Annotated in this window: 39 protein-coding genes; 12 read left to right on the top strand and 27 right to left on the bottom strand. The window is 63.2% G+C overall.

What is annotated here, in order from left to right; all coding sequences use genetic code 11:
- Positions 1–516 precede the first annotated feature (516 nt).
- The 5 genes from ACFSJC_RS13585 to ACFSJC_RS13565 form a co-directional block, all read right to left on the bottom strand.
- Positions 517–1,248, bottom strand: a complete 732-nt coding sequence (locus tag ACFSJC_RS13585) for a thioesterase II family protein (RefSeq protein ID WP_386027478.1) — start codon at positions 1,246–1,248, stop codon at positions 517–519.
- Complete coding sequence (locus ACFSJC_RS13580; protein WP_386027476.1) at positions 1,245–2,384, bottom strand: prohibitin family protein; 1,140 nt, start codon at positions 2,382–2,384, stop codon at positions 1,245–1,247. The genes ACFSJC_RS13585 and ACFSJC_RS13580 overlap by 4 nt, the downstream gene beginning before the upstream one ends.
- Positions 2,372–4,096, bottom strand: a complete 1,725-nt coding sequence (locus ACFSJC_RS13575; RefSeq protein WP_386027475.1) for an ATP-binding cassette domain-containing protein — start codon at positions 4,094–4,096, stop codon at positions 2,372–2,374. Before ACFSJC_RS13575 ends, ACFSJC_RS13580 begins: the two co-directional genes overlap by 13 nt.
- 137 nt (positions 4,097–4,233) lie before the next feature.
- Positions 4,234–4,446, bottom strand: coding sequence for a hypothetical protein (locus ACFSJC_RS13570; protein WP_043750496.1), 213 nt, complete (start codon positions 4,444–4,446; stop codon positions 4,234–4,236).
- Positions 4,447–4,457: 11 nt separating this feature from the next.
- Complete coding sequence (locus tag ACFSJC_RS13565) at positions 4,458–4,952, bottom strand: DUF697 domain-containing protein (protein WP_386027474.1); 495 nt, start codon at positions 4,950–4,952, stop codon at positions 4,458–4,460.
- 247 nt (positions 4,953–5,199) lie between these two features.
- Between ACFSJC_RS13565 and ACFSJC_RS13560 the strand changes: the two genes are divergently transcribed.
- A complete protein-coding gene (locus tag ACFSJC_RS13560; protein WP_386027472.1) occupies positions 5,200–5,877 on the top strand; it encodes a 4'-phosphopantetheinyl transferase family protein in 678 nt (225 codons plus the stop codon).
- 48 nt (positions 5,878–5,925) lie between these two features.
- Here ACFSJC_RS13560 and ACFSJC_RS13555 read toward each other — a convergent pair whose 3' ends face one another.
- Positions 5,926–6,636, bottom strand: coding sequence for a class I SAM-dependent methyltransferase (locus tag ACFSJC_RS13555; protein ID WP_386027471.1), 711 nt, complete (start codon positions 6,634–6,636; stop codon positions 5,926–5,928).
- Between the two features lie 290 nt (positions 6,637–6,926).
- Here ACFSJC_RS13555 and ACFSJC_RS13550 point away from each other — a divergent pair, with 290 nt between their 5' ends.
- From ACFSJC_RS13550 to ACFSJC_RS13540, 3 genes are all read left to right on the top strand, one after another.
- Positions 6,927–8,030 carry an efflux RND transporter periplasmic adaptor subunit gene (locus tag ACFSJC_RS13550; RefSeq protein ID WP_386027469.1) on the top strand — a complete coding sequence of 368 codons (1,104 nt, stop codon included), beginning with the start codon at positions 6,927–6,929 and terminating at the stop codon, positions 8,028–8,030.
- 9 nt (positions 8,031–8,039) lie between these two features.
- Positions 8,040–11,120, top strand: a complete 3,081-nt coding sequence (locus ACFSJC_RS13545) for an efflux RND transporter permease subunit (RefSeq protein WP_386027468.1) — start codon at positions 8,040–8,042, stop codon at positions 11,118–11,120.
- 164 nt (positions 11,121–11,284) lie between these two features.
- A complete protein-coding gene (locus ACFSJC_RS13540; RefSeq protein WP_386027467.1) occupies positions 11,285–11,719 on the top strand; it encodes a phosphate-starvation-inducible protein PsiE in 435 nt (144 codons plus the stop codon).
- An 18-nt stretch (positions 11,720–11,737) separates the two neighbouring features.
- On the opposite strand, the gene ACFSJC_RS13535 is transcribed toward ACFSJC_RS13540, so the two are convergent.
- On the bottom strand, positions 11,738–12,646 hold the full coding sequence (locus ACFSJC_RS13535) for a complex I NDUFA9 subunit family protein (protein WP_386027466.1): 909 nt from the start codon (positions 12,644–12,646) through the stop codon (positions 11,738–11,740).
- Between the two features lie 182 nt (positions 12,647–12,828).
- Between ACFSJC_RS13535 and ACFSJC_RS13530 the strand changes: the two genes are divergently transcribed.
- Complete coding sequence (locus ACFSJC_RS13530) at positions 12,829–13,626, top strand: sulfite exporter TauE/SafE family protein (protein ID WP_386027464.1); 798 nt, start codon at positions 12,829–12,831, stop codon at positions 13,624–13,626.
- A 104-nt stretch (positions 13,627–13,730) separates the two neighbouring features.
- On the opposite strand, the gene ACFSJC_RS13525 is transcribed toward ACFSJC_RS13530, so the two are convergent.
- Together ACFSJC_RS13525 and ACFSJC_RS13520 are read right to left on the bottom strand one after the other, a co-directional pair.
- Positions 13,731–14,336, bottom strand: coding sequence for a hypothetical protein (locus ACFSJC_RS13525; protein ID WP_386027463.1), 606 nt, complete (start codon positions 14,334–14,336; stop codon positions 13,731–13,733).
- A gap of 105 nt (positions 14,337–14,441) precedes the next feature.
- Positions 14,442–16,358 carry a transglycosylase SLT domain-containing protein gene (locus ACFSJC_RS13520; RefSeq protein ID WP_386027462.1) on the bottom strand — a complete coding sequence of 639 codons (1,917 nt, stop codon included), beginning with the start codon at positions 16,356–16,358 and terminating at the stop codon, positions 14,442–14,444.
- Positions 16,359–16,420: 62 nt separating this feature from the next.
- Here ACFSJC_RS13520 and ACFSJC_RS13515 point away from each other — a divergent pair, with 62 nt between their 5' ends.
- The 6 genes from ACFSJC_RS13515 to ACFSJC_RS13490 all read left to right on the top strand — a co-directional run bounded on the left by ACFSJC_RS13515 (position 16,421) and on the right by ACFSJC_RS13490 (position 22,748).
- Positions 16,421–16,753 carry a hypothetical protein gene (locus ACFSJC_RS13515; protein ID WP_386027460.1) on the top strand — a complete coding sequence of 111 codons (333 nt, stop codon included), beginning with the start codon at positions 16,421–16,423 and terminating at the stop codon, positions 16,751–16,753.
- Positions 16,754–16,848: 95 nt separating this feature from the next.
- Positions 16,849–17,634, top strand: a complete 786-nt coding sequence (gene amrB, locus ACFSJC_RS13510) for an AmmeMemoRadiSam system protein B (RefSeq protein ID WP_386027458.1) — start codon at positions 16,849–16,851, stop codon at positions 17,632–17,634.
- Positions 17,621–18,229 (top strand): AmmeMemoRadiSam system protein A, encoded by a 609-nt coding sequence (amrA, locus tag ACFSJC_RS13505; RefSeq protein WP_386027457.1) that lies wholly within the window; start codon positions 17,621–17,623, stop codon positions 18,227–18,229. Before amrB ends, amrA begins: the two co-directional genes overlap by 14 nt.
- Before the next feature lie 126 nt (positions 18,230–18,355).
- Complete coding sequence (locus ACFSJC_RS13500) at positions 18,356–18,868, top strand: prepilin-type N-terminal cleavage/methylation domain-containing protein (protein WP_386027456.1); 513 nt, start codon at positions 18,356–18,358, stop codon at positions 18,866–18,868.
- 6 nt (positions 18,869–18,874) lie between these two features.
- Positions 18,875–21,715 carry a putative bifunctional diguanylate cyclase/phosphodiesterase gene (locus ACFSJC_RS13495; RefSeq protein WP_386027455.1) on the top strand — a complete coding sequence of 947 codons (2,841 nt, stop codon included), beginning with the start codon at positions 18,875–18,877 and terminating at the stop codon, positions 21,713–21,715.
- Positions 21,716–21,728: 13 nt separating this feature from the next.
- Positions 21,729–22,748 carry an alpha/beta hydrolase gene (locus ACFSJC_RS13490; protein ID WP_386027454.1) on the top strand — a complete coding sequence of 340 codons (1,020 nt, stop codon included), beginning with the start codon at positions 21,729–21,731 and terminating at the stop codon, positions 22,746–22,748.
- Positions 22,749–22,896: 148 nt separating this feature from the next.
- Here the strand turns inward: ACFSJC_RS13490 and amrS are convergent, their stop codons facing one another.
- Positions 22,897–23,988 (bottom strand): AmmeMemoRadiSam system radical SAM enzyme, encoded by a 1,092-nt coding sequence (gene amrS / locus ACFSJC_RS13485; protein WP_386027453.1) that lies wholly within the window; start codon positions 23,986–23,988, stop codon positions 22,897–22,899.
- 103 nt (positions 23,989–24,091) lie between these two features.
- On the bottom strand, positions 24,092–24,787 hold the full coding sequence (gene mtgA, locus ACFSJC_RS13480) for a monofunctional biosynthetic peptidoglycan transglycosylase (RefSeq protein WP_386027452.1): 696 nt from the start codon (positions 24,785–24,787) through the stop codon (positions 24,092–24,094).
- A gap of 172 nt (positions 24,788–24,959) precedes the next feature.
- Here mtgA and ybaK point away from each other — a divergent pair, with 172 nt between their 5' ends.
- Positions 24,960–25,442, top strand: a complete 483-nt coding sequence (gene ybaK, locus ACFSJC_RS13475; RefSeq protein WP_386027450.1) for a Cys-tRNA(Pro) deacylase — start codon at positions 24,960–24,962, stop codon at positions 25,440–25,442.
- 36 nt (positions 25,443–25,478) lie between these two features.
- Here ybaK and ACFSJC_RS13470 read toward each other — a convergent pair whose 3' ends face one another.
- The 16 genes from ACFSJC_RS13470 to leuC all read right to left on the bottom strand — a co-directional run bounded on the left by ACFSJC_RS13470 (position 25,479) and on the right by leuC (position 44,247).
- Entirely contained in the window at positions 25,479–26,504 is a 1,026-nt protein-coding gene (locus ACFSJC_RS13470; protein WP_386027448.1) for a phosphoglycerate mutase, read from the bottom strand.
- Positions 26,505–26,556: 52 nt separating this feature from the next.
- Positions 26,557–27,789: an O-succinylhomoserine sulfhydrylase gene (locus tag ACFSJC_RS13465; protein WP_386027447.1), complete on the bottom strand. Its 1,233-nt coding sequence runs from the start codon at positions 27,787–27,789 to the stop codon at positions 26,557–26,559.
- On the bottom strand, positions 27,767–29,281 hold the full coding sequence (gene purF, locus ACFSJC_RS13460; protein WP_386027445.1) for an amidophosphoribosyltransferase: 1,515 nt from the start codon (positions 29,279–29,281) through the stop codon (positions 27,767–27,769). Before purF ends, ACFSJC_RS13465 begins: the two co-directional genes overlap by 23 nt.
- Before the next feature lie 121 nt (positions 29,282–29,402).
- Positions 29,403–29,894: a CvpA family protein gene (locus tag ACFSJC_RS13455; RefSeq protein WP_386027443.1), complete on the bottom strand. Its 492-nt coding sequence runs from the start codon at positions 29,892–29,894 to the stop codon at positions 29,403–29,405.
- A 19-nt stretch (positions 29,895–29,913) separates the two neighbouring features.
- Positions 29,914–30,561: an SPOR domain-containing protein gene (locus ACFSJC_RS13450; RefSeq protein ID WP_386027442.1), complete on the bottom strand. Its 648-nt coding sequence runs from the start codon at positions 30,559–30,561 to the stop codon at positions 29,914–29,916.
- Positions 30,562–30,723: 162 nt separating this feature from the next.
- A complete protein-coding gene (gene folC, locus ACFSJC_RS13445; protein WP_386027441.1) occupies positions 30,724–32,052 on the bottom strand; it encodes a bifunctional tetrahydrofolate synthase/dihydrofolate synthase in 1,329 nt (442 codons plus the stop codon).
- Positions 32,053–32,068: 16 nt separating this feature from the next.
- The gene (gene accD, locus ACFSJC_RS13440; protein WP_386027481.1) at positions 32,069–32,962 is read right to left on the bottom strand and encodes an acetyl-CoA carboxylase, carboxyltransferase subunit beta; all 894 of its coding nucleotides are present in this window, start codon (positions 32,960–32,962) and stop codon (positions 32,069–32,071) included.
- 55 nt (positions 32,963–33,017) lie between these two features.
- On the bottom strand, positions 33,018–33,854 hold the full coding sequence (gene trpA, locus ACFSJC_RS13435; RefSeq protein ID WP_386027440.1) for a tryptophan synthase subunit alpha: 837 nt from the start codon (positions 33,852–33,854) through the stop codon (positions 33,018–33,020).
- Positions 33,851–35,101, bottom strand: coding sequence for a tryptophan synthase subunit beta (gene trpB / locus ACFSJC_RS13430; protein WP_386027439.1), 1,251 nt, complete (start codon positions 35,099–35,101; stop codon positions 33,851–33,853). Before trpB ends, trpA begins: the two co-directional genes overlap by 4 nt.
- On the bottom strand, positions 35,082–35,711 hold the full coding sequence (locus tag ACFSJC_RS13425; protein ID WP_386027479.1) for a phosphoribosylanthranilate isomerase: 630 nt from the start codon (positions 35,709–35,711) through the stop codon (positions 35,082–35,084). The genes trpB and ACFSJC_RS13425 overlap by 20 nt, the downstream gene beginning before the upstream one ends.
- Before the next feature lie 23 nt (positions 35,712–35,734).
- Entirely contained in the window at positions 35,735–36,517 is a 783-nt protein-coding gene (truA, locus tag ACFSJC_RS13420) for a tRNA pseudouridine(38-40) synthase TruA (RefSeq protein WP_386027438.1), read from the bottom strand.
- Positions 36,518–36,624: 107 nt separating this feature from the next.
- Positions 36,625–39,528, bottom strand: a complete 2,904-nt coding sequence (locus ACFSJC_RS13415; RefSeq protein WP_386027436.1) for a FimV/HubP family polar landmark protein — start codon at positions 39,526–39,528, stop codon at positions 36,625–36,627.
- Positions 39,529–39,817: 289 nt separating this feature from the next.
- Positions 39,818–40,933 carry an aspartate-semialdehyde dehydrogenase gene (gene asd, locus ACFSJC_RS13410; protein ID WP_386027435.1) on the bottom strand — a complete coding sequence of 372 codons (1,116 nt, stop codon included), beginning with the start codon at positions 40,931–40,933 and terminating at the stop codon, positions 39,818–39,820.
- 36 nt (positions 40,934–40,969) lie between these two features.
- Positions 40,970–42,052 carry a 3-isopropylmalate dehydrogenase gene (gene leuB / locus ACFSJC_RS13405; RefSeq protein ID WP_386027433.1) on the bottom strand — a complete coding sequence of 361 codons (1,083 nt, stop codon included), beginning with the start codon at positions 42,050–42,052 and terminating at the stop codon, positions 40,970–40,972.
- A 153-nt stretch (positions 42,053–42,205) separates the two neighbouring features.
- A complete protein-coding gene (gene leuD / locus ACFSJC_RS13400) occupies positions 42,206–42,844 on the bottom strand; it encodes a 3-isopropylmalate dehydratase small subunit (protein WP_386027432.1) in 639 nt (212 codons plus the stop codon).
- Complete coding sequence (gene leuC, locus ACFSJC_RS13395) at positions 42,844–44,247, bottom strand: 3-isopropylmalate dehydratase large subunit (RefSeq protein ID WP_386027431.1); 1,404 nt, start codon at positions 44,245–44,247, stop codon at positions 42,844–42,846. The genes leuD and leuC overlap by 1 nt, the downstream gene beginning before the upstream one ends.
- Positions 44,248–44,466 lie beyond the last annotated feature (219 nt).

Genomic DNA, 44,466 nt, shown 5'->3' with positions numbered 1-44,466 from the left:
TTGCAAAAGGCTTCAAAGATAAATCTGACCGCCTAAAGGCGGTGGTTTTAACCCTGCTTCGGACAATAAATTGCAGCTCTCAAACTTTCAGCAGCAGAAGGGTATTGCGAGTCATAAAATAACTCTTGAAATTGCACCTCGTCTCTGTGAACCCGTACCCACCAACCATGCATCTTAGAATAATCGTATCTTGTTATACCCATAGGTATATGAAAGTTCTCGGGGTCACCAAGAGCTTTTTCTAATGTATCCTCCAAATATTGGTCATCAAATATCGTCATCCTTAATTACACTAACAATTGATTATACCGTTTCCGTGTAAATTACCACGTTTCGAGAGAAGTTGACGCACTTACCCATCACTTGGAACCATATCTTCCGTTTATCCTGCTTCCGAGACTGTGAACACAGAAAGGGGAATCTGCCCGCCCCTTCCGCCCTAGCTTTGCAGTGCAGGCCGGCTCTCCGCTACCCACATGCTGCAGTCCCCTGGCATCGGCCGTCAATGAGTTGGTTTCACAGAGCCTTTGCGCCAACCGCCGATCCATCCAACACCTTGCGCAGACCTTTCTCGACGGCAGCGAGCACGGCCATCGGCTGATCGCGGAGAAAGAAATGACCGTCGTCGATCAGGATCTGCTCGAAGCTCTCCTCCGTGGCCTGCCGCCACTCGCTCATCGCCGGAGGAGTCGCGACCGGATCCTGGCGGCCGGACAGAACCACCAGCGGCACGGGCAAGGTCCTGCCCTCCTCGGGAGGCGAATAGGTTTCGACCAGGCGGAAATCCGCCCTCAGCACCGGCAGGAAGGTCTCCCAGAGTTCGGGATGCTGATCGAAGGGGAATCGGTGCGGATCGTAGGCCCGCAGCCGCTCGCGCATGGCGGCCTCGTCGAGGCGATGCAATGGATGGGTGCGTTCGCGCCACGCGGGCAAGGTGGCCGAGACGAAGAGGCAGACCGGTAGGGATCGGCCCTCCAGGAAACGGCGTCGAGCGAGCGCGTAGGCGACGCATCCGCCGAGCGAATGGCCGAACAGTGCATAGGGACGGCGCAGCACATCCGGCAGGGCAGCCTCGAGCCAGTCGAGCATGGGATCCATCTCGCGAAACGGCGTCTCGTTGAATCGCGTCTCGCGTCCCGGGGGACAGACGGCATGCAGACGGACACCCATCCGGGGAGCCTCCTTCTCCCAGGGCCGGAACACATTGGCGCCCCCTCCGGCATAGGGCAGACAAATCAAATCGATCATGGCTGCTCGATCGGTACACCTCGGGATTGAGTCGGCTGGCTCTTCTCGGACGGAATATCGCCGGCCCGATCCGCCGGGTCCGTGGGAGTGGCCGGAGGATTCCCGGTCCCGAGATCGGAACCATCGGGATTCGAGACCGGCTGGCTGGGATCTGGTGCCTCTCGCGTCTCCGGCAGGGATGGATCCGGGATCTTCCCATCGAAGATATCGGGAACCGCCGCTTGATCTGGCCCCATCTCCGCTGGGAGTTCGGTCCTGGTGTCGAGGATCAGAGGCAGACCGTTCGCCGAGTTGCCGATGACCACCACCTTGGTGTTGTTGGACTCGGCCAGCTTGAGCGTCGCCTCGATCCCTCTCCAGCGCAGATAGCTCTCGGAAATGGCCGGTGTGACGATCTCCTGGAAGCGACGGATACCCTGGGCCTCGATGGCCTTGCGGTCGCTCTCGTACTTTTCGCGCTGGGCGCGAAAGGCATACTCCTGGACCTTCTGCGCCTGCTCCAGCTTCTGTTCGATCGCGGCGCGCAACTGAGGCGGCAGCTTGACGCGCTTGATGAGGACATCCTCGAGATTGATGAGATTGTCGTCGTCGGCCTCGGTCGCCCGGTGCGATCCGATGCCGTTCGGATGGTTCTGAGACACGATATCCCGGTAGATCTCGTCCTGAACCGAGCCGCGCTCGACGCTGAACAGCTTGTCCGCGTCGTGCCGCGCGATCACCTCCCGGGCCACCGATCCGACGACTGGAATCAGGAGCGTATTCAGATAGTTCGGCCCGATGTTCTCGTTGAGCTCGACGATTCCGGCCCGTTGCGCGCGCCAGCGGAAGGTCAGGGTGATCTCCAGGTGCAGGCCGTCGCGCGACACCACCTCGTAGGCCTGATCGCTCGACTGCAGCCTGACGTCATAGGTGTAGAACTTGTCCCACGGCAGGATGATGTGCAGACCTTCGGACATGGGGCCGAGCGAACGGCGCTCGCCCCCCCAGAACAGACGGTGCCAGACGATGCTCGCGTGTCCGACCGGCGTCGTGAAGACCATCCGGTTCCAGAGGATGATGACGGCGAAGACCATGACCAGGACGGTAAAGGCCATCCCGTTGGTCAGACGTCGTCTTCGCTTGCTCACTGTCGCCATGCTTCGCCGTCCTCGGTGATGCGTCCTTCGGCCATATGCAGCCGGCGGTCGCAGCAGTCGAAATAGCTGTCGTCGTGCGTGACCGCCAGTATCGTCAGACCTTCCGCCTTCAGGCGGGGCAGGATCTCATGATAGAAGCGTCGGCGTGTCGCGGGATCCTGATCCGCCGCCCATTCGTCGAGCACCAGGATCTGACGCTGCTCGGCGAGCGCCAGGGCCAGCCCCACGCGTTTCTTCTGGCCGGTCGAGAGTGCATTGGCGTCGATGAAGCCGAGATCGTCGCCGAGCTTGTGACGAATGTCGAACTCGACCAGCCACTGCTCCAGGCGTTCGAGACCGGCATCGTCCAGGCCATAGGGATGCTGGAAGACATGGAAATCGGAGAAGACGCTCGCGAAGAGATTGCGGTAGGACTGCGGTGGATAGTGCGCCAGACGTTCGCCATTGAGCCGCATGGCGCCCTCGTGACGCGGATAGAGACCCGTGATGATCCGCAGCAGCGTCGTCTTTCCGGAGCCGTTGCCGCCGGTGACGAAGAGGATCTCGCCCTTTTGCAATTGCAGATCGATGTCGCGGATCGAAAAGCCGTTCTCGCCGGCATGCGAATAGGACAGGGATTCGAGCCTCAGTTCCTGGAACGCGGGAACGCGGCCGTTGGAGCGATCGGAATCGTGCCGATCGGCGAGCGCCTCGACTCGGTCCTGAAAGGCGCCGATCTCGGCGAGCGCGAAGCGTGCCGTGGTGACCTGCTGAAAGGTCTGGACGACGCTGCTGATCGGCCCCAGCAGGAAGATGACCGCAACGACGATGCGAGAGATATCGGTCTGCTCCACGCCGGTGATGAGGGGTAGGACGAAGACGACGGCGCCGGCCATCAGATAGGAGGCCGAGTTGCCGGTCGCCAGCATGGATGCGAAATGGGCCGCCGCGTTGCTGCGGCACATGGCCAGTTCCTCGGAGCGCTCGATCATGTCGTTCTGGAACGCCGAGCGCTTGTCGGGATTGAGGCGAAGTTCCTTCTTGCCCCGCACCAGACCTTCGGCCAGGTCGCGAAAGGCCTCCTCCGAGCGGACGGCCAGCGACAGATCCTCGTCGAGACGACTCCGGCTCGCCAGAAAACCCATCACCGTCACGGCGACCACGATGGTGGTCAGGGCCGCGGCCATCGGCGAGAGGATCACCAGGTATCCAAACATGAACACCAGGAGGACGACGCCCTCGACGCCGGCGACGATCGGGACGAGCGTCTGCGACAGGGTTCCGTAGTGGGCGCCGATCCCGTCGATGACGCTCCGCAGACCGAGCGCCTGGACGTCTTCGAGCGAGAGGCGCAGTACGTTCCGGGTCGTCGACAGACGACGCTCGTGCAGGGCGAGTTCGATCGCCTGGGTCGCCTCGCGGATCAGGTAGTTCTGGGACCAGCGATAGATGACGAGCAGTGCCAGGAAGCCGAAGGCGATCAGGTCCGAATAGCCGTGGTATTCGACCTCGCGCGCCTCGGCATTGAGCAGCAGCAGAACGGTGGTCCCGCAGACCGCGGACAGCAGCGCGACCAGGGAGAGATTCAGGATACCGCCATCGTCCAGTCCGCCGATCAGACCCCGCCAGACCCCGGGACGTCGCTTCCGGGCGCGCGTCCCCACCTCGCCGAAGAGTGCGAGCAGGCGGTCACCGAGTGAGGCCGAGCCTTCGGCCCTATCTTCCCGGCGCATGCCGCGGACCAGCCGTTGCGCTGAATTCGATCATGGGGACGGATCTCGAAGGGTTCGTCGGCCGATCGGCCGTCGACCCTGCGCTGGAGAGATGGACGCTCGGCGATCGCCTGGTCACCACCGAGGCGATCCGGCGCCTATCGTTTGCGGGCTTGACGAGGGGGCATCGGCGACTTGGCACTTCCCTGCATATCCTTCGGGCTCGTGAGCAATACCACCAATGCCATCACGATCGGGGAGATCATCAGCGACAGCAGAAAGGTTCCTGAGAAGCCAATGATCCGATCCCGGCCCAAGACACCGACATAGACGCAGAATGCGACATAGAGGATGACCAGGATCAGATACATGGTCCGGGCGGCTACTTGGACTTGGCGGAGTCGAACTCCTTCTTGAGATCGTCCTTGACGGCATCGACGCTGAAATCGCCGATCGAGCCACCGCCCTCGAAGTGGCGGACGAATATCTTGCCGATCGCATAGGTCGCGGCGGCGGCGAAGGCGGCCAGACCGGCGCTGCCGAGCAGCGTGCCCGACATGGGGATCACCTTCAGCGAAGAGCCCAGCAGGCTGGCGCTGATCGCGGCCGGGGCCAGGGTGCCGAGCAAGGCCGAGATCAGGCCCTTCAGGGTCTCCTTGTCCGCGTCCTCTCCGTAGGCGGCGGCCAGGCGGCGCACCATCTCGACCTGAACCGCGCCGATGGCGAGCAGATCGAGATAGGGAACGGGGACGACGGCCGCCGCAGCAGACCAGCTCACCGAGGACGAAATGATCTTGGATACGCGGTCTTGATGACTGACATTCTCTGGCGTTTCAGCCTGGACATCTTCAGTGGTCGGATTCGCTGCGGTAACCATTGGCGGAACCTCTCGGCGGAATGACTGGGATGAATGAACTGGGCTGGGTCAGTCGGGAGTATAGCAGTGGGAATATTTTTGGCGGCCTAATTCGCCCGTCTTTTCGTGTGTGACCGCGACGGCCAAGTCCTGTAAAACGACCGATGACCGCAGCGCGGACCAATGCATCACCAAAACGCATAGCGACTTCACAAAAACATGATTCTATTAGTCTTTCAAACCAAAAAAGAGCACATTTTTTTCGACCATGCCCACACTGCCTAGCGCCCACGCCCTTGCCCTCAGACTGGCGGATGCCCTCGTCGACGGCAAAGTGGCTCTTGCGGCAGCCGATCCGCGTCAACGTTACGCGCTCTTCCACCCCGAGCGCGCGGCCATCCGCCATGCGGTTCCCAAAAGGGTGAACGAGTTCTCTGCTGGACGTGCTGCAGCCCGTCTTGCGCTCTCGGAACTCGGCGTTCCGGCCACCACGATACCGATGGGTTCCGACCGCGCACCGATATGGCCACCCGGCATCCGAGGATCCATTACGCATTCTTCGGACACCTGCCTGGCAGCCGCCGCATGGGACTCCGACATCCGATTGCTTGGACTTGACGTCGAGCCGGATCGGCCGCTTGAAAGCGATCTCGTGCCCATGGTCTGCACGGATGCAGAGCGAACCTGGTTGGCCACGAAAACCATGCCGGGTCGTTACGCCAAGTTGATCTTCAGCGCCAAGGAATCGGTCTACAAGGCCCAATACCCCCACAGCCGAACCCTTTTCGGCTTCGAGACGCTCAACGTCGAGGTGGACATCGCTCGCGATCGATTCGACGCCATCTTCCGCGAAGAGGTCCCTGGGTTCTCCTTAGGGACCAAGATCGCGGGACGTTTCCTGATCGATTACGGATTAATCGTGACGGCGGTTGTTGAACCGACCTGATGGAGATCGCCGCACCCGGCCCCTACAGAGGCACCGGACCGAAGCGTATCAACCGATCCGGCGCAGCAGATCCACCCGGTGCGGTTTGAGGAAGCGTGCGCCCGCTGGGGTGAGATGGCGCTCGAAGGCAGCGCGCACTTCGGCGATCCGGGCCTCATCGAGATTGAAGTCGCTGTGCGTGACCTGGATAAAGCGAGCGGCGAAGGCATCCCAATCCGCGTAAACGCCCTCGGCCTCGTAAAAGACTTCACGCTCCGAGGCAAAGAGCCCCCGTTCGACCGCGCCCGTCAAGGCCCCGAACGCCGCCTCCCGGACTTCGCGTTCGTCGTTGACCAATCGCATCAGTTGATTGAAATCGCCGGCATAAACGGGTTCTGTGACATAGAGCAGCCCGCCCGGAACCAGCACCCGATGAATCTCGGCAAGCGCCCGGTCCATGAGCGCGCAAGGAACGTGATGCAGCGATTTGAACATGAACACCAGATCGTAGCTGCCATCCGGATCGGCGATCGCCTCGGCCCCGCCATAGCGGAATGTCACGTTGGGAAGATCCGCAACGGCCAAATTCTTTTCGAGCTGAATGCGGTCCACCTCGGTCGCCGTGATGTCGCCGGCCCCGAATCGGGTGGCAAGCATCCGAGTCATCCAAGCCGCGCCGCATCCCAGCTCCAGAATTCGGCGTCCACGCACATCCACCAGTTCTTCCATGACATCCGCCTCATCGCAACGGCGATAGGCCATCGGGTCGTTGATTCGCATCACAGGCGTCTCCAATCGTTTGAAACCAGCCGATGTCCCCGCCGTGGCCATCGCCCTTCGCTCGACCAAGACAGCCCGCGAATCTAAGCCTTATACTATGGCCTCTTTCGCAGGGATCGGCGACTTGGCCACACCCATGCCACGCGGGCTCATGACGAGAACTCGGACAGTGTCCCACCATTCGCATTTCGCGTCCGCCCGCCAGCCAAGGCTCACGCCGCCCCGGCATCGAGCCCTGCCAAGTCGACTCGCCCCCCACTCTTCACCGCATCCAGAGGCACTGAGCACGCATGTTTGCCCGGCTCTCGCTCGTTCTGATCCTTCTGGCCGCACTTGTCGGCGGTCTGTCCTTTCTGAAATACACCCAGATCCAGAAACAGATGGCCCAATTCTCGACGCCGATGCCGCCCCCGACGGTATCCGCCGCGACGGTCGTGGCCAAGACCTGGGAACCGACCCTGAGCGCCGTCGGCACGGTGAAGGCCGTGCAGGGTGTCTCAGTCAACAATGAGGTCGCCGGACAGGTCAAGTCGATCCTGTTCGCGTCCGGCGCCGAGGTCGAGAAAGGTACACTCCTGGTTCAGCTCGACGACGACGTCGACCGGGCCGACCTGGAGGGACTGGTCGCCGCCGAGCGCCTCGCCGAGATCAAGCTGAAGCGCAACACCAGTCTGCTCCGCGACCGCGCCGTGGCCCAAGGCGATGTGGACGAGACCACCGCGCAGCTCGACCAGGCGCGGGCGCTCGTCAAGGCCAAACAGGCAGTCATCGATCAGAAGCAGATCCGTGCGCCCTTCGCCGGTCAGCTCGGCATTCGTCAAATCGACCTCGGACAGTATCTCGCAGAGGGATCGACGATCGTCTCGCTGGTGGCGCTCGATGTCGTCTATGTCGACTACGCACTGCCCGAGCGCGACCTGCCGCAACTCGTGCTCGGACAATCGGTACGCATCCAGGTCGCCGCCCAGCCCGACCATGTCTTCACGGGTCGCATCGAGGCGATCAGCCCCAGCCTCGACAAGATGACCCGCAACGTCTCGATCCGGGCGCGCTTCGACAACCCGGAGCATCTGCTGCGCCCGGGGATGTTCGCCCGCACCACCACGGTGCTGCCGGCCGAGAAACGCACGCTCGTGATCCCGCGCCAGGCCGTGACCTTCAACACCTACGGCGACTCGGTCTTCCTGATTCAGGACACGGACGGCAAGCCCAAGGTACAGCGTCGCCAGATCCGTACCGGCGCGGTCCGCGACGACGAGGTCGTGATCCTCGACGGACTCGCGGAAGGCGATCGCGTCGTCTCGGCCGGTCAGGTCAAGCTGACCAACGGCCAGGAGATCGCGATCCAGGACGAGACCGCGCCCAGCGCGGCCGATCAACCCCAGCAGCCGTAGCCGAACGCGATGAAATTCACCGACATCTTCGTCCATCGCCCCGTACTGGCGAGCGTGGTGAGCCTGCTGATTCTAGTGCTCGGCATTCGCTCCTTCCTCGACCTGGAGGTTCGCCAGTATCCCGAGACCAAGAACACGGTCGTCACCGTCACCACCGCCTATCCCGGTGCGAGCAGCGACCTGGTCCAGGGCTTCATCACCCAGCCACTGCAGCAGGCGATCGCCGAGGCCGACGGCATCGACTTTCTCTCATCCACCAGCTCGGCGGGCGTCTCGGTCATCGAGGCCAACATGCGCCTCAACTACGACCCCAACGCCGCCGTCGCCGAGATCCAGGCCAAGGTCGCCAGCCAGCTCAACGTCCTGCCCGAGGCCGCCCAGAACCCGGTGATCGACTCGACCACGGGCGACAGCACGGCGCTCATGTACCTGGCCTTCTACAGCGAGGAGATGGAGCTGCCCCAGATCACGGACTATCTGATCCGCGTGGTCCAGCCCCAGTTGCAGGCGGCCCAGGGCGTGGCCAAGGCCGAGCTGTTCGGCAACAAGACCTTTGCCATGCGCATCTGGCTGGACCCGGCACGCATGGCCGCGTTCAAGGTGACCGGACAGGAGGTCGCCGAGGTCCTGCAGACCAACAACTATCTGGCGGGCCTCGGACATACCCAGAGCAACATGGTCCAGATCGATCTTTCGGCGACGACCGACGTCAGCCAGGTCGAGGACTTCCGTCGACTGGTGATCCGCGAGGAAGGCGGCGCGCTGGTGCGGCTGGAAGACATCGCCGACATCGAAATGGGCGCGGCCGATTACGACTCGACCACCCTCTACAAGAGCATCCCCGCCATCTTCATCGGCATCGAGCCGGCCCCGGGGTCCAACCCGCTCGATGTCGCCAAACGCGTCCACGACCTCATGCCCACGCTGGAGGCCGGCTTCCCCGAAGGGTTGAAGGCCTCCGTCGCCTACGACGCCAGCGAATTCATCCAGCAATCCATCGACGAGGTTTTCAAGACCCTCGCCGAGGCGGTGCTGATCGTGCTGCTGGTGATCTTCCTCTCGCTCGGCTCGCTGCGTGCGGCGCTCATTCCCTCGGTTGCGGTGCCGCTGTCGATCATCGGCGCCGGATTCCTGATGCTGCTGATGGGCTTCTCCATCAACCTGCTGACCCTGCTGGCGATGGTGCTGGCGATCGGCCTGGTGGTGGATGACGCCATCGTCGTGGTCGAGAACGTGCATCGCCATCTGGAGATGGGCAAATCCAAACACCAAGCGGCGATCGATGCGGCACGCGAGCTGGCACTGCCCATCATCGCCATGACCACCACGCTGATCGCGGTCTATGCCCCGATCGGCTTCATGGGCGGTCTGGTGGGCTCGCTCTTCATCGAATTCGCCTTCACACTCGCCGGAGCCGTTCTGGTTTCCGGGATCGTCGCGCTCACACTCTCGCCCATGCTCTCGGCCGCAGCGCTGCGCGGCAGCGGTCAGCAGGGGCGCTTCGAACAGGCGGTCGAGCGTTTCTTCCATGGGTTGTCCAACGGCTACCGGCGCCTGCTCCACGGCTGGCTCAAATTTCCCAGCGCCACCATCCTGGTCGCGATCGTCGTGCTGCTGGCCATCTATGGCATGTACACCATGACCCAGAAGGAACTGGCCCCGACCGAGGACCAGAGCATCCTCTTCTTCATGGCGACCTCGCCGCAAACCGCCACCATCGACTACAACCAGCGTTACGTCGGTCAGATGCGGCCGATCTTCGAGTCCTTCCCGGAATACTACGAGAGCTTCATCCTGGTCGGCTTCGGCGATTCGACCACGACCTTCGGCGGCTTCAAGATGCCGCCGTCCGACAAGCGCAGCCGCTCGCAGATGGAGGTCCAGCCCCAGCTGCAGGGGGCCATGTCCCAGATCACGGGACTCGACACGGTGGTCTTTCCGCTGCCGAGCCTGCCGACTCCCGGAAGCGGCATGCCGATCGAGTTCGTCATCCTGTCCGATCGCAGCTTCGACGAGCTCGGTGAGCTTTCGGACCAGCTGCTCGGCAAGGCGATGGGAAGCGGGAAATTCATGTTCCTGATGAAGGACGTCAAGCTGGAGCGTCCCCGAACCGTCTTGGATGTGAACCGCGACCTGGCGGGCGACCTCGGCATCGACATGCGGACCCTGGGCACCAGCCTCTCGTCGATGCTCAACGGCGATTACGTCAACTGGTTCAGTCTGGAGGGACGCAGCTACAAGGTGATCCCGCAGGTGAAGCAGGACTATCGCGGCGACATCAAGCGGGTGCTGGACTATCAGATCCGCACCGCCAGCGGCGATCTGGTCCCGCTCAGCGCCCTGATCGACACCCATGATCTGGTCGAACCCTCTAAGCGGACCCAGTTCCAGCAGCTCAACGCGGTGACCCTCTCGGGCGTCATGACGCCCGGCATGACCCTTGGCGACGCCCTGAGCTATCTGGAACAGGAGGCCAGAGACATCTTTCCGCGCGGCACACGCATCGACTACAAGGGAGAGTCGCGCCAATACAAGACCGAAGGCTCCGCCCTGGAGGTGACCTTCTTCCTCTCGATTCTGGTCATCTATCTGGTGCTCGCCGCCCAGTTCGAGAGCTGGCGCGATCCCTTCGTCATCCTCATGTCGGTGCCGCTCTCCATCGCCGGGGCCATGGCCTTCCTCTTCCTCGGGTTCGCAAGCGTCAACATCTACACCCAGGTCGGGCTCATCACCCTCATCGGACTCATCGCCAAGAATGGCATTCTCATCGTCGAGTTCGCCAATCAGCTGCGCGAGAAGGAAGGGCTGTCCAAGCACGAGGCGATCGAGCAGGCCTCGGAGACCCGGCTGCGCCCCATCCTCATGACCACGGTCGCCATGCTGGTAGCGATGGTGCCGCTCCTGACTGCGGGCGGACCTGGAGCCGTGAGCCGCTTCGACATCGGTCTGGTGATCATCACCGGGCTCGGCATCGGCACCGTCTTCACGCTCTTCGTGGTCCCGGCCTTCTATCTGCTGCTCTCGCCGGCCCAGCAGCGGGCGACGGACGCGATCGAAAAGGCAAACCCGACGCTCCGCCCCCAGGAATAAGGGATAGGGGCATGGATGCCCACCGATGAATCGAACCCCCGAACGGGGCTCGAAAGCGATAGACAGGACGGTTCAGGATCGACAGGATGGATCGAGAATCCGAGCTTCGGTCCTTCCATCTCTAACGAGCCATCGTCCTTGAATCGACGACGAGGAGCCGCGCGATGCAATCACGACCCAGAATCGACCGCTGGCTGTCCATTCTCTTCCATTACATCGAGAAGTTCGTCCTGGTCATCGTCGGCGGTCTGGCGCTCGTCGGTATCGGGCAGCTCATGTTCGGGATCTATCAGCATGGCGAGGTCAGGCTCGAAGACCTGTTGCTCATGTTCATCTTCATCGAGATCATGGCGATGGCAAACGTCTATTTCGTCCGCCGCGCCGTGCCCTTCACCTACCCCATGTTCATCGCCGTGACCGCGCTCTCCCGGCTCATCGTGCTGCAAGGCAAGAACATCGCCCCCGAGAACCTACTCTACGAGAGCGGCGCCATCGTGCTGGTGAGCATGGCCATCCTCATCATCCGGTACAGCCGCGCCTTCAGCGAAGACGACACGGCCGAGGAGAAAGAAACCAGCGATGACCGGCACGATCGATGATCGCGCGCCCCTGACCCATCATTTGAGATAAGCGGGCACCACCGCGTCGATGTCGGTCGCCGTCAATCCGAGCTCGGCCAAACCCTTGGTGCGGCAGACGCTATCCACCTGGAGCGAAAGATAGTTGTCCATGGTAAAGGGCTTGCCGGGCAGAACCTGGAAGACCTTGGCCTGAATCCGGGCCGCACCATCGCTCAACGGAATCACTCGAACCGGGCGGCCGATCCGCTCTCCGGTATAGACGACCAGATCGCGCAGTGAGAAGACGCGCGGACCGCAGAGTTCATAGAACTTGCCGTAGGTGGACGGATCGTCGAGCGATTTGACCATGGCCTCGATCACGTCACCGACATAGACGGGGGCGAATCTGGATTCGGCGCAGGCCAAGGGAAAGGGTCCGGGCAACAGATGCAGAAGACGCGCGAAACGATTGAAGAAGCTGTCGCCGCGTCCAAAGATCACCGAGGGTCGAAAACTCGTGACGGCCAGGCCCCGAGCGGCGGCGGCGTGCGCCATGGCCTCGCCGCGCCCCTTGGTGCGCAGATACTCGCTCGGTCCTTTCTCGGCATCGGCATTGAGCGCGCTCATCTGCAGAAAGCGACCGACACCGGCATCGAGGGCGGCCTGGGTCGCGTGCTCGACGAGCCTGACGTGCGACGCCTCGAAACCGCGCCCAGAGCCCGGATTGAGGATTCCGACCAGATTGATCAGGGTACCGCACCCGTCCATCGAGCGGGCCAGACCCTCGCTCGACCAATCCCGAAGCTCGACGATCTCGCAGTTCGGAATCAGACGCAACGCCCGAAAACGATGGGGGTGTGCCGTTGCGACCCGAGATCGAATGCCGGCACGCGATAGACGGTTCAACAGATGTTGACCGACGAAGCCGGTCCCGCCAAGAACAAAGACGCGATTCGTGTGATTCATTGGATTCTGTTATCGATGGATGCTGTTTCCGATCGCCTTTTTCACCCATCAGATGGATACCCGACCGGCCTAGGGACACCCCCCAGATGAGGCGCTCGATTGCGAAGTGTCGCGTATTATAGCCACCAGCTCGCAAACCACCCTCATCCGTCCGAACCCTAAGGCTCGATCGTCTCTGAAACATGTCCCCCATCGAACTTTCCGCCTACATTCTCATCGGCGCATTCTCCGGACTCCTCGCCGGCCTCTTCGGGGTCGGCGGCGGTGCCGTCATCGTTCCGGCGCTGATCCTCGTCTTCGGCCATATCGCCATCGGTGGCGACTGGGTCCCGCATCTCGCCGTCGGCACTTCGCTCGCGACCATCATCGGCACCGGCGCGGCCTCGGCACGCGCCCATCATCGGCGCGGAGGCGTCCGCTGGGAGCTCTTCGCCAAACTGGTTCCCGGCATCGTGATCGGCGTCTGGATCGGCGCGGCGGTGGTTTCCTGGATTCCAGCCGACTGGCTCAAACGGCTCTTCGCCGTTTTTCTCGCCCTGGTGGGAAGCCGCATGCTGCTGAGCCAATCGAAAAACGCTCAGACCCGCCCAATGCCCGGCATGCCCGGACTCCTGGCCGCCGGAGGCGGTATCGGTCTGTTCTCATCGCTGGTCGGCATCGGCGGAGGGACCCTGACCGTCCCCTTTTTGAACAGCCGGGGGATCGACATGCGTCAGGCGGTCGGCACCTCGGCGGCCTGCGGTCTACCGATCGCCATCGCTGGGGCTATCGGATTCGTACTGGCCGGATGGGGACGTGAGGGGCTGCCGCCGCTGGCCACCGGATTCGTCTATTGGCCGGCGGTCCTCGGGATGCTGCTCGCCAGCATGCCCACGGCACCCTGGGGCGCGCGACTGGCCCACCGGCTCCCGGTCAAGACGCTGAAACGGCTGTTCGGCGTGCTGCTGCTACTGATCGCGACGGACCTCGCCTTCGGGTAAGGCAGCTACCAGCTACCAGCTACCAGCTACCAGCTACCAGCTACCAGCTACCAGCATGAGGATAGCGGCTGGCGGCTGGCGGCTGGCGGCTGGCGGCTGGATAATCAATGCCCAAGCAGCAAACGCCGATAGAGAAAGACCTGGCCGCTCGGATCGCGTAGCGCCAAGCGGCCCTGGTCGAGCGCGTACTCGAAGGTCTGAGTGAAATTCTGCTGCCGGTTGGTCAGCTCGACGCGCCCGTCGAGAACGCGGATATCGCCGTCGATGTGTGGGTTGCAGACGGAATAGATCCGATAGAGGGCTCCCTGCACGATCAGGAGCCCGCCCTGATTGTCCTCCCACACCCCCTCCAGGGGGCCAGGCGTCCAATTCGAGCCGGCTTCTTGTCCCGACGTCATCATGCCCCGATAGGCGCGATCCGCCATCCGCGTCATGTTGGCCGCCGCGCCCTGCGCCGGGTTGCCGCTCCCAGGCCAGGAACCGAACGCGGACGGCCATCCGTCGACGCTGGGCGGCGTCGGGTAGCCAGGCGTTCGTGCCCCACCGGCCGCATCGTTGAACCCCATGCTTTCCATCATGCGCGCGATGGCATGGGCCATCGCCTGGGCTGGCGTCTCGTCCGCCGCCACCCAACCGGTCGCACCCAGCCCAAAGAGACAGGCCAAGAGCAGATGGGGCCGAAACCGGTGAGCGAGACGCGGGATGATCATCAGGATGGAACCAGAAAGCGAGAGGTCAGGGGTGCGGCATCGATCGCCCAGCGGACGCGAGCGCGGAGGACGAAGTCTAGCAGATGGGACCAGGATCCCAGTCATTCAGCGGCTGGAGTTCCGCCGAAACGCGGCGCCGGGTATTGGCGGCAGGAGATCGCTCGCACGCCTGATGTCGAGGCCCAGACGGGCGGCGTAGATGATCCGGTAGGTCAGCACGCGTTCGACGTAGCCTCGGGTCTCGGCGAATGGGATCTCCATGATCCAAAGGTCGGCGTCCATGCAAGACTCAGGCAGCCACTGGGCGACGCGCCGAGGTCCGGCATTGTAGGCCGCCGTCGCCAGGGCCGGATGACCGAAACGATCGCGCATCTGAGCCAGATAGGTGCTGCCCAAAACGATGTTGAGGGCCGGATCGAGTAGATCCCAACGCGAGGGCGCATCCAGCTCCAGCGAGGCGGCGACCTCGCCCGCCGTCTCGGGCATCAGCTGCATCAATCCGATGGCGCCGACCGGAGAGGCCACGGTTCGGGCGAAGACGCTCTCCTGGCGCAAAATGGCGAAGACCCAGTCCGGCTCGATGCCGATCTGCCAGGACTGGTCCAGCACCTCCTCGCGGTATTCGAGCGGAAAGCGCAGCTCCAAATCGTCCCAGTATCCGGTGCGGGCGAGCGTGAAGACGGCCTGGTCGTGCCAGCGCCTGACATCGGCGATGAAGGCTGCGGCCATCAGGTCCGCCTCGTCCATGTCCGCCGTTAGGGTACGCCATTCGCGACGAATGTCGGTCTCGCGACCGAGTCGTTCCAGTTCGCTGATCCGTCGATAGGCCGGAGTCAGCAGGATGCGGCGAATGCGTTCCGGCTCGGCCGGCGTCGGTCGGTGCGACAGATTGTAGGACTCCCCGACCCGATCGGCAGCCAGGAATCCCCAGAGACTGCGCTGGCGCGCCGCCTGACGGAAGCCGGCCAAGGCCGCCTCCGTGCGTCCGAGCTGCGCGTCCGCCCGCGCCTGCCAATAGAGCCAGCGATCGCGCTTGACCTCGCTGTCCGGCATGCGCGCGACCCATTTGGCCAACCAGTCCCAGGCCCTCAGAGCGAGGGCGGCACGCAGTCGCGCTTCCTGCTGGGACAGGTTGGATGTCGTCGCGACGAGGTGGTCCCAATAGAGAAGTCCTAGCCGATCCCCTTGGCTGGCGAGCGCACGGCCGACAGCGGCATAGGCCGAGGCGGCCGATGCCGGATCGGCGTCGAGCAACGCGCGCCAGCGATCGATCGCCCGTGCTGCGTCGCGCGGCGAGGATTTCACCAAGCGGAGGATGCCCCGAACCAGAATGGAAACCGAAGATGCCCGCTCGGCCGGACTCCACGCGGGATCCAGAATCCGACTCGGATCGCGATCGACCTCCAACCATTGCTGCGGCCAGACGCGTTCCGCTTCCGGCAGCAATCCGGCGAGATAGCGCACCAGGCCGCGATTCCCGGCCACCATCGCCAGGGTCAGACGCTGTCGAATGCGCTCGGGGGTCAGCCAACCCGCATCGCTCCAGGCAGCGAAGACGGGGTCGCACTCGGATGGGCGCGAATCGCCGAAGCCCCAGACTCGGTCGACCGCGGGTCGGGTCTCCCCGACCCGCCCGACCTCGACGAGCGCGCGCAGATAGAGACACTGGCGCGCCACGGAGTCCTCGGACCGATAGACCCGGACATAGTCCGACCAGCGATCGGCCTTGGCCAGCCGTGCCAGATAGGCGCGACGCAACCGCTCGGCCAACTGGGTATCCGGATACGCCTCCAGAAAGGACTCGATGTCGGCGTCCGAGGCGCCGTCGAGATCGCGCGTAAGCTCGGCGAAGCGCAGGTAGGGATAGAGCGGATAGGTCTTGAGCGTATCGGACAGACGCGCGAACTCGGCCCGATCGCCGCGCTTCAGGGCCGACTCGGCGGCGAGGAAATCCTGGCGCTGATCGGCCCGGGCCAACCCGGCGACGAAGATCGAGACGCAGGCCAGCACAAGGGGTAGCATGTCACGGCGTCGAAGACTCACGGCAAGATCAAGACTCAGGTTAAGACAGGAGGGTGCAACCCATGCGAACGACCATTATCGCACTGGTTTTTCTTTTAGTCGGCGCGGCCGTCGGCGGCGTGCTCGCGATCGGGTTCGGCGCCGGCATGGGCGCGGCGGGTGGTCTGGTGATGGGCGCCCAGGCCGGCGTCTGCCTCGCCGCAGACACCGCCAAGAAACAGGGCCTGGGCGATCCCGAGGCACTGAACGCAATCATCATGCAGTCGATCGCCGCCATCCGGACCAAGGCGGCCGCAGTTCCCAACGAGGCTGGAATGGAGTGGATCAAGGACGCAGAGGGTTGCGCAACGCTCCTCGACAAATTCTCGGACGGCCCCAAGCCAAGACCCGAGTAGTCGGATCCTGCAGCAGCCGACCTCTCCACACAGATCAGAACCCCAGGAACCCACGCGAGCGCATCGATCACAAGTCCAAGCTGGAGGCGAAATCCATGTCCCAGATTCGGCAACCTGCGGTGGCCAACCGCTTCTATCCAGGTGACGCCCAAGAGTTGGGCGTCATGCTGGATGCTTACCTGTCCAGCGACCGAGCCGGTGCCCAGCCGCCAAAGGCATTGGTCGTCCCGCATGCGGGCTACATCTACTCCGGCCCTATCGCGGCCAGCGCCTACGCGACGCTCAGGCCCGTCCGCGACGCCATACGGCGCGTGGTACTCCTAGGTCCAAGCCATCGCCTACCGTTTCGAGGGCTGGCGGCCAGCATGGCCAGCGATTTCGCGACCCCTATCGGTCTCGTCCGACTCGATCGCGCGGCGATCGACGCCGCACTGGAGCTGTCCCAAGTCCAACCGCTGGAGGCCGCCCACACCTTCGAGCACAGCCTGGAAGTCCAGCTCCCCTTTCTGCAGCGGGCGCTCGGCGATTTCACGCTGGCGCCCTTCGTGGTCGGCGAGGCGACCCCGGAATCGGTCGCCGAGGTGCTGGACGCTCTTTGGGGTGGTCCAGAGACACTGATTCTCGTCAGCTCGGACCTGAGCCATTATCTGGATTACGAGACCGCAAACCGACTGGACCACCAGACATCGACCGCGATCGAAGCGCTCGACCCGAACGGGATCGGCCCAGACCGGGCCTGCGGCCACGCTCCATTGCGGGGGCTTCTCACCCTCGCCAAACGACACGGACTGCGGGCCGAGACCCTGGATCTGCGCAACTCGGGCGATACGGCCGGCTCACGCGACCAGGTGGTGGGATATGGCGCCTATGCACTCAACTGATCCACAGCACCCCGAAGGCGAATCGAACCGCTACGACGCCGACCTGCGGGCATCGCTGCTCGGAGTGGCCGCGCATTCCATCGCCCATGGACTGGAACAGGGCGTCGCGCTGCGGCCGGAGCCGGAAGCCTATCCCGAGGCATTGCGCGAACCGCGCGCCACCTTCGTCACACTGCAGATCGCGGGGGATCTGCGCGGCTGCATCGGGGCGCTGGAGGCGCGTCGTCCGCTGGTCGTCGACGTGGCCCACAACGCCTTCGCCGCCGCCTTCGAGGATCCGCGCTTTACCCGTCTGCGCCCCAGCGAATTCGCCCAGCTGGAGCTCCACATCTCCGTCCTGACGCCGCCCGAGCCGCTCGCATTCGACTCCGAATACGACCTGCTGCGCCGGATCCGGCCCGGCCGCGACGGGCTCATCCTGACAGCAAACGGTCATCACGGGACCTTCCTGCCCTCGGTCTGGGAGCAGCTTCCCGACCCCGCCGACTTTCTCGCGCATCTCAAACGCAAGGCCGGACTGCCGCTCGGATACTGGTCGGCCGACATCCAGGTCTCGCGCTACGGCACCGAATCCTTCGGGGGCCGCGCCGCTTGAGCCGCTCTGCCGCCACGCATTGAGGAAAATAACGGAAACCGAGCGTGGATCCGTGAACGACCACGCATCGACAACCCGTAACAATGCCGTACAGTTCCGCAACCTCAGATCCCAGCAGTAAACCCGATGCCAAACGACTTACCACAGACCGCGTTCCTGGGGTTTCTGATCATCCCTCTCATCCGTGCACGCAGCCATGGTTTCACACTGGTCGAACTGATGCTCACCGTTCTGATCGTCGCCATCCTGACCTCCATTGCCATGGCCTCCTACTCGCATCTCATGCAGAAGACGCAATTCGAGCAGGCCAAATCGGACATGGTGCAGATCGAATCGGCCATGGAGCGCTTCTACGTCGCCAACCAGCGTTATCCGGACGATCTCGCCGAACTCGGTGGCGGATTCGACAGCCTGCTCGATCCCTGGGGCAATCCGTATCAGTACCTCAACATCGCCAAGACCAAGGGGAAGGGAAAGCTCCGCAAGGATCACAACCTGGTCCCGCTCAACACGGACTACGACCTCTATAGCATGGGCGCGGACGGTCGCAGCGCCTCTCCGCTGACCGCCAAGATCAGCCGGGACGACATCGTGCGGGCCAACAACGGCGGATATTTGGGATTGGCTTCGGATTACTGAGCGGCCATGAAGATCGAAATGGAGTTCCTGCGTAGCCGGGTCGCCCGCAGGGTCTTTTTCCTGTTCATCGTCTCGGCCCTGGTTCCGGTGGTCTCACTGTCCATTCTCGCCTACGATCAGATCCTGTCGCTCCTCACCGAGCAGCGATACGAGCAGCTTCGACAGTCGAACAAGGAGTACGGACTCGCATTGTTCGACCGCCTGGTGTTGCTCGACAAGCAGCTCGACTGGATGAGGACGCACACCGATGGCCCCGGATCGCTGACAGACACCGGCACACGCCCGTGGAGGTCGCTGGATACACCGCACGGCTTCGAGCGCCTCTCGCTGCTGAAGGACCAATCCGCAAGCGGCACGGCCCCAGAGAGCGACGCGCTCACCCCCTTCGCGGCTGAACACACCGACCACCTGGCCGCCGGAAAGGCCGTTCTACGCACCCAGCCGCGTCACGACAGACCGCCTCTCATCACTCTGATCCGTTTGCTCGACACCCGCCATCCCGAGCGCGGAATACTGATCGGGACCATCGATCCAGACTATCTCTTCGGGGCGCCACAGGCGTTGAACCTGGAGGCTCAACTCTGTGTTATCGATCCATCGAGCCAACCGCTCTTCTGCTCCGATCCAAGGCACCCGCCCTCCCCCGAACAACTTCGGGCCATCGATCGTCCCAACGCCTGGGGACAAGACGAGCACTTGGACAAGGCGACCCTCGTCATGTCTTGGCGGCTCTTCCTCAAGCCCGAATTCGATATCTCCGGATGGACCATCTTCCACTCCCTGCCCCGGAACGTCGCCCTTGTTCCGGTCGAGCGATTCGGCACCATTTTCGTCTTCATCATCCCGCTAACGATTGCGGTCGTGGCACTGCTCAGCCTGCACCAGATCCGCAAGAGCCTGATCCCAGTGGAGCAGCTCATGGAGGGGGTGCAACGCATCTCACGCAGGATCTTCGACCAGCCCGTACGCGTCGAGAGCGGCGACGAGTTCGAGGCGCTCGCGCACTCGCTCAACCGAATGGCCGTCACCATCGACCGGCAGATCGGCACGCTCTCGACCATGGCGGACATCGATCGGCTCATTCTCTCGACCCTCAAGATCGAGGACATCGTGAGGATCGTCCTAGCCCGCATGCACGAGGTGGTGCCGCACGACCGGATCGCCATGACCCTGGTCGCAACGGACGAGAAAGACCTCAAGACCTATATCCGAGACGAACGCTTGCGCGACGAACTCAGTCTGGAACGGCATCCGGCCTCCCCCGCATGGCATCGAAGACTCGCGGCTCAGAAATATCTCCTGGTCTCCGATCACGAGGAGCTGCCCGAACAGCTGATTCCGCTCAAGCGCCAGGGAGCCTCACTGTTCCTGCTGCTGCCCGTCGTCATCAAGCAGGAGATCTCGGCGGTCATCTCGTTGGGATACACGCACGCACCGGGGCCATCGAACGAGGACATCCAGCTCGCCTGCGACTTCGCCAATCGCGTCGCAGTGGCGCTCACCAACGCGAGCTGGGAGGAACAGCTCTATTACATGGCGCACTACGACACGCTGACCGGACTGCCGAACCGCTTGATGCTCCGCGACCGTCTCCATCTGGCGCTCGCCCGCGCCGAGCGCGAACATTCGTTCGTCGCGCTGCTCTTCATCGACCTCGACCGTTTCAAGACGGTCAATGACTCGCTCGGACATCTCTCGGGCGACCTCTTGCTGCGCCAGGTCGGGGAGCGATTCGCCAGCCTGGTCAGAACGGAGGACACCATCTCGCGGATCGGCGGGGACGAATTCGTCGTACTGATCCAGCAAGGCGCCACTCCAAGAGAATCGGTCGCGCTGACCAGCGCGATCGCAGGCAAGATCATCACGGCTCTCGAGCGCCCCTTCCAGATCAACGACCGCGAGATCTTCACATCCGCAAGCATCGGTATCGCCTGCTACCCGACCGATGGCGAAACGGCGAACGATCTGCTGAAGAATGCGGACACGGCCATGTATCACGCCAAGGCGATCGGGAAGAACAACTATCAGTTCTATTCCAAGGTGCTGAACGCGGAGGCGACCGAGCGGCTGGACATGGAGAACGGACTGCGCCGAGCGCTCGAACGCGGCGAATTCGAACTCTACTACCAGCCCAAGGTGGCCACCCGAACCGGGCGTATCCTGGGGGCCGAGGCCCTCCTGCGCTGGAATCATCCCGAGAGAGGACGCGTCTCGCCCGCCCAGTTCATCCCGTTGTGCGAGGAAACTGGTCTCATCATCCCAATCGGAGACTGGATCATCCGAACCGCCTGTCTGCAGACCCTGGACTGGAGCCGGCAGGGGTACGTGGACCTCCGCATCGCCATCAATCTCTCGCCGTTACAGTTCCGCCAGCCCGACCTGATCGTCAAGGTCGCCGAGACGCTGGAAAATACCGGCATTGACCCGGCGCAGCTCGAATTCGAGGTCACCGAATCGGGGGCGATGGAGGACATGGAGAAGACCATCCGCACCCTGAACACCTTCAAGGAGATGGGCATCCATATCAGTATCGACGATTTCGGAACGGGCCATTCCTCGCTCAGCTATCTCAAGCGCTTCCCGGTCCATACGCTCAAGATCGACCAATCCTTCATCCGCAATCTCAGCACCAGCGATAAGGACGCCGCCATCGTCCGCTCCATCATCACACTGGCGCACAGCCTCCAGTTCAGCGTCATTGCCGAGGGCGTCGAGACTCAAGAGCATCTGGAGTTTCTCAGCTGCGAGGGGTGCGATGCCATACAAGGCTATTTCTTCAGCCCGCCGATCCCATCGCATGACTTCACCCGCCTGCTCCAGCAAGGCCCCATGCCGCTCACGGCCTGATCTGGTGCCCTTCATGCGAGATGACGGATCGACCGGCCGCCTTTGGGGTCAGCGCCTGATCGCCACCGCACTGCTCCTGAGCGGATGCGCCGGCCCCCAAGCGATCGAGCCCAGTGCCCGTGAGCGCTTGCCCGTGCTGCAGGCGCAGCATGCCGTTATGCCCGATGGCTACCAGCTGCCTTTGCAGATCTGGTCCGGATCGGCATCGCCATCGATCCTGGTGCTGGGGCTCCATGGCTTCAACGACTACAGCCACGCCATCGAGCCGCTCGGAGTCGACCTGGCCAAGCAGGAGATCACGACCTATGCGGTCGATCAGCGCGGATTCGGGGCCACCCGACTGGCCGGTCGCTGGCATGGGAGCGAACGGTTGGTCGAGGACGCCTGCACCCTCGTCGATCTCCTACACCGCCGCCACCCGCAAGCGGGGATCTACATCGCAGGGGAAAGCATGGGAGGCGCGGTCGCGATGCTCGCCTCCGCGCGCTGCCCGGACGACATTGCCGGACTGATTCTCATCGCCCCAGCCGTCTGGTCGCGCGATTCGATGCCCTGGTACCAGCGTCTCGCTCTGACCGCAGCCGTCCATACGGTTCCATCCATGGTGCTCACCGGACAGGGAATCCGCATTCGTCCAACCGACAATCGTGCCCTGTTGTACGCCATGTCGGCCGACCCGCTGGTCATCAAAGGGGCTCGCGTCGATGCACTCTGGGGCGTGACCGAGCTGATGGACTCTGCACGGGCGCAGGCGCCGAGCCTGGCGCTACCGACGCTCCTGCTCTACGGAGCGCGAGACGAGATCATCCCCAAGCCGGCCTTCTGCGGCATGGTCCGCGAGTTGCCGAACCGAAAGCGGATTCGGCTGGCGCTCTACCGCAACGGCTGGCACATGCTTCCGCGCGACCGCCAAGGCGCCCGCGTGCGAGCCGACATCGTCGCCTGGCTCCTCGATCCAAGCGGCGAGCTGCCATCCGGCGAGGAGACATCGCCGTCCGAATCCCGACTGAAGGACTTCTGCGCGGATCGCTGAGGCGGTTCCTGCGAACGGATATACCTATTTGGTGAGGAACGCACCGCATCGGTTGCGAAAGATGCGGCTCGCATACTCACCGCATCCTACGGGGGGATTCTTTTCTGAATATCGCCTGAGTCGCTTCGAACCGCAGACGGCCAAGGATCTACCCCATCCCCACGCCGGCGATCGGAGTCGCGCAGTCTGGGCAGTCGCCGTGGCGGACGTGATTGGCGAGAAGGTGAAAGCCGTGACGCTGAACCAACCGCTTACCGCAACGGTGGCATTGGGTATGCTCCCCACCATCGCCCGGCAGATTGCCGGTATAGACATAGCGCAGTCCGGCATGACGGCCGATCTCGACCGCGCGCTGGAGCCTGGCGATCGGCGTCGGGGGAACCCGCTGCAATTCATAGGCCGCATGGAAGCGCGAGACGTGCCAGGGAATGTCAGGAGACAGCGAGGCGATGAATGCAGCGATTTCACGAAGCTCTTCATCCGAGTCATTGACGCCAGGAATCACCAGGGTCGTGATCTCCAACCAGACGCCTAGCGCGTGATAACGCCGAATCGCATCCAGCACGGGCGCCATCTTGACCCGACTGAAATGTCGGTAGCTCTCCTCGCGGAAGAACTTGAGATCGACATTCACCGCGTCGATCACCCGGCACAGCTCGCGTTGCGGCGCCTCGTTGATGTATCCGTTGGTCACGACGGCATTGAAGAGCCCCGCCACTCGCGCCTCGCAAGCGATCGCATGGGCCAGCTCGTAGTAGATGGTCGGCTCGGTGAAGGTATAGGCGATGGTGCGCGCGCCCGCGTTGCGGGCCGCCCGCACGACTTGCGCTGGCGTCACCCCATCTCCCGGAATCCGATCGGTCAGCCGCGCGACATCCGGGCAGATGACATCCAAATCCCCGGATTTCTCTCTCTCAGACCCAATCCGCGTCGGCAGCGCCTCGCGCGGCCATTGCGAGATCTCCCAGTTCTGACAGAAATTACAGCGCAGATTGCAACCCAGGGCGGCGACTGAATAGGCGGTCGAACCCGGATAGAAATGAAAGAGCGGCTTTTTCTCGATCGGGTCCAGTGTGCGGGCAATGACACGGTCGGCGACCAGGCTGTAAAGCCGACCGCCGCTGTTGTAGCGCACCGCACAGACACCACGTCCACCCTCGGCGATCACGCAGTCGTGCGGACAGAGCCGACACTGCACCCGAGCCTGTTCGAGTCGATCGTAGAAGCGGGCCTCTTGCATCGCGGCGACCTCCGAATCTGGTGTAGTGACTGGCCTGGGCCGACACGCTCTGTTTTCATCCATCCTAACACCCGCACCACAGGTGCTGGACAGGATCGCGCCGTCAAAGCGTGGAGAGATAACGCGGGCCGCCCAGGTTGTTCATTTGACGACGGATCCAACCGGCGCGCTTCTCGACCCAGGCGCTCGGCCGGTCGACACGATAGCGAACGGGATTGGGCAGTACGGCGGCGAGCAGGGAGGCCTGCTGGGCGCCGATCGCCTGAGCCGGGCGGTCGAAATACTGCCAACTGGCGGCACCGACGCCGAAGGTGTTCGGTCCGAATTGGGCAATGTTGAGATAGACCTCGAGAATGCGCTGTTTCGACCAGAGGGTCTCGATGAGGAAGGTGAACCAAGCCTCCAACCCCTTGCGCACATAGTCGCGACCGGACCAAAGGAAGAGATTCTTGGCGGTCTGCTGGCTGATGGTGCTGGCTCCGCGCAATGTGCCGCCCGACTCGAAACGCTCCAGTGCGCGGCGGATCTCGACCAGATCGAATCCGTGATGCCGAGGAAAGCGCTGATCCTCGGCCGCAATGACGGCCAGGGCCATTTCAGGCGGAATGCGGGACCAATCGACCCATTCATAGCGAACCCGAGCGTCCTCGATCGTCCCCATCCGCCCAGCCAGCCAATGCTGCAGCATGAACGAAGAGGTCGGCGGATCCAGCCAACGCAGTGTCCCGACCGACAGCACCGAAAGGGCCAGGAAAAGCCCCACCAACCATCCAGTCCACCGCAACAGCTTGCGCAACACGCCCCCTCCTCTGCTTGTCGCCACCAAAGGCGTATGATAACGACCTAAATGCATGGTTCTGCAGCCGACGCTCAGCGACCCGCTTTCAGCCAAGGGCTGCCGCGAACGGATACCTCGATAACACAGCGCATCCAGCTGGAAGCCGCCCGCTGGAGTCTGATAGCCAATTCACATGAAACCCGCCAAAGAACCCGTCACCCAAGCCATCCGTGTCCTACGCGCCGCCAAGGTCCCGTTCGAGGGACATCCCTACAAATACGTCGATGGCGGAGGCACGGCCCAGTTCGCCGAAGAGATGGGGGTGGACGAACATCTCGTCATCAAGACACTCATCATGGAGGACGAAAAGGGCAATCCGCTGATCGTGCTGATGCACGGCGACCGCCAGGTCTCGACCCAGGCTCTGGCGCGCACCGTCGGGGTCAAACGCATCGCGCCCTGCGATCCCAAGGTCGCCGACCGACACTCGGGCTACCAGGTCGGCGGCACCTCGCCGTTCGGCACCCGACATGCGATGCCTGTCTATTGCGAGCAGGGGATCGCCACGCTGCCGCGCATCTATATCAACGGCGGCAAACGCGGCTACATCATCTCGCTCGACACCCAGGATGCACTGCGTCTGCTGCAGCCGACGCTGGTCGAGATGGCGGTTTGAGGCGCGAATGAATTCGCACCTACGACAATCGGATTCCTAGCCGACCCGCAATCGGGCGCTGAATCCTCCCTTGCGCCAGAAACGGCGCAGGTGGCGGCGACCGATCGAAAGGGCTTGGCCGTCGCCGGTCTGGATGTCGAGGGCCGATAGGGTACCGTGACGCAATTCGGTCTCGATCCGGCCCATCCAGGCGTCGAGATCGCCCAGCGCCGCGCCCCAGGCATCGAGATCGTGCGCCTCCAGCGCATGCCAGAGGGCATCCCAGAACACCAGCGCTCTGCCCTTCTCCACCGGCAGCTCGAACGCCGAACGCGCCAGCGCCATACTGTCGAGACCGGCCAGACGCGCCAGACCGAGCGCAAGCGGATGGTCGGCGATGACGCATCTCAGATCAGTGTCGACACCCTTGGGCAACCGTCCCCCGCCCCAGACCCAGAGTCCGCTGATGGCCGGGTAGCCGCAATCCATACGCACCCGATTGACCGGGTGGGCATGGAAGAGCATCTGGATCTCGTTGAGCAGGCTCGACCAGCGTCGCGCGTCGAGAGTCGCGGAGCGAACGGCTTCGAGCGGCTGGCCGAGCATACGATGGAGCGGCACCGCCGACGGTGGCGGCTCGACCTCGATGCGCAGATACCAGCGGTTCGGTGTGGGCGCGACCAGCCGCAGACGCTCGTCGGCGAAATGGTCATTGAAGGCCGCGAGCAGCGCATCGGCCTCGACCCGATCCGGCGCAACCGATTCGCCGGCGAAGAGTAGAAGCCGATCGCGATCCGGGCGCAGATGGATGGGGTCGGCATGCAGCCAATAGGCGTCTGGATCGACATCAGCGCCCTCACCCAGCAAAGAGATGGGGGCGCTCGGAAGATCGCGTTCATCGGCATAGGACAGACCGAAGACCCCGAACAGGGCCGAGAAAGGATCGCTCCAGTCATCCCGACGGGAATCGGCGCGCCCCAGCAGACGCTCGACCGCGCCCGTCGGCGGCATGGGTTGCGGTAGTGCCGGGACTGGGCCGAGCAGACCGGGACAGATGAGCTGGAGACTGGCTGGCGCGGTCATCTGTCGCTTGGATGCGGATTCTCGGGTCAGACGAACTGGGACCGAGCCGAGGTCAGCGTCCGACCAGACCGGGTGCCAAGTCGGCCTGGATGTCTTCGACGTTCTCCAGTCCGACCGCAATCCGGATGAGCCCGTCGCCGATCCCGGACGCGGCGCGCTCCTCGGGCTTCAGCCGTCCGTGGGTCGTGGTCGCGGGATGGGTGATGGTGGTCTTGACGTCGCCCAGGTTGGCGGTAATAGAGATGAGTCGCGTCGCGTCGATCAGATCCCAAGCGGCCTGCTTGCCGCCGCGCACGTCGAAGGAGACGATACCGCCGCCGGTACGCTGCTGGGGTCCGACGAGTCCATGCTGCGGATGATCGGCGAGCCCGGGATAGTAGACCCGTTCCACGGCGGACTGCTCCAGCAGCCACTCGGCGAGTCGGAGCGCGCGCTCGGAGTGGGCCAGCATGCGCAGCTCCAGCGTCTCCAGCCCCTTCAGGAACACCCAGGCATTGAATGGACTCATGGTCGGTCCGGCGGTGCGCAGCACGCCGAAGACCTCCTCGCCCACACGTTTGCGGTCCCCGACGACCGCCCCGCCGACACAACGTCCCTGCCCGTCCAGATATTTGGTCGCCGAGTGGACGACGATATCCGCACCCAGTTCGAGCGGACGCTGCAACGCGGGGGTGCAGAAGCAGTTGTCGACCACCAGCAGACAGCCATGACGGTGGGCGATCTCGGCCAGACGCGCCAGGTCGCCCATCTCGGTGAGCGGATTGGACGGGGTCTCGCAGAAGAGCATCCGCGTGCGGTCGTCGATCGCCGCTTCCCAGGCATCCGTATCGCTCAACGGAACGAAGCAGGTCTCGATGCCGAAGCGCGCCAGGTATTTGTTGAACAGCATGGTGGTGCTGCCGAATACGCTGCGCGACGAGACGATACGGTCGCCCTGCTTGAGCAGCGCCATGCAAACGGCGAGGATGGCCGCCATCCCGGACGCAGTCGCGACACAGGATTCGCCACCTTCCAACGCGGCAAGACGCTCCTCGAAGGCGCGGACCGTCGGGTTGGTGAAGCGCGAATAGATGTTTCCCGGCACGTCGCCCGCGAAGCGCGCAGCCGCCTCGGCAGCACTGGAGAAGACGAAGCTGGAGGTCGCGAAGACTGGCTCACTGTGCTCGTTCTCTGAGGTGCGCTGGTGGCCGGTGCGAATTGCGCGCGTGGCGAAACCGGCATCGGGAGCGGCGAAGAGCCGCTCGGACTCCGATTGGGATGGATCAGTAGTTGTTGTGGAGGTCAATGGCGCTCTCGTTGGGTGGTTGGCGCGTCTCCTTGGCAACATCGTTGCGCCGAGCCTCCAAGGCTTGGAGATACTCCGGAGTCACGTCGCCCGTCACATAGACCCCATCGAAGACGGCCGTGTCGAAACGATCGACATGACTCTTGCCCTTCTTCTGGACGGCATCGATGAGATCCGGCAGATCCTGAAAGATAAGGCCGTCTGCGCCCAATTCACGCGCGACCTCGTCCTCGGTGCGTCCCGAAGCGATCAGTTCGCTGGCAGCCGGCATGTCGATTCCATAGACGTTGGGATAGCGCACCGGCGGAGCCGCCGAGGCGAAATAGACCCGATGCGCGCCCGCATCCCGCGCCATTTGAATGATCTGCTGCGAGGTGGTGCCGCGCACGATGGAATCGTCGACCAGCAGCACGTTCTTCTTGCGGAACTCCAGATCGATGGCGTTGAGCTTCTGATGCACCGATTTCTTGCGCACCTTCTGGCCGGGCATGATGAAGGTGCGGCCGATATAGCGGTTCTTGATGAAGCCCTCGGCATAGCTGATACCGAGATGGTTGGCCAACTGCAGGGCCGCCGTGCGGCTGGTGTCCGGAATGGGGATGACGACATCGATATCGTGGTTCGACCATTCGCGCTTGATCTTGGCCGCCAGCTTCTTACCCATGCGCGAACGCGCCTTGTGCACCGAGATGTTGTCGATGATGGAGTCGGGCCGTGCGAAATAGACGAACTCGAAGATACAGGGCGAGAGGGTCGGCTGAGCCGCACATTGACGGCTATGGAGCTCGCCGTCGACCGTGATGAACACGGCCTCGCCCGGGGCCACGTCGGCGATGACCTCGAAGCCATTGCTGTCCAGGGCCACGCTCTCGGAGGCGATCATGTATTCGGTGCCCTCGGGGGTCTCGCGCCGTCCGTAGACCAGCGGACGGATACCGAACGGGTCGCGGAAACCGAAGACGCCGAACCCAGGAATCATGGCCACCGCCGCATAACCGCCACGGCAGCGACGGTGCACGCCGGCAACCGCGCGGAAGACGTCCTGCTCGTCAATACGCAGCTTGCCCTGGATCTGCAACTCGTGAGCGAAGATGTTGAGCAGGATCTCGGAGTCTGACTCGGTGTTGAGATGACGCAGATCGTCGACGATCAGGTCGTGTTTGAGCTCCTCGGCGTTGGTGAGATTGCCGTTGTGAGCCAGCACGATGCCGTAGGGCGAATTGACGTAGAAGGGCTGAGCTTCCGCCGAACTAGAGGCGCCGGCGGTCGGATAGCGCACATGACCGACGCCGATATTGCCGAGCAGCTGGATCATGTGACGGGTTTGGAACACATCCCTCGCCAGACCCTTGTCCTTGCGCAGATAAAGCTTGTCACCCTGACAGGTGATGATGCCCGCCGCGTCCTGCCCGCGATGCTGAAGCAACAAGAGCGCGTCGTAGAGTGATTGATTGACTGGAGTCTTGCCGACGATTCCAACGATACCGCACATGGGGGCCTCGCCCGTGCTTCGCCTCGAAAGACGAACGCAAATAATTGGAAGCCGATCAGGTTACTCTAGAAAAGAGGATTCCTTCAACCCCGCAACGGCCTAAGAGGATCCGAGCTCCTGCTCAGAGTTGTTTCAATCGCGCCTGAACATCCTCGGGCACCAGACCGAGAAACCAGTCGCCCAAGACCTGAAAGTCGCCGACCAGACTGGATCCGGTCCACACCGGATCCTCGGGCAAGGGAGTCAGGGCCGCGAGAAAGATCGCCATGGAGACGATCAGGGCCCCACGCGCGGCACCGAAACCCAGCCCGAGAAAACGGTCCAGGCCATTGAGCCCGGCCTTGTCGACGACCGCAACCAGCACGGCCCCTAGAATGGCGCCGACGAATAGCACGACCAGGACCAGAGCGGCGAACGCCACGAGGATCCGCACCGGGGGCTGCGACAGATAGGGAATCAGCGCATCCGCGACATCGCGATGGAAGAACCAGGCGACGAGCAGCGCCAGGATCCAGACGCCCAGCGACAACATCTCGCGGATCAGACCACGCGCCACCCCGACCAGAGCGGACAGAACGATCACTGAAATGATGAGGTAGTCGACCCAGTTCATTCCGATGTCCAAGCCGACATTAGTTCGACGGATAGCGCTGGATCAGGGTATCCAGCTTCTGCTGCTGACGCAGCATGGCGGCCGTGCGCTCGGCGTTCGCCCGATCCAGCTCGGGCCCCACGCGCACGCGGTAATAGATCTTGCCGCGCACCTCGGCCTTCTCGACGAAGGCCGAGAAGCCGGAATTCTTGAGCTTGCTCGCCAGGCCATTGGCCTTCTCGATCGAGCCGAGGCTCGCCACCTGAACCACCCAAGAGGGCATGCCATCGCTCGGCCCGCGTGGGGACGGAGCGATCGGCGCAACGGGTTTCTGTTTCACGACCTCCGGCTTCTGCGACGGGGCCGGAGGCGGCGGCTTGGATGGTACCGCCGGCTTCTGCGCCGCCTGCCGCACGGGACGGTCTGGCTCCGGCTCAGCAGACCGAGAGGGCAGCGCAGGCAGCTGAAGACCGATCTGACCCGGCGCGTTCGCAGGCTGCTGAACGTCTGTGTCAGCCCCCATCGACGAACCCGGCTCGACGCTCGCCGAATCGCCGGCGAGACCATCGTTCTCCTCTAAAGGAAGCTGCAGGGGCGGCGCGGCGCCAAAGCGATCCCCGAGATCCGGGTCATCCGGTATGGTCGATTGCTCCAATGATGGCGCCAACGAATCTTCTTCGAACAGCATGGGCACGAAAATCACCGCCAAAGCGACGATCACTACGGCACCCGCCAAGCGTCTTTTGGCCCCTTCTCGCATAGATATCTACCTGGTTGTCTTGCGCGGCCCGATCAACCGCACGTTGACATCGATGATTCGACTCTCGTGCAGAGAGGAAAGTATAGCCCGTCAGGAATCGGCACAGGTACCACGCGGATAACGCAGCGCCTGTCCGACCGTCGTAAAGGATCCCATGACCAGCAGGCTGTCGCCCTCGGCAGAGGCCCTATTGGCGGCATTCAACGCCTGTTCGATACGGGCGAAACGCCCCGCCGGATTCGGCACCAAACCGGACAGCCGCTCGGCCAGAGCGTCCACGGAAAGCGCTCGCTCGTCATCGCTCTGCGACAGATACCATTGATCGACATGAGGCAACAGCGGCGCCACGATCGCCTCCGGGTCCTTGTCCGCCAGAACCGCGAGCACAGCCCTGATGCGCCCACCCGTTTTGAAGGCCCGCAGATTATCGGCGAGCGAGCGGGCGGCGGAACCGTTATGGGCCACGTCGAAGATGCGGGTCACCGGCCCCGGATAAACCTCGAAACGTCCGGACAGCCGGGCACGCTGCAAGCCCGTGCGCATGGCGCTTGGCGGAACCGGCAAACGCTCGGCCAAGCCATCCAGCGCCACCATGGCGGCAGAGGCGTTATCCAATTGAAAGCCGCCACGCATCGTCGGTAGCGGCAAGGCGAAACGCCGCCCGTTCGGACCCAGCCAGATCCAACCCGCCTCGGCGGACGCGTGATCGAACTCGCGCCCCAATTGCAACGGCAACGCACCAACGCGAATCGCCTCTTCGCGCAGGATCTCCGGGGCATCGCGCTGACCGATGACCGCAGGTCGCCCGGCCCGGAAGATGCCCGCCTTTTCGATCGCAATCTCGTCGAGCGTGTCCCCGAGCCAGGCGGTGTGGTCGCGCCCAATCGTCGTGACCACGGAGACATCCGCGTCGAAGAGATTGACCGCATCGAGCCGTCCACCGAGCCCGACCTCCAACACGGCGAGATCGGGCCGCTCCTGGACGAACAGGTCCATCGCCGCCAGGGTACCGAACTCGAAATAGGTCAGCGGCACATCGCCACGGGCCCGGTCGATGCGCTCGAAGCTGTCGCACAGTGGCGCGTCCGCGATGGGATCGCCATCGATACGGATCCGCTCGTTGTAGCGCAGCAGATGCGGCGAGCTGTAGCTCGCGCACCGATAGCCCGCCGCACGGGCGATGGCATCGATCATGGCGACACAGGAACCCTTGCCGTTGGTTCCGCCCACCGTGATGACTGGAAAGGGCGGATCGCCGTGGCCAAGCCTGCGCCAGACCTCGCCGACCCGCTCCAACCCAAGCTCCATCCGTTTCGGATTGAGTGTGACCTGCCAGTCGAGCCAGGCGTCGAGCGTCTCGAAACGACGCGCGCTACCAGACCCGGATTCCAGCGAATCCGGGCGATCAAGAGCCTTCATGATTGGAACCCGCGAATCAGACCGGAACGACCGTCCGGCAATAGCGCGGCCGGTGGCTCAGGATGGCGAGCAGATCGGCGATACGCTCACGCAGATCACGACGATCGATGATCATGTCCAGGGCGCCCTTCTCGATCAGGAACTCGCTGCGCTGAAAACCCTCGGGCAGCTTCTCGTGCACGGTCTGTTCGATGACACGCGGACCGGCGAAGCCGATGAGCGCGTTGGGCTCAGCGATGTTGATATCTCCGAGCATCGCCAGACTCGCCGACACGCCACCCATGGTGGGATCCGTCATCACCGAGATAAAAGGCAGCGAGCGCTCGCGCATCTTGGCCAGAGCGGCGCTGGTCTTGGCCATCTGCATCAGCGAGAAGAGGCTCTCCTGCATGCGCGCGCCACCGCTCGCCGAGAAACAGACATAGGGAGAATCCTGCTCCAGGGCGGCCTCGACGCCACGCACGAAACGCTCGCCGACCACCGAGCCCATGGATCCGGCCATGAAGTTGAACTCGAAGGCCGAAGCGACGATCGGCGCATCCTTCAGTCGGCCGCGCATCACGATCAGCGCCTCCTTCTCGGAGGACTGCTTCTGAGCTGCGGCGATACGGTCCTTGTACTTCTTCAGATCCTTGAACTTCAATGGATCCAGCGACTCCAGATCCGCTCCGATTTCCTCTCGGCAGTCGGGATCCAGAAAGGCCTCGAGACGCTTGCGGGCGGTCAGACGGCTGTGATGGCTGCACTTGGGGCAGACCTCCAGATTCCGCTCCAGCTCCGCGCGGTAGAGAATGGCGTTGCAGCCTGGACACTTGGCCCACACGCCCTCCGGAACCGCACGCTTGGTGCTGGACTCGATGCGGATGCGGCTCGGAATGAGTTTCTCGAACCAACTCTTACCTTTGTCCATCGCCTGCTTCAATGTGGCACCTGCTTCAGGGTCGATCGGTTTCGCCTTGTTCGACTTAGTGGGAAGTTGAGCCATGCTCCCTCCCATCGGCGACGTCGATGGCCGCTCGCAAACCGCCGAGGAATTCGGCGATGGATTCTGGAATCCGCTCGGGGGTCTCGGCGAGCGACTCGATTCGACCGACGATAGCGCTGCCGACGATGACGGCATCCGCCACCCGAGCTACCTGCCCCGCCGTCTCGGCATCCTTGATGCCGAAGCCGACACCGACCGGAAGCCGGATCTGAGCGCGAATCTCGCCAACCTTATCGGCGATGGTGCCGACATCCAGGTTGGCTGCGCCCGTGACGCCCTTGATGGAGACGTAATAGACGAATCCAGAGGCCACCTGACCGATCTTGGCGATCCGCGCCTCGGTCGAGGTCGGGGCGATCAGATTGACCAGATCCAGCCCCTGGTCGCGCATCATGGCAATGAGATCATGCCCCTCCTCGGGCGGCAGATCCACGATCAGGGCGCCGTCTACGCCGGCTGCGCTGGCCTGCTCGGAGAAGGAGGCATAGCCCATCACCTCGATCGGATTCAAATAACCCATGAGAACGACCGGCGTGTCCTGATCCTGGGCGCGAAACACACGGACCATCTCCAGCACCTGGCCCAGCGAAATGCCCTGGGCGAGTGCGCGCTCGGTGGCGCGCTGGATCACGGGGCCGTCGGCCATGGGATCGGAGAAGGGAACGCCCAACTCGATCAGATCCGCGCCGGCCGCAACCATGGCGTGCATCAGCGGGACCGTGACCTCGGGACTCGGATCGCCGGCAGTGACGAAGGGGATGAGCGCGGTGCGCCCCCGACCGGCAAGCTGTTCGAAACGTGCTGCAATACGGCTCATAGGACCAACCCGTCGTGACGCGCGACCGTGTGCATGTCCTTGTCACCGCGGCCGGACAGATTGACCAGGATGGTCTGATCCGGGCGCATGGTCGCCGCGAGTTTGTGTGCGTAGGCGAGTGCGTGACTGGACTCGAGCGCCGGGATGATGCCCTCGGTCCGTGTCAGATGATGGAAGGCGGCCAGGGCCTCGTCGTCGGTGACGGCATCGTAGGTGGCGCGGCCGCTATCCTTGAGCCAGGAGTGCTCGGGACCCACGCCTGGATAGTCGAGCCCGGCCGAGATCGAATGGGTTTCCATGATCTGACCGTCGTCGTCTTCCATCAGGTAGGTGCGGTTGCCGTGCAGCACGCCGGGACGACCGGCATTGAGCGGCGCCGCATGACGCCCGGTCTCAAGCCCGTCCCCCGCCGCCTCGACGCCGTAGATGGCCACCTCAGTGTCGCCGATAAAAGGATAGAAGAGCCCGAGTGCGTTGGAGCCGCCGCCCACGCAGGCGACCAGGGCGTCCGGCAGACGCTCGGTACGCTCAAGGATCTGCGCGCGCGCCTCGCGCCCGATCACCGCCTGAAAGTCCCGCACCAGCATGGGATAGGGATGCGGACCGGCCACCGTGCCGATGATGTAGAAGGTGTTGTCGACATTGGTAACCCAGTCGCGCATCGCCTCGTTCATAGCGTCCTTGAGGGTCCGCGAGCCGGACTTGACCGCGACCACCTGGGCGCCAAGCAAACGCATGCGGTAGACGTTGGCCTCCTGGCGTGCGACATCGACCTCACCCATGTAGACGACGCATTCCAGGCCCAAACGTGCTGCGACCGTCGCGGTGGCGACGCCGTGCTGACCGGCGCCGGTCTCGGCGATGATGCGGGTTTTGCCCATGCGCTTGGCGAGCAGCGCCTGTCCGATGGTGTTGTTGACCTTGTGCGCGCCGGTGTGATTCAGGTCCTCGCGCTTGAGATAGATCTGGGCACCGCCGACCTCGCGACTCCAACGCTCGGCGTGATAGAGCGGCGAGGGACGGCCCACATAGTCGCGCAGATCGGCATCCAGCTCGGACTGGAACTGGGGATCCGCCATGCAGGCCTCGTAGGCCTTGAGCAGTTCCTCCAGCGGATACATCAGCGTCTCGGCGACGAACATCCCGCCGTAGGGGCCGAAATGACCATTGGCATCCGGCATATCGTAGGCCGCATTCCGACCCGGCTCCATGCGCGACGCATGGCTGTTATCGGCGTGTATCGCCATCTCTCACCCCTTGCATGAAAGCATTGATTCTGTCTTGGTCCTTGATGCCCTTGGCGGCCTCGACACCACCGCTGACATCGACGCCATAGGGCCGAACCCGCTCGACGGCCTCGGCCACGTTGTTCGCATCCAGTCCGCCGGCCAAGACGACCGAAGACGCAATCTCGGGAGGAATCCGATCCCAATCGAAGCACTGACCGGTGCCGCCGGCGCGCGCTGGATCATAGGCGTCGAGCAGGAGCCCTGCCCCGTCGGAATAGCGCGCGCGCTCGGCCATGAGGTCGATCCCCGGACGCATGCGCAGCGCCTTGATCCAGCGCCGTCCGAAACTGGCGCAATAATCGGGAGCCTCGTCGCCGTGAAACTGAAGCAGATCGAGCGGCACCTGGTCGAGGGTCGCGCGCACGCCCTCTGGCGTGGCATCGACGAATAGACCGACCGCCGTGACGAACGGCGGCAGATTGGCGCACAGATGCGCGGCCTGCTCGGGCGTCACCGCGCGCGGACTCGGCGGATAGAAGACGAAGCCGAGCGCATCGGCACCCGCAGCGACCGCCGCCTCCACATCCGAGACGCGAGTCAAGCCGCAAATCTTAACCCGGGTTCGGATCATCTGCGAAGAACGGATGGACATCAATCGGCGGCCAGGCGCTGCAAGGGATCGGTTGTCTCGACCTGGGGAAGCGCGAATCGTTCCGGATAGTCGGCGCGCACGAAATAGAGACCCTGCGGCGGCGCGGTCACGCCACCCAGGGTGCGATCGCGCAGGTCGAGCAACTCGCGGGTCCAGTCAACCGACGCCTCCTGGCGCCCGATGGCGATGAGTACCCCGGCGATATTGCGCACCATGTGGTGAAGGAACCCATTGGCGCCCACATGCAAGGTCATGAGACCGTCCCTCTCCAGGATATCCAGATAATGGATGCGGCGAACCGGACTCTTGGCCTGACAGGAAACGGCGCGAAAACTCGAAAAATCATGCTCGCCAACCAATGCCGACGCCGCCTCGCGCATGCGCCCGAGATCCAACGCCTCGTGCACCCAAACAGCCCTCGAACGCTGCAAGGCCGAGCGCGTCCGACGCACCATGATCTGATAGCGATAGTGACGGGCCATCGCACTGAAACGCGCGTGGAAGTCATCTGGAACCGGATGCGCCCAACGCACCGCCACATCCGGCGGCAGGTTCACATTGGTGCCGAGCACCCAGGACCGCTCAGAGCGCGCGGCCGAGGTCTCGAAATGAAGGATCTGCTCCAGCCCGTGCACGCCCGCATCCGTGCGCCCGGCGGAATGAATGGTGACAGGATGATTGGCGACACGACCGACCGCCGCCTCCAGAGTGGCCTGAACGGTACGGACCCCAGACTGCGTCTGCCAGCCGTGGAAATCCGTCCCGTCGTATTCGACGCCCATGGCAATCCGACCCGAGATCAAGACGCCATGCCCTCGCGGATCGAGCGACCTGCCGAGCGAACATCTGGAGCTGGGTCGAAACCTTGGAAAAACCGCCGACCGATCACTTAACCCAGCTTACTCAACATTGCCCGAGCCTCACTCCGCTGCTCGTCACGCCCCTCGGCGACGACCTCTTCGAGAATTTCTCGCGCAGCCTCGGCATCGTCCATCTCGATATAGGCACGCGCCAGATCAAGCTTGGTCGCCGTCTCGTCCCAAATCCCCGAGTCCATCTGCCATTGCGACGACAAGAGATCGGTCGGAGTGCTCTCCTGCTCTACCGAATCGGTCGAATCGAATCCGACCGAGGACAACATCTGTCCGCTTTGCGGACCGGTGGGAGGCGTGCCAGACGCCTCGTTGCGAGCCAGGGTCGGTTCGTCCTCAGCGGTTGAATCGAAAATGGAATCCAGGTCCTCGACGACTTCCACGCGCCGATCGTCCAACGACAGGACCAATTCCGATTCGATCTGAACGGAATCCTCTCTGGGATCGCGCGCGGGATCCGAGCTGGTCGGGGGAACGGATACCGTCGGAGCCGCCCCAAAGGAGTCCTGCTCCGAATCGGGGACGAAACCATCGCGCGGCTCGCTCAGGATGTCCCCCAATAGATCGTCACTGATCTTCAGGGGGGCGTTATCCTCGAAATCGGAGTCGGCCGTAGCGGGCTCAATGCCGCTCTCGACCTTGGGACGATCGGCGGAGTCGATCGATGCCTGCTGGAGATCGCTGATGTCGAGCGAGAAGGAATCGTCGACACCCAGGGTCATGGAATCACCCCCGGCATCGCCGCCACTGCTCTGCAGGGCATCGCGTACTTGCGCCGTCCCTCCCGATTCGCCCTGGCTGTCGGTTGCCGAACGCAGACGCGCATGCGCCTCCTGCAACCGGCTCCACATACGCGGATCGACCTGATCGTCTCCGGCTGCCTCGATCTCCGAGAGCAGCTCGCCAAGTGCCTGCAGATCCTTGGCCCCGGCATAGGCTTCGGCCAGCTTGTACTTAATATCGGCCCGGTCCGGATAGCGCTTCAACTCGCCGAGCAGAAGGTCCTGCGCCTCGCTGTGACGGCCATAGGCGATATAGATATCGGCCTCTGCCAAGGGATCGGCCTCGTCGGTCTCGGCGTCGAAGTTGCTTAGAGAAGACATGAGCGTCACGCCCGTCTCCTCTACCTTTTCCCTCGGTCCGCTGCTGGACGAGCTTTCGCCGCTGGCAGCCGATTCCTCTGGCGCCTTCGGGGAGGCGACCGTCGAAACGTCCGCCTCCGAGGCGGCCATGGTGCGAGGTTCGGTGGTTTCGTCGAGCGGCGCGAAAAGCAAATCCTTGTCGTGCTCGTGATCTTCCTCGCCCTCCTCCCGACGCTTGCGCCGAATACTGACCCAGGAGAAAACGAGAATACCGATCACCGTCACCGCAGCGAGACCTGCGAGTGGCAGCAGCAAGGAATGCCAGGTCGAAGACGCTGGCGCCTCGACGGGCGGAGCAACAGGAGGCACCGGCTTGGTCGGAACGGGGTTCGGAGGCTCTTGCGCGTCGGACTGCTCGGCAGTCTGATCGGACGGCGCGGCATCCTCGGGCGCGGGAGACGGAACCGGAAGGGGCATCAAACCAGGCGCCTCCGTTCCCACCGCATCGGAAGTGGGCGGGAGCCCCGAGGTTTCGGGCTGTGCATCAGCCTCGGTCGGCTGGGTGCTGTCACCGGCGGACGACGCCTCGTCCGACAGTGGCGACTGCGCCTCGTCACCTTCGAGCGGAGGCTCGATTTGAGTGCCCTCCGGGGTACCCATCGGCTGCTGGGTTAGCGCAGCCAATTCTCCGTCGCCAAGCTCGGCAAGCGTCTGGTCGCCCAGCACACCGGGAGCCGGCTGATTCTGGGCACGCGCCAACTCGGCGTTGCGCAACTGAAGGAGCGACTCGATACCCGAGAGCTGGGTTTCGAGCTCCTTGATCCGCTCACGCAACTCAAGCGTTTCCTGGCGCGTGCTCTCGCTGGTTTCGAGCGCGAGCAGCACGTCCTGCTGAACCGCAGGCGGAGTGGCGCCTGCCCGAGAGGGCGCTGCAATGCCGGGTTCCGTCGAAGACCCTCCGGTCATAGAAGCCGGGGCGGTCGCCGTCCCCGGAGAGGTCGCGCCGGCGACCCTGAGACGCGAATCGAGCGCACCAGGAGGAATATCGGTGAGCGGCGAGCGACGGACCGCACGGCCTCGCAAGGCGGCGGCATACTCGCGCTCGGCCTCGGCGGCATCGAGCGCAAACAGCTCGGCGCCGGTTGGAATGACCAAGGTCGTACCGACTCGCAGGCGATTGATATTGGAGCGAATGAATGCCTGCTGATTGTTACGGTACAGCGCCATCGCCGTCTGAGCGACGGTCGCACCGGATGGACGCGCTTCGTTCGCAATCCGCCAAAGACCGACACCGGATCGGACCGGACCGACATAAATGGGAAAGCCGTCGCCTGGGGCTGGAATATAGTTCGAAGACGCCGCGCTCGACCGAGCCTCCGCACGATTACCCGCGCGGGCCGAGCCTGCTCTGGCACCGCGAACGGCCGGAGCGCCACGGTTCGCCAGAACCGGCGGATCCAACAGCACGGTATATTCCTTCAGCAATTTCCCGGCGGGCCAAGTCACCTCGACCAGGAAATCCATATAGGGCTCGCGAATGGGCTCGCGGCTGGAGACGCGCAGCACCACCCCACCCTGCGGCGAGCGCTCCGGCTTGAAGGTGAGCTTGGTCAGATAGTAGTAACGCTCGACCCCGGCCTTGGCGAATGCCTCAGACGACGCAAGCGACGCCTTGACGGCATCGATCTCATCGGGCTGGGCATCCTGCAGCTCGATCTCGCCAAGGAATGGCTGGTTGAGGGCGGATTGTGTATTCAGTCCCCCCAACCCAAGGGCGAAGGCATCGGTACCGGCCAGAGCCATGGTCATGGCCGACGCTAGAATGAGCTTGCGAGACATCCTCCTCCCTCGTGCACCAAGCAACGGCGAGCAGCTGTTAACAGAACGGGGAAACCTGGACCATACCATTACCTGGTTTCCTCGCTGCGGATCACGTTAGCAGTAGTCTGACTGGAATCGATTGATACGATCTCAAGCAACCGACAGACAGGGTTCAAGTCGATCCAATTTCCAAGCCTGGAAGCCCACCGGTTTCGCCCCGGATACAAGAAACCCTGAACACGGGCAGACTATATCGGATTAGCCTTCTTTAACCAAGAACATCCAGGAAATTGGGAGGGAAGAATCGTCAGACATCCGACAAGATAGCCAGCATTCGCCGCAAAGGCTCTGCGGCCCCCCAGAGGAGCTGATCGCCGACGGTGAAGGCGGCGAGATAGCGGTCGCCCATGTTCATCTTGCGCAGACGGCCGACCGGAACGCCAAGAGTTCCGGTCACGGCGGCAGGAGACAGCTCCCGAATACTGAACTCCCGATCGTTCGGCACCAACTTCACCCAGTCGTTGGCACTGGACACGACGGCTTCGATTTCCGCGATCGAGACATCACGCGCCAACTTGATGGTCAGCGCCTGACTGTGGCAGCGCATGGATCCGACGCGCACGCACAGACCGTCGATGGGAATGGGGTTGTCGCCGAGACCCAGAATTTTGTTGGTTTCGGCCTGCCCCTTCCATTCCTCGCGGCTCTGGCCGTTGTCGAGCTGGGTGTCGATCCAGGGAATCAGGCTACCCGCCAGAGGCACGCCAAAGCTCGCGACCGGGAAGTCCGCTCCACGCAGGGTCTCGGTCACCTTGCGATCGATCTCCAGAATCGCGGAGGACGGATCCTGCAGAAGATCATGGACCGAATCGCGCAGCACACCCATCTGCGACAACAGCTCGCGCATGTTCTTGGCGCCCGCGCCCGAAGCGGCCTGATAGGTCATGGAACTGACCCATTCCACGAGCCCCTCCCGGAACAGTCCACCGATCGCCATCAGCATGAGACTCACGGTGCAGTTGCCGCCGACGAAATCGCGCCGCCCGGCATCGAGCGCGGAATCGATCAGGTCGCGGTTGACCGGATCGAGGATGATGGTGGCCTCGGGACTCATGCGCAGCGAAGAGGCGGCATCGATCCAGTAACCATCCCAGCCGGCAGCCCTCAAACGCGGATGCATGGATTTGGTGTAATCGCCCCCCTGACAGGTAACGATCACATCCATCTCGCGTAGCGCATCCAAGGATCCGGCATCCTCAAGCGGACGCGAACCGGACCCGACATCCGGGCCTGGCTGTCCGACCTGAGAGGTCGTGAAGAAGACGGGATCGCCGATTCGCGCGAAGTCACCTTCCGCGCGCATCCGGTCCATGAGGACCGAACCCACCATGCCACGCCAACCGACGAAACCGACTCGCTTCATCACCTCACCCCGTCATTTACGATCCAACCGAACAGATTATTCGCCAGCAAGGGCCGCGACGACCGCGTCGCCCATCTCGGCGGTCCCCACCTGACGCATGCCCTCGGACATGATATCCGCAGTCCGCAGCCCCTGATCGAGCACCTTGAACACGGCGGCATCGATGCGGTCCGCCGCCTCGGGGGCGTCGAGCGAATAACGCAACATCATGCCCACCGAGAGGATGGTCGCCAACGGATTGGCCACGCCACGACCCGCGATGTCCGGCGCCGAGCCGTGGATGGGCTCGTACATCCCCTGCCCCTTTTCGTTCAGGGAGGCGGAGGGCAGCATGCCGATGGAGCCGGTCAGCATGGCGGCACAGTCGGAGAGGATGTCGCCGAAAATGTTGCCAGTCACCATGACGTCGAACTGCTTGGGTGCGCGCACCAACTGCATGGCCGCATTGTCGACATACATGTGGCTGAGGCTAATCTCGGGATACTCGGCCGCCGTCTTGGTCGCAACCTCACGCCACATCTCGGTGCATTCGAGCACGTTGGCCTTGTCGACCGAGCAGACCTTCTTGCCGCGCTTCATGGCGATATCGAAGGCGACGCGGCAGATGCGTTCCACCTCGGACTCGGTGTAGACCATGGTGTTGATGCCACGACGCTCGCCGGACGGCAGCGTCTCGACACCGCGCGGCTGACCGAAATAGATGTCGCCGGTCAGTTCGCGCACGATCATGATATCGAGGCCGGCAACGATCTCAGGCTTGAGGGTCGAGGCCGCAGCCAGCTGCGGATAGAGGACGGCCGGACGCAGATTGGCGAACAGTCCGAGCTCGGCGCGCAGTCCCAACAGTCCGCGCTCGGGACGCTTGGAGATATGCAGCGACTCCCACTTGGGCCCGCCAACCGCACCGAGCAGCACGGCATCGGACGCCTTGGCCTTGGTCAGGGTTTCCTCCGGCAGTGGATTGCCAACGGCGTCATAGGCAGCACCACCGACCAGCGCCTCTTCGAGAGTCACATCGATCGCGCCATCGGCCTGAAGGGCATTCAGGACCTTGATCGCCTCGGCGACGATTTCAGGACCGATACCATCACCAGCCACCACCAGAATCTTCTTGCTCAAGAGATCATCTCCCATTGGTCGAGCCCTCCCCACCACGCCAAGGGGCATCTCCCCGGAACAAGGTCCAAGACGGAGGAAAGAACTCGAAATCAGTTTGGCGAGCCCGTCGGAGACGCCGGCAAAGGCGCCCCCGACCGACTCAGGATGTGCGAATCAGATAAACAGCCAAGGCGCCTCGGCCCGGCGGCGTTCCTCGTAGGCGCGGATGAGATCCACTTCCTGTAGGGTTAGGCCGATATCGTCGAGCCCTTCGAGCAGACGATGTTTGCTGCCCGCATCCACCTCGAAGGAAATGAGGCTACCGTCGTCCAATGTCAGGGTCTGCGCGGACAGATCGACCGAGATCGACAGCGGCGTCTCACCGGTCGCCTTGGCGAACAGCGCATCGATCACCTTGGCATCGAGCACGATGGGCAGGAGACCGTTCTTGAAGCTGTTGTTGAAGAAGATGTCCGCGAAGCTCGGCGCCAGGATCACCCGGAAACCGAAATCGGTCAGCGCCCAGGGCGCGTGTTCGCGCGAAGAGCCGCAACCGAAGTTCTCGCGCGCCAAAAGAATCTGGGCCTGAGCGAAACGCGGATCGTTCAAAACGAACTCGGGATTGCGCGGCCGATTGGTGCAATCCATACCCGGCTCGCCATGATCCATATAGCGCCACTCGTCGAACAGGAAGGGACCGAAGCCGGTCCGCTGGATGCTCTTGAGGAACTGCTTGGGGATGATGGCATCCGTATCGATATTGGCGCGATCGAGCGGAGCGACGACGCCGGTGAAATTCTTGAAGGCTTCCATCACAGCTCCCTCACATCGACGAAATGTCCGGTCACGGCAGCGGCGGCAGCCATAGCCGGACTGACCAGATGGGTGCGACCGCCCTGGCCCTGACGTCCCTCGAAGTTGCGGTTCGAGGTCGAAGCGCAGCGCTCGCCCGGTTCCAGCCGGTCGGCATTCATGGCCAGACACATGGAACAGCCGGGCTCGCGCCACTCGAAACCGGCCTCGACGAAGATCTTGTCCAGGCCCTCGGCCTCGGCCTGCTCCTTCACCAGCCCCGATCCGGGAACCACCATCGCCAGCTTGATGCTATCAGCGACCTTGCGCCCCTTGGCGATCACGGCTGCGGCACGCAGATCCTCGATACGCGAGTTGGTGCAGGAACCGATGAAGATCTTGTCTGGACGGACCTCGGTGAGCGGAGTACCAGCCTCCAGGCCCATATAATCGAGCGCGCGACGAATGCCGTTCGCCTTGACCTCGTCGTCGGCATCCTCGGGGCTCGGCACCTTGCCGTCGATGGGCAGCACCATTTCAGGCGAGGTTCCCCAGGTGACCTGCGGCTTGATGTCGGCGGCATCAATGTGGATAACCGCATCGAACTGAGCACCGTCGTCACTCGACAGCGTGAGCCAGTGAGCGGCGGCACGCTCGAACATCTCGCCCTGCGGTGCCAACGGACGCCCGCGCATGTAGTCGACGGTCTTGTCGTCGACTCCGATCAGACCGGCACGCGCACCCGCCTCGATCGCCATATTGCAGACGGTCATACGGCCTTCCATGGTGAGAGCGCGGATCGCCTCGCCACCGAATTCGATGACATAACCGGTACCACCCGCAGTACCGATCTTGCCGATGATGGCCAGCACGATGTCCTTTGCGGTGACGCCCGCACCCAGTTCGCCGTCGACGCTGATCAGCATCGACTTGGACTTGCGCTGGATCAGGGTCTGGGTCGCCAAGGCATGCTCGACCTCGGAGGTACCGATACCGAAAGCCAGCGCACCGAAGGCGCCGTGGGTCGCGGTATGCGAATCACCGCAAACGACGGTGCTGCCCGGCAGCGTGAAGCCCTGCTCGGGACCAATGACGTGCACGACGCCCTGCCGCTTATCGCCCATGCCGAGCTCGGTGATGCCGAAGGTCAGACAGTTGGTGCCCAACGCCTCGACCTGGATACGCGAGACGGGATCTGCGATACCGGCGGCGCGATCGGTCGTGGGGACGTTGTGATCCGGAACCGCCAGGTTGGCGCTGGTGCGCCAAGGCGTGCGACCGGCCAGCCGCAGACCTTCGAAGGCCTGCGGTGAGGTCACTTCATGGATCAGCTGACGGTCGATGTACAGCAGTGCCGTGCCATTGTCGTCGACACGGACGACATGCTCGTCCCAGAGTTTGTCGTAGAGGGTCTTGGCGACCATGGCCTTACCTCAGTGGGAAAAAGAGAATCGCGTAGCATATTCTGCAGCGCCGAGAAACTCAATTCTCGCACCCCGAAAAACCGAGGGAACGTCGAGTTTTTCGAGACCAGCAAATATTTCTTGGGCGCAAAGGAGAAACCCCTTCGCTCCGGAGGAGGAAGGGGTTTCGGGATAAGGCCCTGGCGGTGACCTACTTTCGCATGGGGAAGCCCCACACTA

The sequence above is a fragment of the Thiorhodococcus fuscus genome, assembly GCF_042682685.1.
In the GTDB taxonomy this organism is placed as follows: Bacteria; Pseudomonadota; Gammaproteobacteria; order Chromatiales; family Chromatiaceae; genus Imhoffiella; species Imhoffiella fuscus.
This window is presented reverse-complemented; position numbering and strand designations above follow the sequence as displayed.

Excerpts from the sequence above, each read along its gene's own strand:
- ACFSJC_RS13585 (WP_386027478.1), bottom strand. The coding sequence starts at position 1,248 with ATGATCGATTTGATTTGTCTGCCCTATGCCGGAGGGGGCGCCAATGTG.
- ACFSJC_RS13580 (WP_386027476.1), bottom strand. The coding sequence starts at position 2,384 with ATGGCGACAGTGAGCAAGCGAAGACGACGTCTGACCAACGGGATGGCC.
- ACFSJC_RS13575 (WP_386027475.1), bottom strand. The coding sequence starts at position 4,096 with ATGCGCCGGGAAGATAGGGCCGAAGGCTCGGCCTCACTCGGTGACCGC.
- ACFSJC_RS13570 (WP_043750496.1), bottom strand. The coding sequence starts at position 4,446 with ATGTATCTGATCCTGGTCATCCTCTATGTCGCATTCTGCGTCTATGTC.
- ACFSJC_RS13565 (WP_386027474.1), bottom strand. The coding sequence starts at position 4,952 with ATGGTTACCGCAGCGAATCCGACCACTGAAGATGTCCAGGCTGAAACG.
- ACFSJC_RS13560 (WP_386027472.1), top strand. The coding sequence starts at position 5,200 with ATGCCCACACTGCCTAGCGCCCACGCCCTTGCCCTCAGACTGGCGGAT.
- ACFSJC_RS13555 (WP_386027471.1), bottom strand. The coding sequence starts at position 6,636 with ATGCGAATCAACGACCCGATGGCCTATCGCCGTTGCGATGAGGCGGAT.
- ACFSJC_RS13550 (WP_386027469.1), top strand. The coding sequence starts at position 6,927 with ATGTTTGCCCGGCTCTCGCTCGTTCTGATCCTTCTGGCCGCACTTGTC.
- ACFSJC_RS13545 (WP_386027468.1), top strand. The coding sequence starts at position 8,040 with ATGAAATTCACCGACATCTTCGTCCATCGCCCCGTACTGGCGAGCGTG.
- ACFSJC_RS13540 (WP_386027467.1), top strand. The coding sequence starts at position 11,285 with ATGCAATCACGACCCAGAATCGACCGCTGGCTGTCCATTCTCTTCCAT.
- ACFSJC_RS13535 (WP_386027466.1), bottom strand. The coding sequence starts at position 12,646 with ATGAATCACACGAATCGCGTCTTTGTTCTTGGCGGGACCGGCTTCGTC.
- ACFSJC_RS13530 (WP_386027464.1), top strand. The coding sequence starts at position 12,829 with ATGTCCCCCATCGAACTTTCCGCCTACATTCTCATCGGCGCATTCTCC.
- ACFSJC_RS13525 (WP_386027463.1), bottom strand. The coding sequence starts at position 14,336 with ATGATCATCCCGCGTCTCGCTCACCGGTTTCGGCCCCATCTGCTCTTG.
- ACFSJC_RS13520 (WP_386027462.1), bottom strand. The coding sequence starts at position 16,358 with ATGCTACCCCTTGTGCTGGCCTGCGTCTCGATCTTCGTCGCCGGGTTG.
- ACFSJC_RS13515 (WP_386027460.1), top strand. The coding sequence starts at position 16,421 with ATGCGAACGACCATTATCGCACTGGTTTTTCTTTTAGTCGGCGCGGCC.
- amrB (WP_386027458.1), top strand. The coding sequence starts at position 16,849 with ATGTCCCAGATTCGGCAACCTGCGGTGGCCAACCGCTTCTATCCAGGT.
- amrA (WP_386027457.1), top strand. The coding sequence starts at position 17,621 with ATGCACTCAACTGATCCACAGCACCCCGAAGGCGAATCGAACCGCTAC.
- ACFSJC_RS13500 (WP_386027456.1), top strand. The coding sequence starts at position 18,356 with ATGCCAAACGACTTACCACAGACCGCGTTCCTGGGGTTTCTGATCATC.
- ACFSJC_RS13495 (WP_386027455.1), top strand. The coding sequence starts at position 18,875 with ATGAAGATCGAAATGGAGTTCCTGCGTAGCCGGGTCGCCCGCAGGGTC.
- ACFSJC_RS13490 (WP_386027454.1), top strand. The coding sequence starts at position 21,729 with ATGCGAGATGACGGATCGACCGGCCGCCTTTGGGGTCAGCGCCTGATC.
- amrS (WP_386027453.1), bottom strand. The coding sequence starts at position 23,988 with ATGCAAGAGGCCCGCTTCTACGATCGACTCGAACAGGCTCGGGTGCAG.
- ybaK (WP_386027450.1), top strand. The coding sequence starts at position 24,960 with ATGAAACCCGCCAAAGAACCCGTCACCCAAGCCATCCGTGTCCTACGC.
- ACFSJC_RS13470 (WP_386027448.1), bottom strand. The coding sequence starts at position 26,504 with ATGACCGCGCCAGCCAGTCTCCAGCTCATCTGTCCCGGTCTGCTCGGC.
- purF (WP_386027445.1), bottom strand. The coding sequence starts at position 29,281 with ATGTGCGGTATCGTTGGAATCGTCGGCAAGACTCCAGTCAATCAATCA.
- ACFSJC_RS13455 (WP_386027443.1), bottom strand. The coding sequence starts at position 29,894 with ATGAACTGGGTCGACTACCTCATCATTTCAGTGATCGTTCTGTCCGCT.
- ACFSJC_RS13450 (WP_386027442.1), bottom strand. The coding sequence starts at position 30,561 with ATGCTGTTCGAAGAAGATTCGTTGGCGCCATCATTGGAGCAATCGACC.
- folC (WP_386027441.1), bottom strand. The coding sequence starts at position 32,052 with ATGAAGGCTCTTGATCGCCCGGATTCGCTGGAATCCGGGTCTGGTAGC.
- accD (WP_386027481.1), bottom strand. The coding sequence starts at position 32,962 with ATGGACAAAGGTAAGAGTTGGTTCGAGAAACTCATTCCGAGCCGCATC.
- trpA (WP_386027440.1), bottom strand. The coding sequence starts at position 33,854 with ATGAGCCGTATTGCAGCACGTTTCGAACAGCTTGCCGGTCGGGGGCGC.
- trpB (WP_386027439.1), bottom strand. The coding sequence starts at position 35,101 with ATGGCGATACACGCCGATAACAGCCATGCGTCGCGCATGGAGCCGGGT.
- truA (WP_386027438.1), bottom strand. The coding sequence starts at position 36,517 with ATGGGCGTCGAATACGACGGGACGGATTTCCACGGCTGGCAGACGCAG.
- ACFSJC_RS13415 (WP_386027436.1), bottom strand. The coding sequence starts at position 39,528 with ATGTCTCGCAAGCTCATTCTAGCGTCGGCCATGACCATGGCTCTGGCC.
- asd (WP_386027435.1), bottom strand. The coding sequence starts at position 40,933 with ATGAAGCGAGTCGGTTTCGTCGGTTGGCGTGGCATGGTGGGTTCGGTC.
- leuD (WP_386027432.1), bottom strand. The coding sequence starts at position 42,844 with ATGGAAGCCTTCAAGAATTTCACCGGCGTCGTCGCTCCGCTCGATCGC.
- leuC (WP_386027431.1), bottom strand. The coding sequence starts at position 44,247 with ATGGTCGCCAAGACCCTCTACGACAAACTCTGGGACGAGCATGTCGTC.